Genomic DNA, 57,022 nt, shown 5'->3' on the forward strand with positions numbered 1-57,022 from the left:
CTACCGCTCACGGGCCTTTAACCAGGTCCTGTCCGCAGCCGGCATCAAGCACCGCTACACCCGCCCCTACCGGCCCCAGACCAACGGCAAGGTCGAACGCTTTAACCGCACCCTGGCCCTCGAGTGGGCCTACGCCCACACCTACACCAGCCAGACCCAGCGCGAGGCCGCCTACCAGACCTGGCTCCACCACTACAATCACCACCGACCCCACACCGCCCTGAACGGCCAAACCCCCGCCAGCCGCGTTCACAACCTCACAGGGAAGTACACCTAGTCCTGACATACACTGTCGGCCCCCTTGACGGATCGGTAGATTCCTGGGTGGTGCTCCCCGCTGACCTGCGAGGACCCGCCCCGTTCCCGTTGCGAGGAGTCCCCTATGACGGCTCATCCGCCCGCCGCCCACCCTCATCCGATCGCGCAGCCACCTTCTCAGCCCTCTTCAGCCTCGACGCCGGCACTGCCCGTCGACGAGTCCGACGACCCCTCGGGCGCCGCCGGGGCGACCGGAGTCCGCGCGGGCGAGCGGATCATCGACCGGATCGAGCGGGCCGACATCGTACGCATCGCGGTGGTGGGACTGGCGGTCCTGGGCGTCTGGGCCGCCGGCTCCACCGCCCCCGGCTGGGCGGTGGGCCTCGTGGGGGCAGCGACCCTGGTGGTGGGCTGCTGGCCGCTCATCGTCGAGGCGGCCGGGGACCTGCGCGAGCGGCGCATGAGCATGGAGCTGTCGATGCTGCTGGCGATCGTGGCGGCCGCGGCGATCGGCGAGTGGGTGACGGCGCTGGCCGTGACCGTCTTCGCCCTGAGCGCGGAGGTGCTGGAGGACCTGTCGATGGACCGGGGCCGCGACGCCCTGACCGACCTCATGTCCTTCCTGCCGCAGACCGCACGGGTGGTGACTGACCCGGAGAGCGCCGAGACTGCCGAGACCACCGAGGTGCCCCTGGACGAGGTGCGCCCGGGGCAGGTCATCGCCCTGAGCCCCGGGGGCCGGGTGCCCGTCGACGGCGTGGTGCGCACCGGCCGGGCCGACGTCGACCAGTCCCGAATCACCGGGGAGTCCCTGCCCGTCCAGGTCGGGCCGGGCGACCGGGTTCCGGCCGGGTCGATCACGCGCGGGGCCCTGGAGCTTGAGGTCGAGAGGGTCGGTGAGGACTCCTCCTACGGGCGGATCGTGGCGGCGGTTCGGCACGCCCAGTCCTCTCGCGCGCCGGTCCAGCGCCTGGCCGACCGGCTGGCGGCGCGCATCGTCTACCTGGCGCTGGCGGCGGCCCTCGTCACCTTCCTGGTCACCCGGGACGTGCGCGCCACGATCTCGGTCATCATCGTGGCCGGCGCCTGCGGGGTGACCGCGGGCACGCCCCTGGCGGTCCTGGCCGCGATCGCCCGCGCCGCCCGCTGCGGGGCCTTCGTCAAGGACGGCACCCACCTGGAGCAGCTCTCGGCGGTGGACACGGTGGTGCTGGACAAGACCGGGACCCTCACCGCGGGTGCGCCCCGGGTCGTGTCCGTCGTCCCCGCGGAATCCGATGCGGAGCCCGGCGCGGAGGAGGTCGAGATCCTGGCCCTGGCGGCAGCGGCGGAGTGGAACTCCGAGCACCCGATCGGCCTGGCCATCCGCACCGAGGCCGCCGTGCGCGACCTGACGGTGCCGGTGCCCGACGACGTCACCTACTCCCCCGGCGCCGGCGTGAGCGCCCACGTCAATGGGCGCCGGATCACGGTGGGGCGCCACAAGGAGCAGGTGCATCCACCGGACCAGGACCTGGAGGCAACCGCGCCGACTCACAGCGTCGCCATCGCCTCCAGCAACGCTGACCCCGAGGCGCCGTCGGCCAGCTCCGTGGTGGAGGTCAGGGCCGACGGCCGGCTCCTGGGCACGATCGCCCTGACCGACCGGCTGCGCCAGGGGGCGGCCACCGCCGTGCACGACCTGGGCGAGATGGAGCTGGAGGTCCTCATGCTCACCGGGGACTCGGCCGCCTCTGCGAGCCACGTGGCCCGCGCGCTCGGTCTGGCTGAGGAGCAGGTGCGCGCCGGGCTCCTGCCCGAGGACAAGGAGGTCTTCGTCCACTCGCTGCGCCAGGCGGGCAAGTGCGTGGCGATGGTGGGCGACGGCGTCAACGACGCCCCGGCCCTGAGCGCCGCCGACGTCGGCATCGCCATGGGCACCGGCACCGACGTGGCCCGCGAGGCCGGGGACGTGGTGCTCGTGGGCTCGGCCCCGACCGACCTGGTCGAGACCGTGCGGGTGGCGCGGCGGGCCCGGCGCATCATCATGGTGAACTTCGTGGGCACGGTGGTGGTCGACGTCGCGGGCATGATCGCTGCCGGTCTGGGGGTGCTGGGGCCCGTGGCCGCGGCCCTGGTGCACGTCGTCTCCGAGTCCGCCTTCATCCTCAACTCGGCCCGCCTCGTGCCCCGCCCGGCCCGCAGGCGCTGAACCGGTCGGAGCGGTCGGGGGCACGTGACCCGCCGCGGTCGTACCTTAGGTCGCGCGTTCGAGGGATAAAGGGTACGAACGCGCGTCCCACCCTACGAACACGCGGACGCCCCATCGTGCGTTCGCAACAGGGTTCAGGTCCTTCCCCGTTTTAGTGCACACATGGGCGCGCAATACCAGGCCGTGGGCCGTCGGACCTCGTTGTCCCCGGTGAGACGATCCGTCACTTTGACGCGATATTCCGCGCGAAAGCAGGAACCTACCGCACCACATGGTGCACGAGACGCCATCTCCGTGGCATGATCGTTGGGCCTTAGTACCCAGGAAGCAGCACCGCGGCTGCCAGCCCGGCCCCGTCGCGACCTGGCCGACCTTCATCAGTACTCACAGTGGAGTAGCCATGACGCCAGCCGTCCTGTCAGCCCTACCGGCGCACCCGGCACCGCTCGCCCCAGCCCTGGCGGGTCTGCCCGCCGCCTTCACGCCGTCGACCACCGCCGTGGGCGGCAACGTCTACCTCACCGCCGCGGTGGGGCTGCTGCCGCTGGTGGTGTTCTTCGTCCTCATGGGTGTGTTCAAGGTGGCGACCCACTGGTGCGCGATCATCTCCCTGGTGGTCGCGGCCGTCACCGCCGTGGCCCTGTTCCACATGCCGGTGGGGATGACGGTCATGAGCGCCACCCAGGGCATGGCCATGGGATTCGTCCCGATCGTCTACATCATCATCGCGGCCGTGTGGCTCTACAACCTCACCGATGTCTCGGGCAGGTCCGCGGACCTGCGGGCCGTGTTCAACGCGATCGGCAAGGGCGACATGCGCGCCCAGGCCCTCATCGTGGCCTTCTCCTTCTGCGGTCTGCTCGAGGGGCTGGCCGGCTTCGGCGCCCCGGTGGCGATCGCCGCCGCCATGGTGGCGACCCTGGGGCTGCCCAAGATCAAGGCGGCCGTCGTCGTCATGGTCGGCAACGCCATCAACGTGGGCTTCGGCGCCATGGCGATCCCCACCACCACCGCAGGCCAACTCGGGGGCGAGGACCCGGTGACGGTCGCCACCGCCATGGGCCACCTGACCTGGGTGTTCTGCGCCTTCATCCCACTCATCCTGCTGTTCATCCTCGACGGGCTGCGTGGGGTGAGGCAGCTGTGGCCGCTGGCGATCGTGGCGGGGCTGGCCACCGGCGTCGGTCACTTCTTCACCCCCTCGATCTCCTACGAGCTCACCGCGGTGCTGGCCTCCCTGATGGGGCTGGCGGCCTCCTACATCTTCCTGCTGGTGTGGACGCCCAAGACGCCCGAGGAGTTCCGCTCCCACGTGGCCGCCGACGACGCCCCCGACCGCGAGCGCGTCCTGCTGGCCCTGCTGCCCTACATCCTGGTGGTCGTCATCATTGCGGCGACCAAGCTGTGGACCCTGGGGATCAATCTCAACGAGGCCTTCAAGGACACCGACCTGCCGGTGCAGTGGCCCGGCGTCTACGGCCAGCTGGTGACCGCTGATGGCGAGCCCGCCAAGAGCGCCGTCTACACGCTCCAGACGCTGTCCAACCCGGGTACCTGGATCTTCCTGACCGCCATCATCGTCACCTTCATCTACACGGCGCGCTCCGTGCCCGGCAAGTTCGAGATGAGCGTGGGCAAGGGATTCAAGACGCTGGCGACCACCTGCTACACGCTGCGCATGGCGATCCTGACGATCGCTGCCGTCATGGCCCTGGCCTACGTCATGAACTTCTCCGGGCAGACCTCCGCCATCGGTGCGGCCCTGGCCGCCACGGGCGCCGCCTACGCCTTCCTGTCCCCGGCCCTGGGCTGGGTGGGCACCGCCGTGGCCGGCTCGGCGACGAGCGCCGGCGCCCTGTTCGCCAACCTCCAGGCCACCGCCGCCCAGGGGGCCGGACTGGACCCGAGGATCCTGCTGGCCGCCAACACGATCGGTGGCGGGCTGGGCAAGATCGTCTCCCCGCAGAACCTGGCGATCGCCTCGACCGCCGTCGACGCCCCCGGCACGGACGCCGAGATCCTCAGGAAGGCGGCGCCCTACTCCATCGGGTTGCTGGTGGTGCTGGGAGCGCTCGTGCTCCTGGCCTCGCAGGTGGGGCTCGGTATCTGAGCCGGCCCGTCACGGAGGCGACGACGCCGGCCGCCGTCCGTTCCTACAGGGCCCCGGCCGGCCCGGCTGCCCCGAGCACAGCTTCCTGCACGTCCGCACCCTCGGATCCTCCACGGTCCGGGGGTGCGGACGCGTCTACGGGCTGCGACGTCGGATCGGGGACGTCCTTCTCGGTCGGGGACTGCGATTCCTCGCAAACCACTGGGCCCAGGCCCCAGTCACCTGCGAGAAAGCGCAGTCCTCGCCACGAAGGTACGTCCTCGACGACGCTCGCGGACGCGGCGCACTCACTGTCGTCACCTCCGACGTCGTCGCAGACCATCGAGGGGCCTCACAGACCGTCCAGGACCAGACCAAGCCCCGAGCGCAGGTGCCCGACCACCTCGTCCGGCTCTATCGGCGGGGCGTTGAGCAGATCGAGGGTCAGCCCGTTGACGAGGGCCGTCACCAGGCGGGCCCCCTTGGCGGGCGACAGGCCATCGCGCACCAGGCCCGCCTGCCGGGCGCCGTCCAGGACGTCCTCGGTCCATGCCCGCATGATCTGAAGCGCCTCCCAGTAAGGGGCCGCCAGCCAGGGCCTGGTGGAGGCGGCAGCCCCGAAGGCGACCCAGGCGGCGGCGTCCTCACGCTGCACCGCCCCGATCGGCAGAAGCTCGGCGAGAGCCCCCACCAGGCTCTCCGGCTTCGCCGGGTCCACCTGGTGGGAGGCCACGCGCTCGGCCTGACGCTGGACGGAGCGGACGAGGGCGTCGGTCAGCAGGGCGCGTCGACTCGGCGAGCGGTACTGGACGGTGCCCGGGGCGACGCCGAGCCGGGCGGCGACGCTGCGCACGCTGACCCGGTCGAAGCCCTGCTCGGCGATGATCGCGATGGTGGCCTCCGCGGTCGTGCTCACGGCCGGCGACATCGGGGCCTCGAAGACCGACCGCTGGTCGCTGTCCTGGCCCTTGTCCCGATCCGCCTCCCGGCCCACATCCTGGCCCATGGCGCTGTCCCCCATCGCTCTGCGTCTCCGTCTTTGTCTCAGCCGTCGCCTCTGTCCTTGCCTGAGGCACCCTTCGGCATCCTATGCGCCTGCTCCGGCGACCCCTCGGATGCTCCACGGCCGGTTGCCTCAACGAGCCACCTCTTATACGATCGTACGACCACTCTCGTACGGTCGTATAACGATGGTCGCTCGGCAAGAAAGGGAAGGCGCCTCATGCAACACGCTGCGACGCTCGCAGGCCTGGCCCTTCTGGACTCCACCAGCCTGGGCACGCTGGTCATCCCGATCGCGCTCGTCGTGCGCAGCCGCCGCGTGGAGCGCGGCCCCATGGCCGTCTACCTGTCCACCGTGTGCCTGGTGTACCTCGGCCTGGGCATCGCCCTGGTCGCCGGCTTCGACCTGATCGGCTCCACCGTGGCGCGCCTGGCCCAGACCCAGGCGGCCCAGTGGGCGACCCTCGTGATCGGGGTGGCGCTGGCAGCCTTCGGCATCCTCGGCCCCGACCCGGTCAAACCCGAGCCCGGAACCGACTCCCTGGGAAGCCGCCCCACTCCCACCTCAACCAGGGCGATGATCCTCCTGGGACTGGGAGCGTCCCTGGCCGAGGCGGCCACCATGGTCCCCTACATCGCGGCGACCGGAATCATCGCCGCCTCGCCGACGTCGTGGCCGACACAGATCGCCACCCTGGTCCTGTACTGCCTGGTCATGATCGCACCCGCCCTCATCCTGCTCACGCTGGCCGACGCACTGGGGCAGCGCTTTCTGCCGCGGCTGGCCAGGATCGCGCCCAGGCTGGAGCACGAGGCCAAGGTCACCCTCCTGTGGGTCGCGGCGATCCTCGGCATCCACCTGGCCTGGCGCAGCGCAGCCGGTCTGGGCCTGGTGGGTTAGCCGTTCCGACGACGACATCGAGTCCTGAGGCAGGCAAGGCGCGGCCCACAAAGGCCGGGACTGAGGTCTCGGAGCAGATAACAACAGTGACCCATGACGCAATAACGCCCTGGGACCTACCTCCCACACCCTGCGGCAACCGCCCTTCCGGGCCCCATCCACTCCGCCCGGAACTGCGTCATCCCACCGGAAAACCCACCCCGAGAAACGGGACTAACCGGCCGGGAGCCCGAGGTTGTCAGATGACCTGCGTCGTCGGGCCGTAGCCTGAGGCACAGCCGAGGCCGCAGCAGATCCCGCCCTGACGCAGGCAGTCCGGGTCGGCCCTCGTGAAGACACTGGCACCTACGACGTCGTGGAGGCATATCGTGCGAATCGCCCTTTTCGCCACCTGTCTTGCGGACACCATGTTCCCGCAGGCAGCGCAGGCAACCGTCACCATCCTGGAGCGGCTCGGCCACCAGGTCTGCTTCCCCGAGGGGCAGGTCTGCTGCGGCCAGATGCACGCCAACACCGGCTACTTCAAGCAGGCCGCCAAGATCACCCGCAACCACGTGGAGACCTTCTCCCCCGTGCTCGACGGCGAGTGGGACGCCATCGTCATCCCCTCGGGCTCGTGCACCGGCGCGGTGCGCCACGAGCAGGGCCTCGTGGCCGAGCACGTGGGAGACACCGCCCTGGCCAAGCGGGTCGAGCAGATCGCCGCGCACACCTACGACCTCACCGAGCTGCTCATCGATGTCCTGGGCACCGAGGACGTGGGCGCCTACTTCCCGCACACCGTCACCTACCACCCCACCTGCCACTCGCTGCGGATCGCCAAGGTCGCCAACCGCCCCTACCGCCTCCTCAAGGCCGTCGAGGCCCTCACCCTCATCGACCTGCCCGATGCCGAGGTCTGCTGCGGCTTCGGCGGCACCTTCTCCATGAAGAACTCCGAGACCTCCACCGCGATGCTCGCCGACAAGATGAGCAACGTGATGTCCACCCGCGCCGAGGTCCTGTGCACCGGCGACTACTCCTGCCTCATGCACATCGGCGGCGGCCTGTCGCGCGTCAACTCCGGGGTGCGCATCATGCACCTGGCCGAGATCCTGGCCTCCACCAAGGACGCCCCCTTCGAGGGCAACATCTCCTTCGCCCCCAGGTACGTCCAGCACACCGAGACCTCCCACTACGCGCAGGCGGTGGCACGATGACACAGGTATTCCTGGGCATGCCCCACACGGGCGGATGGCGCACCGACGTCGAGCAGCCTGAGAACACGCTGCGCTGGGGGCCCACCTTCCCCGAGGGCGCCCACAAGACGCTGGCCAACACCCAGATGCGCCGCAACCTGGGCCACGCCACCCGCACCATCCGCTCCAAGCGCGCCCAGCGCGTGGCCGAGATGCCCGACTGGCAGGACCTGCGCGACGCCGCCGAGGCCGTCAAGTTCGAGGTGGCCTCGCGCCTGCCCGAGCTGCTGGAGCAGTTCGAGGCCAACGTGACCGCGCGCGGCGGCATCGTCCACTGGGCGCGCGACGCCGCCGAGGCCAACCGGATCATCGCAGGCATCATCGCCTCCAAGGGCGTCGACGACGTCGTCAAGGTCAAGTCGATGGCCACTCAGGAGACGAACCTCAACGAGTACCTGGCCGACCGGGGCATCACGGCCCATGAGACGGACCTGGCCGAGATGATCGTCCAGCTCGCCGACGACATGCCCTCGCACATCGTCGTGCCCGCCATCCACCGCAACCGCTCGGAGGTGCGCGGCATCTTCCTGGACCGGATGGACGACGCCCCCGACGACCTCTCCGACGACCCTCAGGAGCTCACGGCCGCGGCCCGCTCCCACCTGCGCAACAAGTTCCTGCACGCCTCGGTGGCCGTCTCCGGCACGAACATGGGCGTGGCCGAGACCGGCACGGTCTCCATCTTCGAGTCCGAGGGCAATGGGCGCATGTGCCTGACCCTGCCGGACACGCTCATCACCCTCATGGGGATCGAGAAGCTGGTGCCCCGCTTCCAGGACGTGGAGATCTTCTCCCAGCTCCTGCCGCGCTCGGCCACCGGCGAGCGCATGAACCCCTACACCTCCATGTGGACCGGCGTCACCGAGGGCGACGGCCCCAAGGAGTTCCACCTGGTGCTCATGGACAACGGGCGCACCAAGACCCTGGCCGACCCGGTGGGCCGCCAGGCGCTGGCCTGCATCCGCTGCGGGTCGTGCATGAACATCTGCCCGGTCTACCAGCACACCGGCGGGCACGCCTACGGCTCGGTCTACCCCGGCCCGATCGGCTCGATCCTCACCCCCCAGCTCACCCAGGGGCTGGCCGACGACGACCCGGTCCACACCCTTCCCTTCGCCTCCTCCCTGTGCGGGGCCTGCGGCGAGGTGTGCCCGGTCAAGATCGACATCCCCACGATCCTCATCCACCTGCGGGCCCGCTCGGTGGACGTCAAGCGCCGCGCGGTGCCCGACGTGTGGGACGTGGCGATGAACGTCTCGGCGCCGGTGATGTCGAAGAGCTCGCTGTGGGCGGCGGCCTCGGAGACGGTCAAGGCCTCGGCGCTGCTGGGCGGCAAGGAGGGCAAGATCGGGGCCCTGCCCTTCCCGGCCTCGCTGTGGACCGGGGCGCGCGACCTGCCGGTGGCGCCCTCGGAGACCTTCCGCCAGTGGTGGCGGCGCACCCACCCCGACGGCGAGACTCCGGTGAACGGGGCCGCCGGCCACCTGTACGACGCCGGCGACGGGTTCCCGGCCGATCCGCCGCCTCCCGGCGAGGCGGCCACCGGGCCGGTGCCCGGCAGCGCGGCGGCCGACGGCGAGCCCGCCCCGGCCGCGCTGGACGCGCGCTCGGCCATCGTCAACCCCGAGCCGGTCGCCCCGGGCACCGCGTCCCAGGCCCCGGCCGGCTCGACCAGTGAGGAGGAGCTGTGATGGACGCCAAGTCAGCGATCCTGGCCCGTGCCCGCGACGCGATCTCGCGGTCCCAGACCCGGCCGGTGGGACCCGTCCCCCGCAACTACATCCGCGCCGGTCAGAACCCTCCGGGCTCCAAGCCCGTGGTCGACGAGATGATCGAGAAGCTGGAGGACTACTCCGCCGGCGTGATCGTCGCCCCTAAGGACGCGGCGATCCTGGACGCCATCGACGAGCTGCTCGGCGAGGCGCGCACCGTCGTCGTGCCCGACGGCCTGCCCGAGGTCTACAAGGAGGCGGCCGCCCGCGGTGGGCGCACCGTGGTGGAGGACTCCCGTAAGGCGGCGATCGCCACCCTCGACCTCAACGAGATCGACGCCGTGGTGACCTGCTCGCGCGTGGGCGTCTCGATCTCGGGGACGATCATCCTCGACGGCGAGCCCGACCAGGGCCGCCGGGCCATCTCCCTGGTGCCGGACAAGCACGTCGTGGTCCTGGAGCGCGAGTCGATCGTGCCGACGGTGCCGCAGGCCGTCGACGTCCTGGGCGAGCACCCCACGCGCCCGATGACCTGGATCGCCGGCGGCTCGGCCACCAGCGACATCGAGCTGGTGCGCGTCAACGGCGTCCACGGCCCGCGCAACCTGCGCGTCGTCGTAGCGCACTGAGGGCCGTCACTGAGACCGCCTCGAGGCGATCCGGAGACAACGAGGGACCACCGGGAGACACTGGAGAAATGCCCACCAACGACCGCCTGACCGGCGCCTGGCCCGCCTCGCAGCGGGAGGCGGGTGCCGGTCGGGCGCGCAACCAGCAGGACGCATCCACCCGGCGGACCGGCATCGTGGCCCTGGCCCGCGATCGCGGCTCCCTGGCCGTGGCCGACCTGCCCGAGCGCTTCGGGGTCTCCCCCGAGACGATCCGCCGCGACCTGCGCCGCCTGGAGGAGGCCGGGCAGATCGTGCGAGCCTACGGCTCCATCCGCGCCGTCGACTCCGGCTCCTTCGAGACCGGTCAGCAGGAGCGTGCCGAGCACTCCACGCAGGAGAAGCTGCGAATCGCCGCCGAGGCCGTGGCCCGCATCGGCCAGGCCAAGACCATCGTCATCGACGAGGGATACCTGCCTCTGCTCATCGGCCGGGCCCTGCCCACTGATCGCCCACTGACCGTCGTCACCACCGCCCTGCCCACGGCCATGGAGATGGTGGCGGTCCCGAACCTGACCGTCTACGTCGTCGGCGGCCGGCTGCGGGGCGGGACCTTCGGCGTCGTAGACCACTGGGCCGAGCGAATGCTCGGTGCGATGGAGCCGGACCTGGCCTTCGTCGGCGCCAACGGCGTCACCGAGGAGGGGTGGCTGACCACGCCCGACCCGGCCGTCGCAGCGATCAAGGAGACGATCATCAGTGTCTCCCGACGCCGGATCTTCGTCGGCGACCACGAGAAGTTCGGACGCTCCACCTTCACCCGATTCGGACGGGTCCGCGACATGGAGTGCCTCATCACCGGGCGCGAGCTGCGCGAGTCCACCGCCCGACGCTTCGCCGTCCTCGGCCCCGAGATCGTACGGGTGTAGGCCGCGCTGCGTCTGGGCTGCGGCGGGCCTGCGCGGCCGCACCGTGCGCGGGGCCTTGAGGCACCGGCGACGGCCCTGTCGGAGACTCCCCACCGAGGCCCGGTCCTCGCACAACAGTCACCGCACGCTCGTCAACCCACCCGCCCCGCACCGGAGGGCGCTTCCAGCATCCGGACAGGCTCGATCCGTTGAGCCCCACGACCAGCCGTCACGCGGCCCCCTCCGGGGGACGCGCGCCTCAAGAAGCCGACCGTCGCCGGTCGGGAAACGGGCGCCAACCGGTCACTCGCAGCACGGAAACGGGCTAGGGAGCCACGCGGATCGGCTTCATGCTGGATACAGCGGCCCGCACAAGGGTGTCGGGCCGGGACAGTCATCGAAAGGGCCGTGATGTCCAGCAGAAATCCAGTCATCACACTCATCCAGAGGACCGGGTTCCCCACAGACCTGGCCGGGGGCTTCCTCGCCGTCATCATCTTCGTCATCGGCGACGGCATCGAGGCCGTGTGGATCACCAACTATCTCTCCAGCGAGACGGTCGGCTTCGCCGTCGACTCCGCCTCTCGCATCGTCACCACCTACGGCGTCATGGTGGCCGTCGCGGCCTTCCTTTCAGGCGCGCTGTGCGACGCGATCGGTCCGCGCAAGGTGATGCTCATCGGAGTGGTCTCCTTCCTCATCTTCGACGCGCTCTTCATCGCCGTGGCGCTTCCCAGCCAGAACATCGCCCTGGTGTACATCACCTACGGGATGCGCGGCTTCGGCTACCCGATGCTCGCCTACGGGTTCCTCACCTGGGTCATGATGGTCACCCCGCCCGAGCGTCAGTCCTCGGCCTCCGGCTGGTTCTGGTTCGCCTTCTCCCTGGGCATGCAGATCATCGGCTCCTACCTGTCCGCCCAGATGCTGCCCGTCTTCGGCCACATCGCCACCCTGTGGTTCGGATGGGTGCTGGCCGCCGTCGGAGGCGCCGCCACGCTGCTGTTCCTGCGAGGGCACGCCTCGGCCTCCCACACCAAGGGGATCTCCGTGCTCACCTCACTGAGCGACGCCGTCTCCGTCCTGTGGCGCCACCCCAAGGTCTCCCTGATGGGGATCGTCAAGGTCATCAACCTGGCCGGTCAGTACGGCATGCAGGTCTACTACATCGTCTACCTGCAGAAGGTCTACGGCATGGAGGAGTCGCGCGCGATCCTGACCTTCACGATCTTCGGGGTCGTCGCGGTCATCGGCGACGTCGTCTGGGGCGTCCTGGGCGATCGCTTCGGCTGGCGCAACACCCTCCAGTGGGTGGCCACCCCCGTCACCGCCGTGTCCCTGGCCTACCTGTACTTCATCCCGATGGTGGCCGGGCCGAACTTCTGGCTGATCTCCCTGGGCATGGCCGGAGTCGGCATCGGCCTGAGCGCGCACGTGCCCACCACGCCTCTCATCATGGCCCACGCCAAGGGCGAGACCGGCAACGCCCTGGCGATCCTCAACTTCGGGGCGGGTCTGGGGACCTTCGTCGGCCCCGGTCTTGTGGCCCTGTTCATCAGCAACGAGAACACGGCGGCCGGCTACCTCGGCCCCGGCATGGCGCTGGCCGGGATCTACGTCCTGTCCTTCTTCATCCTGTTCTGGCTCAGGCTCCCCGGTAACGCCCGCGTCCTCCACGGCGAGGCCCAGGTGCACGACGACGATCCGGAGCCGGCCGGCTCAGCGGCTCACTGAAGCCCACTGAAGCCCGTCGACGCCCACCGACTGGTGTCACCCGCCGACCCTGACGACATTCACTTACTCGTTTCCCACCTTCGCGTTGTTCACTGGTTATGACAGTAGAAAGGAACACCCATGACCACCTCATTGACTGAGTCCCGACTGGCCCCCGACTACGACCGCTCCGCCGTCACCACCGGGATCGTCCACATCGGTGTGGGCGGCTTCCACCGCGCCCACCAGGCCGCCTACCTCGACCAGCTCATGCGTCGGCGGAGCCAGGCCGGCGCCCCGGAAGGAGGATGCCTGGACTGGGGCATCTGCGGCGTCGGCCTGCTGCCCGGGGACGCGCGGATGCGCGACGCCCTGGCCGGCCAGGACCACCTCTACACCCTGGTCCTCCAGCACCCCGACGGGCAGCACGAGCCGGCGATCATCGGCTCGATCCACGACTACCTCTTCGCCCCCGACGACCCCGAGGCCGTCCTGGCCCTCATGAGCGCGCCGGGCACCCGGATCGTCTCGCTGACGGTCACCGAGGGCGGCTACAACGTCGACGACGCCACCGGCGAGTTCCGCACCTCCAGCCCCGGCGCCGTCCACGACGCCGAGCACCCGGGCGAGCCGACGACGGCCTTCGGCTACATCGTCGAGGCGCTGCGGCGACGTCGGGAGGCGGGGATCGAGCCGTTCACGGTGATGAGCTGCGACAACCTGCCCGGCAACGGGACGGTGGCGCGCACGGCGGTCGTCTCGCAGGCCGCCATGAGCGACCAGGAGCTGGCCGACTGGATCGATGGCAATGTCGCCTTCCCCAGCTGCATGGTCGACCGGATCACCCCGCAGACCACGCAGACGGACATCGCGGAGCTTCGTCGCGGGCTCGGCGTCGAGGACGCCTGGCCGGTGGTCTGCGAGCCCTTCACCCAGTGGGTGCTCGAGGACGACTTCCCCGCCGGCCGGCCACCCTGGGAGGAGGTCGGGGTGCAGATGGTCGACGACGTCATCCCCTACGAGCTCATGAAGCTGCGCCTGCTCAACGCCTCCCACCAGGGGCTGGCCCACTGGGGGCGCCTGCTGGGGATGGAGTTCGCCCACGAGGCCGCTGCGGATACGGACATCGCCGCCTGGGTGCGGGCCTACCTGGAGCGCGAGGCTCGGGCCACGCTGCGCTCGGTGCCGGGGATCGATCTGGACGACTACGTGGACACGCTCTTCAGGCGCTTCACCAACGAGGCGATCGCGGACACGCTCTTCCGCCTGGCACAGGATGCCTCCAGCCGGATGCCGAAGTTCGTCCTGGGCACGGTGCGCGACAACCTGACCACCGGCGGGCCGATCCGCCTGGGGACGGCGATGGTGGCCGCGTGGGCGCTGGGCGAGGAGGGGATCGACGAGAACGGCGAGGAGATCGTCATCGACGACCCGCTGGCCGACGAGCTGGTGCCCCTGGCGGCCGCGCAGAGGGCCGGCCACGACACGGCCTTCATCTCCCACGAGGGCGTCTTCGGGGACCTGGCCACCGATGAGCGCTTCCGGCGGACCTTCATCGAGGAGCTGAGCGCCCTGCGCCGCGAGGGCGCCCGGGCGCGCCTGCGGGCCCTGGCCAGCGGTCCCCGGCAGGCTTAGGCGGGCTCGCAGGTCCAGCGGTGCGGTCAGGAACCGGTTCCCTATGAGGACGGGCCTCTCAGAACTTCTCGGGAAAGGACAGGTATGCGGGCGATCGTGAGAACCGGCGCCGACGACGCCGGCAGTCGCGACGCCGCCCAGGCCGGGCCCGGCATGGAGATGCGGGAGGTGCCCGCTCCGCGGCCGGGGCCCGACGAGGCCGTCGTGGAGGTCGTCGCCGTGAGTCTGAACTTCGGGGGCCTGGCCTACGGGGAGCTGGCCCGGCCGGGCACCGTCCTGGGCGCCGACGGGGTCGGCGTCCTGCTCCACGACCCGAGCGGACGCCTGCCCGCCCGGACCCGGGTGGCCTTCACCAGCCCTCACGGCACCTGGGCCGAGCGGGCCGTGGTTCCCTGCGACAGCCTCGCGGAGGTTCCGCCCACCGTGAGCGATACCGACGCCGCCGCCCTGCCCGGGGCCGGGTTGACGGCCCTGCAGGCCGTGGACACGCTTCAGGCCGCGCTGGGCGGGCTGGCCGGCAGGAACGTCCTGGTCACCGGGGCGGCGGGAGGGGTCGGAGGCTACGCCGTCCAGCTGGCCAAGCGCGCCGGAGCGGCGGTGACGGCCGTTGCCCGCTCGGTCGAGCGTCAGGAGCACGCCAGGAGACTCGGCGCCGACCGGGTTGCCGGCTCCGTGGAGGCCGCAGAGGATGCAGGTGCCGCGGGGGCAGACGGGGCTGCGGAGACCGGGACGAACAGCGTCGGCTTCGACGGGGTGATCGACACGGTCGGCGGGGAGGCGCTCGCGGCCGCCTGTCGGATGGTGGCGCCCGGCGCGCTCATTCTTAATGTGGGCCACGCCTCCGGCCGGGCGTCTCTCATCGACGTCGAGGCAATGCGGCGTCGTGCGCCGGGGGCCCGGATCGAGGCCTTCGTGTGCACCGATGTCAGCGGGCGGGCGCTGTCGCGGCTGCTGGCAATGGTGGCGGCCGGTGAGCTCGAGGCCAATGTCGGGCGGACGCGCCCCTGGGGCGAGTACCGACAGGCCGTGCGCGAGCTGCTGGGGCGGACGTCGGTCGGCAAGACGGTTCTGAGGGTCTCGTGACGACCCCCGGCAGCCGAAACAGGTAGCAGCCCTACCCGGCCGGGGACATTCCGCGCGAACGGGGACAATTCGGTCTGGGCGGGGACATCTCACGCGAACGGGTGCAGGAATTCCGTCCCCGACGGCGTCGAACGGCCCCGCCCAGCGAGAAAGGTCCCCGGCCGGCTCAGCTGTCCTTCACAGGGATGTCGGTGAGCCGGTAGGCGTAGTTTCGTCCGTCGTTTCCCTGATGGTCGAGGGTGACGGTGTCGCCTCCAGGATCGGGCCATGCCACACAGATCTTGGCCGATGCGCCCTCCTTGAGCCCATAGTCGAGGTGGAGCGAGGTGATGGGCCAGTGGGCCTTGGAGCCAGGGGGCTGGTAGTCGGCGGGGTAGATGTGCTCGCCGTCCCCCAAGAGGGCGAGCCCATCGGCGGCGTACCAGATACCCAGAGCGTTGTCGTCCTCGCCGCGGGCATTGGACCACGACTTGGCCGGATCACCCACCCAGACCGAGAGAGCCGTGCCGTTACCGCCGGCTCCGCTGGTGACGAGGAGCTCTCCGAGCAGGAGACCCCCTGCTCTCGTGACGTGATCGAGCGTGATGGTCGCCTGCGCGCCGGTGGAGGTGGTGAGGGTCAGCCCATCAGGCCCCTTGCCAACCACGTTCTGAGCGCTGGGAGAGGATGTGGCCGACGAGCTCGACGACGACGGGGAGGTCTTGACACCGCCAGTGGGGGTGAGGGTGATCTCCACGCGCCGGTTGGCGGCCCGGGCCTCGGGGGTGGTGTCTGCAATGAGCGGCTCGGACTCGCCCTTTCCGGAGACGGAGGACTGCCACTTGTCCAGGCTGGTGATCTGCTCCAGACGGGTCTTGACCGCATTGGCGCGCCGCTCGGACAGGGCCTGGTTATAAGCATCGTCCTGGACGTCATCGGTGTGCCCCACAATGGTCAGGCTCCCACCGTCGGGGTACTGGCTCAGCTGCCCGGCCACGGTCTGCAGCTGAGCCTCGGCCGCCGCAGTCAGATCAGCCGAGTCCGAAGCAAAGGTGACGTCGCTGTTGAGAGTGACGGTGACTCTCTGAGTGTTCTTGAGAGTACTGGTGGAGCCGTCGAAGGAGCGGCTGTAACGCTCGATCGGCACCGCTCCCTTGTCAGTGGACTCGGCTGCTCGGCTGGGGTCCGGGGTTGCACGCTCCGCCTCCGTGATGACCTTCTGATCGAACCCGGCCTTGGTGGCCTGGTCCTTGTCAAGGATGCCGACCGTGGCGACCCCGCAGCAGGGCACGAACACCGTGATCTGGTCTCCGTCGACGAGTCGGAAGAAGACGTAGGAGGTCTCCGAGTCGCCCGGCTTCAGCCCGGAATCCGTTCCGCCCTCACCCCCAGATCGTCGAGCCCCAAGGCTTCCGAGCACAGTCATCTTCTCGGGGTCGAGGAGCAGGAGCCCACCGATGACGTCCGAGGCCCCGATATAGAGCCAGGGAGAGAACTCGTTCCTCTCCTCGGCCTCGGAGTAGCTCGTGGTGTCCTCGACGTCCTTGACCGCGGCGTCGTCGGCGGCACGTGTCGCCTTGAGCGCCAGCATCATCCCCCGGCCCTCGAACCTCACCAGGGGTGAGACCTCGACGGCCACATGCTGGCCCATGACACGGCCGTCCAGCTTCTGCCACTGCATCGGGTCCGCCGGGGTCCTCATTCCCGTCGCCCCCGAGCCGGAGGCCGAGCTGCCGACTGCCGCCCTTCTCGACGAGCGCGAGCAGGCGGCCACCACAGGAACACCAGCGGCTGCGAGTACCGAGACCGATACGAACAAACGACGACGCATAAGATCGCCTCCTCCGTTTCCCCGGGGCACCACCCGGCGACGACAGATCCGTGACCCGACTCTAACCGGATCCGTCCGCCCCGTCGGCCGAATAGAAACAGGCAGCAACCCCGCTCGGCCGGGGACATTCCGCGCGAACGGGGACAATTCCGTCTGGGCGGGGACATCTCACGCGAACGGGTGCAGGAACTCCGTCCCCGACGGCGTCGAACGTCCCCGCCCGGCGAGAAAGGTCCCCGGCCGCGTGAAATGTCCCCGACGGCGGACGGACCCCACCCCGCCGGCGAGCAACCCCACCGCACCGGCGGGGACCACCGTGCGGAGAAACCGACTATTTCCCGCCATTGCAAGGATTGCTAAGGCTTACCTTGCTTTGGTGACCTTTGTCCCATAGCATGAGGTGGTTCGTGGGCCTCAGGGCTGAGCCATGGGGGCCGGCCGTGCTCACGATCGCTTCGCGCCGCGGAGCGTCCAGAATCCGACTCACTGATGAGGTTCCTATGGTCAAGCGTCAGCTTCCCAACCCGAGCGAGATCTTCGAGCTGCTGCACTTCAAGACGCCCGAGCTCAACCCCAAGCGCCGACGCCTCGACGCCGCGCTGACCACCTGGGACCTGCGCAAGATCGCCAAGCGGCGCACCCCGGCCGCGGCCTTCGACTACACCGACGGCGCCGCCGAGGGCGAGGTGTCGCTGCGCCGCGCCCGCCAGGCCTTCCGTGACATCGAGTTCCACCCCGACATCCTCCACCCCGCCGTCGACGTCGACACCTCCTGCGAGATCCTCGGCGGCCCCTCCGCCATGCCCTTCGGCATCGCCCCCACCGGATTCACCCGGCTCATGCAGACCGAGGGCGAGGTCGCCGGGGCCGGGGCCGCGGGCGCCGCCGGCATCCCCTTCACCCTGTCCACCCTGGGCACCACCTCCATCGAGGACGTCAAGGCCGCCAACCCCCGCGGGCGCAACTGGTTCCAGCTCTACGTCATGCGCAAGCGCGAGATCTCCTACGGGCTGGTCGAGCGCGCCGCGGCCGCCGGCTTCGACACCCTCATGTTCACCGTCGACACCCCCGTGGCCGGGGCCCGCCTGCGCGACAAGCGCAACGGCTTCTCCATCCCGCCGCAGATCACCGCCGGCACCGTCATCGACGCGATCCCCCGCCCCTGGTGGTGGTTCGACTTCCTGACCACCCCCAAGCTGGAGTTCGCCTCCCTGAAGTCCACCGGCGGCACGGTGGGCGAGCTGCTCGATGCCGCCATGGACCCCACCATCAGCGACGAGGACCTCAAGGTCATCCGCTCCATGTGGCCCGGCAAGATCGTCATCAAGGGCGTGCAGACCGTCGAGGACTCCAAGCGCCTCATCGACCTGGGCGTCGACGGCGTCCTGCTGTCCAACCACGGCGGGCGCCAGCTGGACCGCGCCCCCGTCCCCTTCCGACTCCTGCCCGAGGTGGTCCGCGAGGTCGGCAAGGACGCCACGATCATGGTCGACACCGGCATCATGAACGGCGCCGACGTCGTGGCCGCCATCGCCCTGGGCGCCAAGTTCGGGCTCGTGGGCCGCGCCTACCTCTACGGGCTCATGGCCGGCGGCCGCGAGGGCGTGGACCGCATGATCGAGATCCTCTCCGACGAGGTCATCCGCACCATGAAGCTCCTGGGCGTCTCCAGCCTGGACGAGCTCGAGCCGCGTCACGTCACCCAGCTGACCCGCCTGACCCCGGTGCGCCCGCAGGTCAAGGCCGCAGCCGACGCCGTCGCCCGCTGAGCCCCGGCCGGAGCGATCAGTCGGGACCCGCCTGTATCGGCCGGCCCTGACCAGCCCTCCCCCTGCCCTCCGCCGCGCGGAGGAATCCCTGTTGGCCGCCCTCGGCGGCGGCACCCGGTGGCCCCGGGGAGACGACCCCAGCGGTCGCTCCCCGGGGCCACCGGCTCGCTGCCAGCGCCGGAAGCATGCCGGAAACAGTTCGCCCGCTATCGTCGCGGGAGAACCACATATCTTGTCGGCGACAGGTCTGGACCTTCCTCCGCGTTCTGCGCGTGCCATGGACCGCCCGGCGCCCTGGATCGGATCACCGCGGTCGGCCCGCCCCGCCACCGCCCACAGGAAGGGACAGCGCCATGGCACAGTCCACGTCAGGCACCACGTCAGGTTCCAGGTCAGCGTCGACAGCAACGGTCGACGACCTTGAGGACGACCTTGAGAAGGATGCCGCCCAGTCCGGGCGCCTCATCTCCAGCCGGTGGCGGCCCGCCGCCCTGCGCACCACGCCGTCGAGGCAGGACCGTGGGCTCTTCGGCCATCCCCGGGGGCTGCCGTGGATGCTCAACGTGGAGATGTGGGAGCGCTTCTCCTACTACGGGATGCGCGCCATCCTGCTCTACTTCATCACCGACACGGTCGCCAACGGCGGCCTGGGCCTGAGCGACAACTCCGGACAGGTCGTCCTCGCGCTCTACGGAACGGCCGTCTACCTGCTGGCCATCCCCGGCGGGATCTTCGCCGACCGGGTCATCGGACCGTGGCTGTCCACCCTCTACGGCGGGGTGGTCATCATGGCCGGCCACATCTGCCTGTCCATCCCCGTGGTGGCCACCTCCTGGCTGGGCATCATCCTGGTGGCCGTGGGCACCGGCTTCATCAAGCCGAACCTGACGACGATCGTCGGGGGCCTCTACGACGATGACGACATCCGCCGCGACGCCGGCTTCCAGCTGTTCTACATGTCCATCAACGTCGGCGCCTTCGCCTCTCCCCTGCTGACCGGGTGGCTGCGCAACCACTACGGCTACCACGCCGGCTTCTCCTCGGCCGCCGTCGGCATGGCCTTCGCCCTGGCGGCCTTCGTCTACGGGCGACACAAGCTCTCAGCCTTCGCCTTCACCGTCCCCAACCCCATCCGCCCCGAGGAGCGCCAGCGCCTCCTGCTGGGATCCCTCGGGGTGCTGGTGGCCATCGGCGTGCTCGTGGCGCTCCTCCAGGCCATCACCGGCAGCCTGGTGGACACCGTTGCCACGGCGGGCCTGCTCGTCCCGGTCGGCGCCGCGGTGGCCTACTTCGTGGTCATGTTCCGCTCCCCGAGGGTCACCACCCGCGAGCGCACCCACCTGCGCGCCTACATCCCCCTGTGGATCGGCGCGGTCCTGTTCTTCATGATCACCGAGCAGGCCGCCGGCAAGATGGCCACCTTCGCCGAGTCCAACACGGACCTGCGGCTGCCCCTCTTCGACTGGTCGACCACCGCCGAGGCCTACCAGTCGGTCAACCCGGCGGCGATCGTGCTCCTGGCCCCGCTGATCGGCATGCTCTTCACCCGCCGGGCCGGCAGGTTCCCCTCGACCATCATGAAGTTCGTCATCGCGGTGCTCATCGTCGGGCTCTCGGCACTCATGCTGGGTTACGGCTTCCAGATCTGGCCGGGCGGGCAGGACCTGTCCCCCTGGTGGTTCCTGGTGCTGGTCTACGTCATCCAGACCGTGGCCGAGCTCTTCCTGACCCCGGTCGGCCTGGCCACGACGACGACCCTGGCCCCCAAGAGCTTCGCCTCCCAGGCGATGGGGCTGTGGTGGCTCAGCGTCGCCGCCGGGCAGGGCGTCGCCGGGTTCATCATCGCCCAGACCGAGGACGTCTCCGACTCCACCTACTACTACGGCCTGGGGGTGGCCACGCTGCTGATGGCCCTGGTCCTGTTCGCCGTCGCCCCGTGGACGCAGCGGCAGATGGCCGACGTCGAGGCGGCAACCGCCGCGTGAGCGCCACGAGCTCCTCCCGCGTTCTCCTCTGACATTCTCCCCCGACCGACCGCACGGTCGGGGTAGGGTTCACGGGTACCTGTGGTTCGTGCCGGACAGTGACGGTCCGGTTGCCCGTCCCACCCGACCACAGGAAGGGAGAGTCTCATGTCAACGACCCCGACTCCCGTCGAGGACGATCTCGAAACCAGCCGGATGATCTCCAGCCGGTGGCGGCCCGACACCTTGCGCATGACGCCGTCGAAGGACGATCGCGGCCTGTTCGGCCACCCCCGGGGGCTGCCGTGGATGCTCAACGTGGAGATGTGGGAGCGCTTCTCCTACTACGGGATGCGGGCCATCCTGCTCTACTTCATCACCGACACGGTGGCCAACGGCGGCCTGGGCCTGAGCGACAACTCCGGGCAGGTCATCCTCGCCTCCTACAGCGCGGCCGTCTACCTGCTGGCCATCCCCGGCGGGATCTTCGCCGACCGGGTCATCGGCCCGTGGCTGTCCACCCTCTACGGCGGGGTGGTCATCATGGCCGGCCACATCTGCCTGTCGATCCCTGTAACCGCCCTGTCCTGGCTGGGAATCGTGCTGGTGGCCGTGGGCACCGGCTTCATCAAGCCGAACCTGTCCACGATCGTCGGGGGCCTGTACGACGATGACGACCCACGGCGCGACGCCGGATTCCAGCTGTTCTACATGTCGGTGAACCTCGGGTCCCTGGCCTCGCCCCTGGTGACCGGGTGGCTGCGCGAGCACTACGGCTACCACGCCGGCTTCTCCTCGGCCGCCGTCGGCATGGGGGTCGCTCTGGCGGCCTTCGTCTACGGGCGGCACAAGCTCTCAGCCTTCGCCTTCACCGTCCCCAACCCCATCCGCCCCGAGGAGCGCCAGCGGCTCCTGCTCGCGTCAGTGGCGACCGTGGCGGGTGCGGCCGCGCTGGTGGCGGCTCTGAGCAGCCTGACCGGCAGCCTGCTGGACGCCATCTCCACCACCATGCTCATCATCCCGGCCGGGGCGGCGCTGGGCTACTTCACGCTCATGTTCCGCTCGCCGAGGGTCACCGCCCGCGAGCGCACCCACCTGCGCGCCTACATCCCCCTGTGGATCGGCGCGGTGCTCTTCTTCATGATCTCCGAGCAGGCCGCCGGCAAGATGGCCACCTTCGCCAAGTCCAACACGGACGGCCACATCCCCGTGCTGGGCTGGGTCATCAACCCCGAGACCTACCAGTCCATCAACCCGGCCACGATCGTCATCCTGGCCCCGCTCATCGGGTGGCTCTTCACCCGCCGGGCCGGCAGGTTCCCCTCCACCATCATGAAGTTCGCGATCTCGGTACTCATCATCGGATCGTCGGCCTTCATCCTGGGCTACGGCTTCCAGACCTGGACCGGGGGCACCAACCTGGCCCCCTGGTGGTTCCTGGCCATGGTGTTCATCATCCAGACCGTCAGTGAGCTCTTCCTGTCCCCGGTGGGGCTGGCGACGACGTCGGCGCTGGCGCCCAAGAACTTCGCCTCCCAGACGATGAGCCTGTGGCTGCTGACGACCGCGACCGGTCAGGGGCTCGCCGGCTTCATCATCGCCCAGACGGAGGACGTCGCGAACTCCACCTACTACTACGGCCTGGGCGCGGTGACGGTCGCCGTGGCCGTCATCCTGTTCGTCGTCGCCCCCTGGACGGAGCGGCAGATGGCCGACGTCGGTGTGACCTCCCAGGACTAGCCGCCGTGACCGCCGTTCCAGCCGCGCGTTCGTAGGGTAGGTCTCACGTTCGTACCCTCTACCCCTCGACCGCACGGCATAAGGTACGACCACGAGTCCCCGGCCGCCGCCGGAGGGGTCGGGAAAGGGGACCGTCATGAAACGCTACGCCTCCGGCGAGGAGCTCATCGCCGAGATCCGCAAGCGCGCCGACCTGTTCATCGCAGAGTTCGACGACGTCCCCACCTCCGGGCTCCATACGCTCAAGGACGGCGTGGACCGCTCCCCGGCGCAGATGCTCGCCTACCAGCTGAGTTGGATGGACCTGCTGCTCGGCTGGGAGCGGGACGAACGGGCCGGGCGCGAGGTGGTCACGCCCGCGCCCGGGTACAAGTGGAATCAACTCGGCGACCTCTACAGCTCCTTCTACGAGCAGTGGCAGGACGCCCCGTTGTCCCGGCTCCAGGAGGCCTTCCGCGAGCGGGTCGACGGCGTCGTCGACCTTGTGGAATCGCTGAGCCCCGAGGAGCTCTTCACCCCCGGGCAGCGGGCCTGGGCCTCCTCGACACCGTCGTCCTGGCCGGTGGCCAGGTGGGTGCACATCAACACGGTGGCGCCCTTCACCTCCTTCCGCACCAAGATCCGCGCCTGGAAGCGCCGCTGAGCACTCGGGCCGCCCGGTCCCGGAAAAGTCCAGAAAAAGGGGTGCCCCGGGCGGACGGCCCGGGGCACCCCTGTCGCTGATCGGATCAAGCGGGATCAGGAGGCCTTGGGGTAGGCCTTCTGGACGGCGTCGAGCATCTCGAGGGCCGAGTAGTAGTCCAGCCGGAAGGACGAGGGCGGCATGTACTGCACCTTGCCGCCGGTCACCGGGGCGGCCGAGCTGAAGGTCTCGTTGCTGGTGACGGCGGTCTTGGCGGTCTCGTTGGCGGCGATGACCACCCAGTTGTCGCCGGTCAGCCCGGCCTGGACGTTCTCAGGCGAGAGCTGGACGATGTCCTTGCGCTCACCCATGGACTGGTCGCCCTTGACGGAGTCGGGGACGGCGGCGATGGTGAAGCCCAGGTCCTTGAGGAGCTGGACCTGCGGGGCCTCCTCGGTGAAGGCGTTGGCGCCCTTGGTGCCGTCGCCCGGGACGGTGAAGACCGACGTCGATCCCTGCGGGACCGAGATGGCGCTCTTGGCCTTCTCCGCCTTGGTGTTGTAGTCCTGGATGACGGAGTCGGCCTTGGCCTGGCGGCCGGTGGCCTGGCCCAGGGTCTTGGTCACGTCCTGCCAGGAGTGCGAGCCGTAGTCGATGACGAGGACCGGCACCTCGAGCTGGCGCAGGCTGTCGACGACCTTGACGGCCGAGTCCTGGCCCGTCTTGGCGACGATGATGAGGTCGGGGTTGTCGCCGGCCACGGTCTGGGCGAGGTTGTCCTCCGTGCCGTCGATGGCCTTGACGCCCTTGTCGGTGGCCTGCTTGGACCACTGGGTGAAGAAGCCGTTGTCGTCGGTCTTCTCATCCTTCTGCTTGGCGGGGGTCGAGGCGACCACCGGGGCGTCGATGGCCAGGAGCGAGCCGGTGAGCGTCACGGAGGTGGACACGATGCTCTTGGGCTCAGACGTGATCTCGACGTCGACGCCGTCGTCACCCTTGATGGTGACCGGCCAGGTGGCCTGCGCGGAGGCGGCGCCGGAGGCCCCTGCTGAGGCTGCGGTGGTTGAGGAGGAGGTTGAGCCGGAGGAGCCGCAGGCCGCCAGCCCGGTGCTCAGCACCATGGCGACGACGGCGACGAGGCCCTGCTTCATGCGGCGGGTGCGCCGCGTGGATGCGTTCATCTGTCGGTGTTCCTTTCTTGTCCGTCCTGCTGGGAGGGAGCAGTCGGGCCGGCGTCTGCCGAGTCGGGCTCGGCAGAGGACTGTGGAGCGGGGGCGGCGGGCACGGGGTCCGGGCCGGTGCCCGCCTGCACGACCGCGCCCAGGTTGCGGGGCACCACCATGGGGGTGCCGGCCACCGGGTCGGGGGCGATGACGGCCGCCAGGCCGAAGACCTCCTCGATGAGGTCCGCGGTGAGGATCCGGCTCGGGGAGCCGGTGACGCGCACCCGGCCGGCGTGCATGACGATCATGTGCTCGGCGCAGCGCGCTGCCTGGTTGAGGTCGTGCAGGACGGCCACCACCGTGCGCCCGTCGGCGTTGAGGCGGCGGCACAGCTGGAGGATGTCGACCTGGTGGGCCAGGTCGAGGAAGGTGGTGGGCTCATCGAGCAGGATCGTCTCGGTGCCCTGGGCCAGGGCCAGCGCGATCCACACCCGCTGGCGCTGGCCGCCGCTGAGCTCGTCGACGGGACGGGCGGCCAGCTCGGTGACGCCCACCATCTCCATGGCCTCCTCCACGGCGTCGCGGTCCTGGGGCGACCACTGGCGGAACAGGCCCTGGTGGGGGAAGCGGCCGCGGGCCACGAGGTCGCGCACCAGCATGCCCCCGGGCACGACGGCGCTCTGAGGCAGCAGGCCGACCCGCCGGGCCACCTCCTTGGTGCCCAGGCCGGCGATATCGGCGCCGTCGAGCAGGACCGCGCCGCGGGCGGGCCGGTGCAGGCGGGCCAGGGTGCGCAGCAGCGTGGACTTCCCGCAGGCGTTGGGGCCCACGATGGCGGTGAAGACGCCGGCCGGGATGTCGACGTCGAGGTCCCGGGAGACGACGTGGCGCTCGTAGGCGATGGTCGCGCCCCGGGCGGCCAGGCGAGCCGGGGAGGCGGCCGGCCCGCAGGCGGCGGGCGAGTCCCCGGGCGGCTCGGCGGAGAGGTCCGAGAGGTCCGGGAAGCCGGGCAGGTCGGTCACAGGGATCTCCTTCCGCGCGCCGCCACGGTCAGCGCCACCATGAGGTAGAGCCCGCCGACGGCGTTGGTCACCACGCTGACGGGCATCGACTCGAGCATCAGCTGGCTGAGCAGGTCGGCGCCCGCCAGCAGGAGGCTCCCGGTCAGGCCGCTCACCAGCAGCGGGGGCTGCGGGGAGCCGGCGAGGAACCGGGCGAGGTGGGGCGCCACGAGGGCCACGAAGCCGATGGGACCGGCCGCCATCGTCACCACCGCCACCAGCACCGTTCCCAGCAGGATGAGGACGGCGCTGACGCGACGGGTGGGACTGCCCAGGATTGTGGCCACCTGCTCGCCCAGTGACAGGACCTGCAGGTGCCGGCCGGCCAGCAGGGTGAGGACTACCGCGCCCCCGATGGCCAGGCAGGTCGGGGCGACCACCGGCCACCCGGCCGCCCCGAGGGTGCCGGTGATGGCCTTGAGGGCGCCCAGGCCCTGATCGTCGTCGACCCGCACCAGGAGCCAGCGGTTGACCGACACGAGCATCGAGCTGATGGCGATGCCCACCAGGATGAACCGCAGCCCGGTGAATCCGCCGCGCAGGGAGACGAGGTAGGTCACCGCCCCCACGGCGGCGCCGCCGATGAAGGAGGCCAGGGAGGTGGACAGCATGCCGCCGGGCAGGAGCAGGACGCTGACCAGGATCCCGGTCTGCGCGCCGGTACTGAAGCCGATGAGGTCGGGCGAGCCCAGGGGGTTGCGGGTGATGGTCTGGAAGACGGCGCCGGCCACGCCCAGCGCCAGCCCCGCCACGAGACCCAGCACGATCCGGGGCAGCTTCCACATGACGACGACGATCCGAACGATCCGGCGCCCCTGCCCCCGGAGGGCGTCGATGACCTCCTGAGTGGAGACGGTGAACCTCCCCAGGCGCAGGGCGGCGACGGCCACCGCGAGGCTGAGCGCCAGCAGGACGAGGCCGACGAGGACGTGGCGCGGCCTGATGAGCACCGACCAGCGGCCGACGACGATCCACAACCGCCCGGCGTCGGTGCCCACGTGGAGGCGGCGGCGCGGGCCGCCGGCGATGGGCGGGCGCACCGAGGCGAGTGCGCGGCTCGACCCGCCGGCCCTCATGAGGCGCGGTCCTTCAGCCGCAGCACCATGAGCAGCAGAACGGGCGAGCCGACGAAGGCCGTCAGCAGGCCGACCTGCATCTCGCCGGGGCGGGCCAGGACGCGGCCCAGGACGTCGGCGGCCAGGACGACGACGGGACCGACCAGCGCGCACAGTGCCACGATCCAGCCCCGGTGGGGCCCCATGAGCCAGGCGGCCGTCAGGGGCGCCATGAGCCCGACGAAGCCGATGGGGCCGGCCACCGTGGTGGCGGTGGCGCACAGGACGGTGATGACCGCCAGGCTCGCTGCCCGCACGAGGCCGACCCGGGTGCCCAGGGCGGCCGCGACGTCGTCGCCCAGGGCGATGTTGTCCAGGGCGCCGGCCAGGAGGAGGGCCGCACCGATCCCCAGGACCACGAGGGCCGCCATGGCCGGCAGGGGGATGTCGGCGCGGGTCAGGGAGCCGACCTCCCAGTCGATGAAGGTGCGGAACAGGTTCGGCATTGTCAGCGCGACGCCGCGGATGACCGCCCCGACGAAGGCCGAGAAGGCGACGCCGATGAGGACCAGGCGCACCGGCGAGGAGGCCGAGCCCGCCGGCGAGCCTCCTCCCGCTGCGCCCGCGGTACTGCCGATCATGCCGATGACCTGGATGAGCACGGTGGCCGCCAGGGCGCCGCCGGCCGCCAGGGCCAGCTGGCCGGGCACCGGCAGCACCCCGAGCGCGGCGGTCCCCAGGACGATGCCCAGCGAGGCGCCGGCGTTGACTCCGAGCAGGCCGGGCTCGGCCAGGGGGTTGCGGGTGACGGCCTGCATGACCGCCCCGGCCACCGCCAGGGCCGCTCCGACGAGCAGGCCGATGAGGGTGCGCTGAACGCGCAGGACGTTGATGTTGTAGCTGACGTTGGAGGCATCCGGGTGGAGCAGGTAGTGGATGACCTGGTCGGCGGGGATCCTGGAGGAGCCGATGAACAGGGAGGCCAGGACGCTCGCGGCCAGCAGCGCGGCGGCGACCAGGAGGATGACCGGGCGCCGAAGGCGGGGCGTGAGACTAAGGCGAGCGCGGGCCACGCGCCCGCTTACGCCGGCCCCCGTCGCACGGGCGCGAAGGGGGCGAGCTCCGCCGCCGTGGTCCTCCTCCGACATCAGGCCTCCCCCACTACCCACGACAAAGGTAGGCCTAACCTAAGGGTGCGCTCAGGGCCTGTCAATCATGGTCCGACCTGTCAGTTTGATAGCTGAGACAACGGCTGTGCCCCTCCTTCACACCCGGGCACTGGGGACCACAACCCCCGGTGCCCGGAGCCGATCTGGGATAGAACAGGGCCATGACAGCTGCTCGGACCGATGCCGCCCCAGGCGCCTCCTCCGCATCCTCCCCGAGGCCACCGGTCCTCAAGGCACCGGACCTCAGTCGCCTGCGCGACGGTGCGGCCGACGAGCTGGTCGCCGGTGAGATGGTCGAGGACCTGCAGCTGGCCGGGGCGGACCTGACCGGTGCGGACCTGTCCGCGATCCGCCTGCTGAGCTGCGAGCTGTCGGAGGTGTTCGCCGATGACACCGACCTGAGCGCGGCGCGGCTGGTCGACTGCCGTCTGGAGCGTCTGAGCTCCACCTACCTCCACAGCCCCCGCTCCACGTGGCGCACGGTGGAGCTCACCGGCTCACGCATCGGCGCCTGGGAGCTCTACGACGCCGACGTCGAGTCCCTTCTCATCGAGGACTGCCGCCTCGGCTTCGCCAACCTCGCCGGGACAGGCCTTCGCGACGTCCTCATCCGGGCAACCAGGATCGACGAGCTGGACCTGAGCGGGGTCGAGGCCCAGAGGGTCCGTTTCGAGGAGAGCCGGGTGGGCACGCTGCGGCTGCGTGACGGGAGCCTGGCCGACGTCGACCTGCGCGGCCTGGAGATGAGATCGGTCAGCGGCGTCGGCTCCCTGGGTGGGGCGACCGTCAGCGGCCAGCAGCTCACCGAGCTGGCCCCGCTCATGGCCGCCCACCTGGGTCTGCGAGTCGAGGATGAGGATCGCGCAACGACATCAGCAGGAGAAGAGAAGTAAAGAGCATCGACATGGCACTGACATCCGACGACGTCCTCACCGTGAAGTCCAATGCCTCATCGTTCAAGGCGGGCTACAACCAGGACGAGGTCGACGAGCTCCTCGACGAAGTCACCACCACGATGCGGGGGCTGGAGGAGCGCCGCCTGGGCACCTCCGGTTTCTAGAACTCGTCGGAGTCGAGAAGTCCGAGGCTGCCGAGCAGGTGGGGCATCGTCGTCGACGGACACGGCCCTTGTACGCCGAGCTCGGGAAGGCTGTCCGTCGGCAGATAGCACCTGGCTGCGGCTTGTGCGGCCTCATCCCAGGGGAAGCTGTCCGGGAGCTTCTTGGCGTCCTTGCTATTCAGACCCGTCAGCTCCAGGTAGTGCCTCTGGGCATCCACCTGGTTCCGGTAGTTCCGCACAGGGGCGTAGTGGGCGTTGAGCCAGACCTCGAAGCAGGGCACGGAAACGACGCCGTGGACAGCAGTCCTCCTGCTGCTCAGCCTCCGACATGCGTCGAGGAAGCGGCGACGGTCCTGACCGTCGTGATCGACGACGATCCACACCTCCCTGTAGTCGCTGAGGTCTGATCGAGGCCCTCCGAGCTCTTTGACAACACCGAGTGGGTCACGGTCAATAACCTTCACCTTGACCGATATCCGGGATTGATCCGTGCGTCGGCCCAGCTGCTGTAGATACGCGTTCTCGGTGACTCGCCCATTGGTCACGAGAAGAACGGTGCGCCGCTCAGACCGTTGACCACGTCGCTTCTTTCTCGGTGGTGTCATCTCACCTCGCCTCCGCCGAGAGATACCGGCGGAGACTGGAGGTGTCCACCCGGGGAACAGCGCCGTAGGCCCCGGCGAGGTAACGGCGCTGCTTGTTCGTAGCCTTGCGGTTGGTCGGGAAGTCCGCGAGGGAGAAGAGCTCGCTCGCACCGGAGGCCGACTTCTCGCTCATCCACACCTCACCCGTCTCCAGGAGCTGGACGGGAGAGTTGTCCAGGAGCGCCGTGTCGTGGGTCGTGAAGACGATCTGGGCACCCCGGGTGTTGAGGTCGGGATCCTTGAACATGTCCACCAGCGTGGCGGTCAGCGTCGGGTGGAGACTCGCATCGAGCTCGTCGATGCACAGAACCTGCCCCAGTCGCAGAGCGTCGATCGCGGGACCGACTGTTGCCAACCAGGTGAGAGTGCCCTGACTCTCCTGACCGATAGTCAACCGGTACTCCTCGCCATCAGCGCCGCGATGCTGAAGGACGAGGTGACGCTGAAGCTCCTTGAGCACCTCGGTGGGTACCTCGGCATCCTCATCATCGTCATCGTTCCGGAGAAACCGTCGCAAGAGCTCAAGCACCTCCTGAGGCACCTCCTGCTCCTCGAGTTCGAGGCCGACAATGCCGAGATCGGCGGCCTGAGCAATGGCATTCGCAATGTCAGTCCACTGCTCGGGGTCCTCCGCGAGCCGACTCATCACCCACCGCAGGAGCGAGCTGCGCTCCTCATCGCTGTGGTGGATGAAGCGCATGGCCCGCAGGCTGCGCGCGATCGGAGCGAGCGTGGCGTGCTTGTACTTGAGGGCCACGGCGAGGAAGAGGTCCTTGGGCGTCGTGATCCGGCGGACCTCGTTGGTGGCGCCCTTGAGGGTGGTGCCGGCCTCAATCGTGGGCTCGTTGTCCTCGGGGGCCTGGGTCCGCACGAAGACCTTGCGCCAGCGCTGACCCGCGGCCCAGAGCTCCTCACGCGCGATACCCCAGCGATTCGCCTCGACGCTGTAGCTGTAGCGCTCGTTCTCGTGGGTGAAACCGATGGAGAAGTGGGACGGCTGTGCCGCGTGATCCCGATCGAGACTGAAGGGTTGGTGCAGGATGTCCCGTCGGCCACCGACGGCGTGGTGCAGGCAGTCAAGAGCATCAAGGAGGGTCGACTTGCCGGAGGCGTTGGCACCGAAGATCGCCGCCACGCGCCATGTCTGCTCCTGCCACAAGGAGCCGTCACGCGGTGTCAGGGTTTTGAGCGAGCTCCGGGTGAGATCGAGGGTCGCCTCCTGCGCGTAGCAGCAGAAGTTCGCCACGGTGAAGTCGAGCAACATGCGATAATTCTATTGCGATCACCTCGTTTTGGGAAGTTCTTTCCCAAATCAAGGCACTCGCGGCTTTCGTCACGGCTCGAACCACGAGACCGAAGGCCGCTACGTCTCAGGCGTGCTCGCGCCAGCCGGTCATCATCCGCTCGATGAGCTCGGCGACGCTGGGCTCATCGTGGATGAGGGAGATCGCCGTGTTGACGCTGATGATGCCCGCCTCCAGGTCGCCGTCGACCATGCCGACGCGCACCGCGCCGGAGTCGACCAGCCGCGCGGAGGCGGCCTCGGCGTCGCCGTCGGAGTGGTACTGCTCGGCGAGCCCGCGCGCGTAGGGAGTCAGCACCGAGCGGCGTGACGGGGCCACCCAGTCGACGTCCCAGCCGGTGGCGTTGATGATCGCCTGCTTGGCGGAGTCGGCCAGCGGGGACTCCCGGGTCACCATGAGGCGGGTGCCCACGAAGACGCCCTGGGCGCCGAGCGCCTGGGCGGCGGCCACGCCCCGGGCGTCGTTGATGGCGCCGGCGGCGATGACCGGCACGCGGGCGGCGTCGACGAAGGTCGGTACGATGGAGAAGGTCCCGGTCGAGACGGTCGGGGTGATGCCGCCCTCGTCGTAACCGGTGGCGACGATGAGGTCAGCCCCGAAGTCCTCGGCCCGGCGCAGCTCCTCCAGGGTCGGGTTGAGGGGACGGTGGATGATGACGGCGCCGGAGTCCTGGATCCTGCGGAAGGTGTCGGCGTCGGGCTCCCCGATCGTCACGTAGGCCTCGATGCCCTCCTCGAGAGCGACCTCAAGAGTCCGCTCGGAGAACTCGTTGCCGGGGGCGACGAGCAGGTTGAGTCCGATCGGCTTGTCGGTGAGCTCGCGCGTGCCCCGGATGGCGGCCCGGGTGCGCTCGGCCGTCCCCACCGGGTCCGTGGTCACCGTGGTCTGGCCCGCGTTCGTGCCGACGACGCCCAGGCCGCCGGCGTTGGCCACCGCCGCCACGAAGACGGGGTTCGTCATCCAGTTCATGGGGGCTTGGATGAAGGGGTACCGCGTTCCGAGGATGTCTGTCACAGCGCTCATGGGCGCTGCAACCGGCGCTCACAGCCGGTTATTCCGGTGGTTAGTCCGGCGCCGCGCCCCGGGGCAGGCCGCCGGGACGGGCGTCGGCCACCCGGATCAGCTCCGCTTGACCAGGGGGAAGGTGATGGTCTCGCGGATCCCCTGGCCGGTGAGCACCATGAGGAGGCGGTCGATGCCCATGCCCATGCCACCGCTGGGCGGGAAGCCCTGCTCCATGGCCACCAGGAAGTCCTCGTCCAGGACCATGGCCTCGGGGTCGCCCTTGGCGGCCGCGAGTGCCTGGGCCTCGAAGCGCTCGCGCTGGACCACGGGGTCGGCGAGCTCGGAGTAGGCGGTGGCCGTCTCGAAGCCGCGCACGTAGAGGTCCCACTTCTCGGTCAGGCCCGGCCGGCTGCGGTGGTAGCGGGTCAGTGGCGAGGTGTCCTCGGGGAAGTCGTAGACGAAGGTGGGCGCCCACAGCTTGTTGCCGACGAGCTCCTCGAAGATGTCCTCGACGACCTTGCCTGCCACGGCGTAGTCGTCCACCTCCAGGCCGATCCTCTCGGCGTGGGCGACGAGCTGGGCGCGCGGGGTCTCGACGGTGATCTCCTCGCCGAGGGCCTCGGAGACGGAGGTGTAGAGGTCGATCTTGTCCCAGTCGCCCGACAGGTCGTACTCGGTGCCGTCGGCGAGCGTGACGACCTCGCCGCCCTCGGGCAGGCCGAAGGCGTCGCGCGCCGCCTGCTGGACGAGGTTGCGGGTCAGCTCGGCCATGCCGTCGTAGTCGGAGTAGGCCTCGTAGGCCTCCAGGGCGGTGAACTCCGGGGAGTGGGAGGAGTCGGCGCCCTCGTTGCGGAAGTTGCGGTTGATCTCGAAGACGCGGTCGACGCCGCCGACCACGGCGCGCTTGAGGTAGATCTCCGTGGCGATGCGCAGGTAGAGATCCATGTCGAAGGCGTTCATGTGGGTGATGAACGGGCGCGCGGCCGCCCCGCCGTGCACGACCTGGAGCATGGGGGTCTCCAGCTCCAGGTAGTCGCGGCGGAAGAAGTTCTCGCGGATGGAGCGCACGACGGCGGCGCGGGTGCGCACCATGTCCCGGGCAGCGGGCCGGGTGAGCAGGTCGAGCTCACGACGGCGCACGCGCTGCTCCTCCGAGAGGGTGACCGCCTCGCCGGCCTCGTTGGTCCAGGTCTTGGGCAGGGGGCGCAGGGCCTTGGAGGCGATCCGCCAGGCGGGGACCTCGACGTCGTCATCCCCGGCCGCGGCGGCCTCGGCGCCGTCGCGCAGGACGGGCTCGGCCATGACGGACAGCTCGCCGCGGCGCGAGGAGATGACGCGGCCGTGGACGAAGAGGTGGTCGCCCAGGTCGACGTCGGCCTTGAAGGCGGCCAGGCAGGTGTGGCCCTCAGCAGGCAGGGCCTTGGCCGAGAGCATGGCCTGGAGGGTGGCGCCGGCCCCGTCCTGGAGGGTGACGAAGCACAGGCGGCCGGTGTTGCGCAGGAAGACGACGCGGCCGGCGACGCCGGCGACGTCGTCGGTCTCCTGGCCGGCCTCGAGGTGGGAGTAGGCCTGGCGCACGGCGGCGATCGTGGTGGTGACGGGCACGGAGACCGGGTAGGGGTCCCAGCCCTCGCCGCGCAGGCGCTCGCGCTTGCCGGCGCGGACCTCGAACTGCTCGCCCGGGCCCGGGTCGGCCTTGGGCTGCTTGGCCTGGTCAGCCTGGTCTGTCTGGTCCGCCGAGCCGTCCGGGGACTTCGGGGCATTCGGGGACTTGGGGGACTCGGTGCCGGCGGGGGCATCGGCGGCGGTCAGGTCGGGGCTGGGGGTGCTCTCGTCTGTCACGTGAAGGAGTCTAACGGCGTGCGCCCGCGCCGGTCGCCCCTCGGGAGTCGACAACGCCCGCACCACACTCGATCCTGGTCACACCAGTCGGCCGCCGGGCGGGCTCAGGCGCGGGCGTCGGCCAGCGGGATGCCGGAGGGGCGCAGGCCCTGGAGGCGGGCGACGTCAGAGTCGGTCGGGACCTGGCCGGGGTCGGTGCCCCGCTCCACGATGCGGTTGGCCTCGTCGACGAAGACGACGTGGGGCAGGTAGGTGCGGGCCTCGGCGTCAGACATCTGGGAGTAGGCGATGAGGATGACGACGTCGCCGGGGCCGACCAGGTGGGCGGCGGCGCCGTTGACGCAGATCTCGCCGGCACCGCGCTGGCCGGGGATGACGTAGGTGGACAGGCGGTTGCCGTTGGTGCAGTTGCAGATGTCGACGCGCTCGCCGGGCAGCAGGTCTGCGGCCTCGAGCAGGTCGACGTCCACCGTGATCGAGCCGACGTAGTCGAGGTCGGCCTGGGTCACGGTGGCGCGGTGGATCTTGGACGTCATCATCGTCCGGGTGCGGGCGCTCATCGCGGCACAGAGTAGACGGCGGCGGGCCCGGCGCACTGTACGGTGCGGCACAGGGTGAGCGATCCGACAGCGTCCCGGCACGGGCCGGGGTGCCTACGGGCGCAGGTCGACGAGGGTGTTGTCGATGAGGCGGGTGGTTCCCACGCGGGCGGCCACGGCCAGCAGGCCCACGGCGGGAGGCTCCTCCCCCGCGTCCTCACTCGCCGGCGCGCTGCGCGGCAGGCCGAGCCCGGCGTCGGTCAGGTCCTCAAAACTGGCAGGGTCGACGAGGGCCACGTAGTCGACCTCGACGCCGTCGGACGCCTCCAGGGACGCCAGGGCGGCTCGGCGGACCTCAGTGGGGTCGGGGCGGGTACCCGAGTCGGCCCCCTGGGCGGCGTCGCGGCCCGCCTGGAGGGCTCGTGAGAGGGCCAGAGCCTGGCGGCGCTGCTCGGGGCTGAGGTAGGCGTTGCGTGAGCTCATGGCCAGGCCGTCGGGCTCGCGGCGGATATCGACCGGCACGATCTCCAGCGGGACGGCGAGGTCGCGCACCATGGTCTCGATGATCGCCAGCTGCTGGGCGTCCTTGCGGCCGAACAGCGCCCAGCGCGGTGCGGTCAGGTGCATGAGGGTGAGCACCACCTGGCACACGCCGGCGAAGTGGGTGGGGCGGGTGCGGCCTTCCAGGACGGTGGCGATGGGGCCGGGGTCGATGCGCACTGCCGGCTGCCCGGCCGGGTAGATGACCTCCGGGGTGGGGGCGAAGACGACGAGCCGCCCTACGCCCAGGGCACCGTCGGCGCCGGTGAGGGTCCGGGTCAGGCCGGCCAGGTCGCCCTCGAGGTCGCGCGGGTAGGAGTCGAGGTCCTCGGTGGGGGCGAACTGGAGGGGGTTGACGAAGATGGTGACCACGACGGTGCCGGCCGGCCCGACGCGCCGGGCGGCCTCGCGCACGAGGTCGAAGTGGCCCTCGTGGAGGGCGCCCATGGTCATGACGACCGCGCGGGGGTCCGGGGCGCCGGCCAGGGCGGCGGCGAGCTCGGCGCGGCTGCGGGTCAGGACGGCTGCGGTGCCGGTGGAGCCGGGGACGGCGGCTGATGTGGTGGCGGCCGAGCGGGGCTCGGGAACGGGCGTCGGTGCGGGTTCGGTGCTCACGCGCCCCACGCTAGTCGCCCCGCCGGGCCGCGCCGAATCCGCGACCGAGACGGCCGGAAGCGGTCGACACCGGGCGCAGGAGGGCAAAAATGTCCAGAATGGAGACTTTTCCGGGCGGAATCCGTGCAGCGGGGCCAGGTCGATTCGCGTTTTCGCAGTTCAGAGGGGTGGGCCTGGATGGGGAGCGGCCTGCGGTCGTCTGAAAAGTCGCCAGAACTGACACTTCTGCCCCTCCCAGTGCCTCACTCGTCCCGACTCGAGCTCTGGTGAGCCGCTCCGCGGGTGAATCCGGTTCGCCGGGCGGGCATGAGAGCATCGGGGTCATGAGCGACATCGAGGGTACGGGTCCCGGTCCGGACAGTGGCGGTCCGGCGGGGGCGGCTGCAGGCCGGCCCGGCCGGCTGGGCGTCGGCATCATCTCCGCCGGGCGCGTCGGCGCGGTCCTGGGCTGCGCGCTGCGCGCGGTGGAGCACCAGGTGGTCGGCGTCCATGCCGTCTCCGAGGACTCGCGCGAGCGCGCCGAGATGCTGCTGCCGGGTGTGCCGGTCCTGGAGGTCGAGGAGATCGTCGAGCGCGCCGAGCTCGTCCTGCTGGCCGTTCCGGATGACGCGCTCGGACCGCTCGTGCAGGGACTGGCGGACCTGGGCCGCTGGCAGCCCGGTCAGCTGGTGGCCCACACCTCGGGCCGCTACGGCGCGGCCGTCCTGGCGCCCGCCCAGCGCTGCGGAGCGATCCCGCTGGCCATCCACCCGGCGATGACCTTCTCCGGGTTCTCCACGGATGTGGCCCGGCTCGTCGGCTGCCCGATGGCCGTGACCGCCCCGGCGGCCGTGCTGCCCATCGCGCAGGCGCTGGTGGTCGAGCTCGGCGGCGAGCCCTTCGTCCTGGAGGAGTCGGCGCGTCCGGCCTACCACGCGGCCCTCGCCCACGGCGCCAACCACCTGCTGACCGTGGTGACGCAGGCCGTCCGGGTCCTGGGGGCCGCCGGGGTCGAGGACGGGGCGGCGACGCTCGGCCCCCTGCTCGCCGCGGCCCTGGATCGCGCCCTGCACGAGGGCGAGGCGGGCCTGACCGGCCCGGTCTCCCGGGGTGACGCCGGCACGGTGGCGGCCCACCTGGAGGCGCTCGGCTCCCTGCGCGACGGCGAGGGTCAGGGGCTCGATGACGTCGTCGCCTCCTACCGGCAGCTGGCCCGGGCCACCACCGAGCGCTGCGAGGCCACCGGGCGCCTCACCGCCGAGCAGGCCCGGCGCCTGCGCGAGACACTGGCCGACGAGCAGCGAGACCAATAACGACAAGGAATAACGGCGAGGACCATCAGACCTCGCGAACGCACCTTGAGACTCGCGGGCTGTTCCTCAGGATCAGCCCGTCAAGGCCTCGAAGACCGCGTCTCCGGGCGGGCTCAGGCTTCTGGGCTACTCGCCGGTCACCGGCCCCGCGGCGACGGCGCGGGCGAGCCAGCGGTCGAGGCGCTCGGCGCTGGAGCGACGCAGCGCCCGCTCGCTGATCCGCGCCGCGAGCGCCTTGGCGTCGGCGGCATCGAGGTTGGTGATCGAGGAGGGGACCTCCTGGGCCACCATGTCGAGCCGGAGGGAGGCCAGGTTCAGCCTGCGCGCCAGCGGCCCCTGGCGAACGTGCAGGGACTGGATGCGTTCGTAGGGGACGACGGTCACCTGCCGCCGCCAGCGCCCGTGGCGCACGATGACGCAGGTGTCGGTCAGGATCGCGGCCGTGCGGCGCCACGTGAAGGGGTGGAAGACCCGCCCGCGACGGCTGATGCGCACGAATCCGCGGGCCGCAGAGCCCGCCGGCGCCTGCGGGTCTCCGACGCCGTCATCGTCCCGGCCGGTGAGGGCCAAGGTGAGCAGCGTGTCCGGGTCGGGCGTTCCCAGGTCGGGGACCACGAGCCACAGGGCGCGCAGCGCGGTGTCGCGCACCCCCACGGGCAGGAGCAGGTTCCCGGTCTGCCGGTTCTGCCCGTCCTGGGGGCGGTCCTCGCGGCCGGCCACCGTGACATTCACCCTCCACCAGTCCTTGCCGCGCCACAGGATCGGCTGAGTGATCCCGACGCCGTGGACCCGCCCGGGCGGCAGCGTGCGCGAGGTGTCGGCGGTCAGTCCATAGCGGATCCGAATGCCGCTGGGGGTGGCGGCGGCGTGGAAGTTCCAGGTTTCGTTGAAACGGGACCAGACAATCGTCACGACACCGACGACGGTGGTGATGAGTGAGGTCACCACCGCGACCATACCGCCGCTGGGTGGGACATCCACGGCATAGGCGGCGATGGCGAGCGCGAGCAGAGCGGCGGGCAGCATCAGAACCACGTAGGTAGAGGGGCTGCGTAGCAGTGAGCCGATGAGGATGCCGGCCTCGACGTTGTAGAGCGGGTGCTCCTGGAAGCCGGAGGCCCGCAGAAGCGTGGAGCGCGATAGGGAGGAGTTGTTCGCGAACTCGGTGGCGGTTCCGGCCGGGCCCGCCGGCGGGGCCCCGCCGGCGGCGTCGGGGAGGCCCACGGGAGCAGTCGGGTCAGCGAGGTCGGCGGGAGCAGTGGCGTCACCGCCCGGCCCGTTCTCCCCCGACCGCCTCGCGGTGTCCCTCGCCGTGTTGGGGCCGGTCACCTCCACCTGCCCGGCGGCCAGGTCGAGGATGCGGTCGCGCAGGGCCTGGAGCTCACGGGTGGTGAGGAACCCGATGACCACGCGTGAGTCCCGGCCACCGGCGACCTCGACGGTGAGCTGCCCCATGCCGAGGATGCGTCCGAGCAGGGGGTGGACGACGTCGACGGACTGGATGCGCGGCAGGCGGGCCGTACGCAGCCTGCGGCTGAGGATGCCCGAGCGCAGGTAGACGCCGTCGGCGTCCACGGCGTAGGCGCGCCGCCACCAGCTGAGCAGGCCGAGCCCCGCCCACAGGGCGATCAGCGCGATGAGACCGAGCAGGTAGTAGCCGATCTGGTCGCCCAGGGAGAAACCGCGCTCGCGGATGAAGCGGTAGGCGCGCACGAGCTCGTCGAGGTTCTGGACCGTGACGAAGGCGAGGATGCCGGTGGCGATCTTCCAGCCCTCCAGCAGCGGTGTGATGACGCTGACCCGGTGCCAGGTGACGTTCTCGGGCAGGGGCAGCTCCCGGGAGGCGACGGCGGACGGCTCCACCTCCCGCCTGGCTTCCTGGTCGGCCTGCCGGGCGGCCTCCAGGCGGCTCTCCCAGCTCGATCCCCGCCGGGGACTCACAGTCCGGCCATCCTCTCCTCACCACGCCGGGACAGAACCTGGCGCAGGTTCTCCGCCTCGGCCACCGGCAGCCCGTTGATCGTGGCGTCGGTGCTGGCCGAGGCCGTGTGGAGCCGGACCTCGGCGATGCCCAGCCACCGGGCAAGCGGCCCCTGGGAGGTGTCCACGAACTGCATGCGCCCATAGGGGGTGACGGTCATGGAGCGGAACATGACGCCATGGCGCCACAGGAGGTGGTTGTCGGCCAGGGCGTAGCCCATGGCCCGCACCTGGCGGGGGATGAGCCAGAGCTGCCAGAGGAACAGCACCGCGGCGAGCGCCGCCGGAACGAAGAATCCGGGGCGGACGAGCACACCGGGGATGGCGAAGCCGATGATGAGGACGGCGTTGACGATACCGGCCCCCAGGAGACGGGCGGTGATGAGCCTGGGTGAGACCGGGTGGAAGACGACGCCGTCGGGGGCGAAGGGGTCGCCTCCGGCCGGCGGACGCGGACCGGGCCCGGAAACCGGGGTGGAGGCGGGCACGGGGGCTGGACTGGTCATGCGGGTGCTCCTGGCCCATCGGGGGTCCGCCCGGAGGGGGTGGACGAGCCGTCGTCGTCGCCGTCACCGGAGATGGAGCACCACTGCTCGACGACGAATCCGACGACGCACCACACCAGGCACGCCGCCATGCAGCCGATCGAGGTCCAGGCCAGGTGGGTCATGGCCGGCGAGCGCGGCGTCACCAGCGCCAGGATGAGCCCGCCGGCGTAGACGCCCCCGAGGACGGCCCCCACGATGGCCGAGGCCTGGGCGGCGGCGGCCGTGGTGGCGGCGCCGGTGGGGGTGATCCAGGTGCGCTCGCGCTCCCGCAGCCGCCGCACCGCCAGACCGCACACGAGGACGATACCGGCGATGACCAGCGCAGTCACCGCCCCCCAGGGGGTGAGGACCGGGATCCAGCCGAGGTGGCGCAGAAGGAGGTCGCCGGCCACCCAGGAGGCCACCGCGGCGGCGATGAACCAGGTGACGGCACTGGTCCAGCGGGTGCGCCGCATCAGACGTCCTGGCGGGGCCCTGTCCCCTGAGCGCCACCGCGGATGACGTCGTTCCACTGGAGCGGGGACTGCCAGGCGTCCCCGGCGGCGTCATCCTGCTGCTGCGGCTGGGCCGACGGGTCGGCCTGCTCCTGCTGACCGGCGTAGTTCGCGTAGCTGCCGACGTCCTGCTGGTCGCCGGGGAAGCCACCGGCGCCGGCGACCCGGCCGGGGGCGTAACCGCCCTGGGAACCGGCCGTCCCGGCACCACCGGATGCCTCGGGCGCAGAGGCCGCCTGGTAGGGCGAGTCGATCTGCGGGGCCTGCCCGGACCATGCGCTCGAGTCGTAGGAGGACTCGAAGGGGGCCTGGTCGAAGGGAGCCTGCTCCACCGGCGCCTGGGCGCCGAGGGGCTGCGCCGAGGAGGCGGGCGAGGCGCCGGAGATGCTGCCGGCGTAGTCGGCGGCCAGGCCGGCGTCGGCCACGGAGGACTCGTCGCGGGTGGCGTCGTAGACGAGCTCCGGCTCGGCGTCGCCTACGGTCTGCTCCACCGGGGGCTCCACGTAGGGACCGGTGGGCTTGTCCGGCAGCGAGTCGGAGTCCAGCCAGTCGAAGGCCAGCCACCGCAGACCGCCGCGGTCGGGGGCGTTCTCGGCGAGCTCGGACACGGAGTGCCCGGCCAGCTCGGCGAAGGGGTCGGCCTGACTCCACGGCACGAGGACGAAGGCGCGCTCGGCGGCACGCGGGTGCGGCAGGGACAGGGCCGGGTCGGCGGAGGTGACGCCCTCGACCTCGATGAGGTCGACGTCGAGGGTGCGCACGCCCCAGGGCTCGGTGCGCACGCGCCCGGCGGCCGCCTCCAGGGAGTGGCACAGCTCGAGCAGCTCGCGCGGCGAGAGGGTCGTCGTGGCCATGACCACCGTGTTGAGGTAGTCGGGCTGCGGCTCGGCGCCCTCGGCGACGACGGCGACCGTTCGGGCCAGCGGCGCCACCTGCGTGACCTCGATCCCCTCGGCGCCCTTGAGACCGTGGACGGCCGTGCGCAGGGACTCCACGACCCCACCCACATTGGCTCCCAGGCTGAAGACGACGCCGATGGGGCGGCCGGGCCGCTCGGCGAGCGGGTCGACCGGTGCGGCGGGGACCTCCGAGACGGCGGGAGCCGCCGGAGTGGTCCCGGGGGCCGCGATGCCCGGGAATCCGGGCTGCGCCGGCGACGAGGCCTGCGGCGCGGCGTAGGAGGCGCCGCCGGCCTGGGAGAGGTCCTCGGAGTAGGAGGACGGGGCGGAGTAGGACGGTGCGACGCCCTCCTGGCTCAGGGCTCCGGGGTACTCGCCCAAGGGGCCGGGCTCGGGCTCAGCCAGGGGCTGGGAGGCCGAGGCGTCGGCGAAGCCGTTCGCGGCAGCGGCCCCGGAGTCGGGACCGAAGCCACCCGGGGAGGAGAAGGAGGCGTCAGTGTCGGCACCTGCGCCCGCCGCACCGGCAGGCTCGTCGTAGGCGGCCCCGCGGTAGTCGGTCTCGCTGTAGGAGCCGGGCTCGCCGAAGGTGCTCGGCCCGCCCAGAAGGTCCACGGGACTGTCGACGACGGGAGCGGCCTGCTGCTCGACCTCCTCGGAGGAGGCCACGTGGCGTCCCTCCCGGGGGAGCTGGACGGGAAGCTCACCCGCGGTGGAGACCGGTTCGGCCGGGGCCCCGGACACGGCACTGGCGGAGGCGTCGGCGGCCGCCTCATCGGCGTAGCCGGAGGCGACGGGCGCCGAGCCGGTCTGGGGCGCGGAGGACGTCACCCCCAGCGCGTCGGCAGCCAGGCTCACGAATCCGTCGGCGCCGGCGGTCCGGCCGGCGGAGGCGGCGGTGGGCGCACTGGTCGAGGGGGTCTCGAGCAGGCTGGAGGCCGAGGAGGCGTCGGCGGCCACGCTGTAGGACCCGTGAGAGGACCCGCTGGAGAACTCCGAGGCCTCTGCGGCCCCCGGAGCCTCAGACGCCCAGGAGGAGGCGGCCGACGAGGCGGAGGAGGCGGAGGAGTCCGTGGCCCAGTCCGGCGCCCAGGGCTGGGTCGGCGTCCCGGCACCGCTGGGAGCACTGGGCTCAGTCGGCATCGGCGTGGGGACGGAGGGCGCGGCCGCCGCGAAGGAGGAGCGGGCCGGAGCCTCGAGCGGTGAGGCGGGCGAGGGCGTCGGCGTGATGGGCGGCTCGGGGGTCGGCGCCGTCGGCGAGGCGGCTGCCGCCTCCCCCGCGAACGAGGCGGCCGCGACGTCGGGGGCCCCGGAGACGAGGGGCGCCGCAGCAGGGGCGGCGGGGGGCTCGTAGGCGGGAGCCGGGGAGGACGGCGTCGCCAGGGGCTGGGCGGAGACGGCCACCGGCTCCTCGTCCTGGGCGGCCCAGGCGGCCTGGCTGGTGGCGGGGGACCCGCCGTGGCCCGCGGCGGCGTCGGCCACCCGGTGAATGGTCACCGAGACGTCCTCGAAGGCGACGTCGAGGGGCGCCTCGGGCTTGTGCACGGTGACCTCGGCGGCCACGACGCGCGGGAAGGACAGGACCCGCTCGGCGATCCTGTCCGCCAGGGACTCGATGAGGTTGACCGGCTCACCCTCGATGATGCTCACGATGCCGTTGGCCACGCGGGAGTAGTCGACGGCGTCGGTCACCGAGTCGGTGACGGCGGCGACGGCGGTGCCGCGCTGGCCCAGGTCGAGGACGACGTCGACCGTGAAGAGCTGGCCCTCCTCCCGTTCGAAGGGCAGGACGCCGTGGTGGCCGCGGGCGGACAGGCCGACGAGGCTGATCCGGTCGGTGGTCGCGGAGACGGTGGTGCTCACTGGTGTTCCTTCCAGAGGGAGGCGGTGCGGACGGCGGCCCGGTTGGCCGGGACCTCATGGACTCTGACGGCCCAGGCGCCGGCTGCGGCGGCCAGGGCGGTGGTGGCGGCGGTGACGGCGTCGCGCTGGACGGGGGCGGCCTCGGCCTCGGCCGCCTGGGCGAGGAAGCGCTTGCGTGAGGCCCCGACCAGGAAGGGCCGGCCCAGGTCCTCGATAAGGCGGGAGGTGGCGGCCAACAGCTCCCAGGACTGGGCGTGGGTCTTGGCGAAGCCGAGGCCGGGGTCCAGGACCACCTGGGAGCGCGCGACCCCGGCGGCGTCGAGCTCGGCCAGGCGCTCACGCAGCTCGGCCTCCACCCCGGCGACGACGCCGCCCGGGTAGTCGGTGAGCCGGTCCATGGTCTCGGGGTCGCCGCGCCAGTGCTGGCAGATGTAGACGACGCCGGTGCGGGCGATGAGGGCGTGCATGGCGGGGTCGGCCAGGCCTCCGGAGACGTCGTTGATGATGTGGGCGCCGGCGTCGATGGCGGCCTCGGCGGTGGCGGCGTGGATGGTGTCCACCGAGACGATTGCGTCGCCGTCGCCCCCATCCATGACGAGGGCGCGGACCACGGGCAGGACGCGGGAGATCTCGGTGTCGACGTCGACCCGCTGGGCGCCGGGGCGGGTGGACTCCCCACCGATGTCGATGATGTCGGCGCCCTGGGCGATGAGCTCGCGGGCATGGGCCACGGCGGTCTCGGTCTCGGCCCAGCGGCCGCCGTCGGAGAAGGAGTCGGGGGTGACGTTGAGGACGCCCATGAGGAGCGTCCGGTCGCGGGGCACCCGCCCCGGCAGGGGTGCCGGGGCGGCGGCGGGAAGAATCGTCACAGGGTCAGGCTAACGGTTGGTCCGTCGCTGCGGGAGGACCGAAACATCTTCAGCCGGCCGCAAACTGAGAGCCGGGACACGATCCGGCCGGGTCAGAGCGACCAACTTCGACAAAAACTTCACAGACGACACGGAGCCGTGTCGTCTGTGAAGTTTTTGTTGAAGTTTATGAGCCCCACGACCTCGGTGCCGTATGCGCTCTCCCGGGCTCCCCCTAAAGATGGACGACGCCGCAGCGCATCCCGCCCTTCGACGCATTCCGTTGCAATGGCGCCGTTTCTAGGATTTTTCACGTCAACAGGGCAGCTCGGACGCACACGTTCCCCGGCGACCGGCTCCGCCCCCACGAGTCAGCCAACGAGAAGGGTCATGAGATGACGACTCAACCCCAGCCCCCGTCCTTCAACCGGATCGTCGCTCCTGCGCCGGGCACCCCGGGTGCATCGGTCACCCCGGGCGCCCCGGCGTCGCCCGCGCCCTCAGCTCCCGGTGCAGCGGCTCCGCTGAGCGTCGTCGAGGCCCGCGGCCTGACCAAGGTCTACGGCGAGGGCGAGGCCCGGGTCGTCGCCCTGGACTCGGCGAGCCTGACGGTGGGGCGCGGCGAGTTCGTCGCCATCATGGGCCCCTCCGGCTCGGGCAAGTCCACGCTCCTGCACTGCCTGGCCGGCCTGGACACCCCCACCTCCGGTAGCGTCCTCATCGCCGGCCAGGACCTGTCCGGCATGAAGGACAAGCAGCTCACCGCCGTGCGCCGCGACCGGCTCGGCTTCATCTTCCAGTCCTTCAACCTCCTGCCCACCCTCACCGCTGAGGAGAACATCCTCCTGCCCCAGCGTCTGGCCCACCGCAAGCCGGACCAGGGCTGGTACGACGCCGTCATCTCCACCCTGGGCATCGGCGACCGCCTGAGTCACCGCCCCAACGAGCTCTCCGGTGGCCAGCAGCAACGCGTGGCCGTAGCCCGGGCGCTGGTGGGCCGCCCCGAGGTCGTCTTCGCCGACGAGCCCACCGGCGCCCTGGACACCGCCTCAGCCGCCTCCCTCCTGGCGACCCTGGCCCGCATGTGCGAGCAGCTCGGCCAGACCGTCGTCATGGTCACCCACGACGAGCAGGCCGCCACCACCACCAACCGCATCATCCGCCTGCGCGACGGGCGCATCACCGGGATCGAGGCCGTGCGCCGCCCGGCCGGCACCCGCGTGGCCTCTCCCGGCGCGCCCAGTGCACGTCACGCCGCGCCCTCCCCCGCTGCCGGCCCCGCACCCCGGACGGAGGCCCGCTGATGCCCTCGCTGCTCGATCTTCGGCGCACCGCCGCCGCCCTCGTGGCCGTGGCCATGAGCGCCGCCCTCATCGCCTTCGCCTTCATCATCTCCGACTCCTTCCGCACCCAGATGCAGACCGGCGCCCGCCTGTCCGTCGGCGACGCGAGCGTCGTCGTCGAGCGGGCCAAGGGCAGTCAGGCCCCCGGAAGCGACCTGGACGACGCCCTCCTCAACCAGGTCTCCGCTCTCGACGGAGTCGCCTCCGTGAGAGGCATCCACTGGGACGTCATCCAGCTCGACCTGCCCGAGCAGCTGCGCCATGCCGCCGGTGTCTCCGTCAGCGCGCAGGACGTCCCAGCCCTGAGCCGGTTCACCACCCTGAGCAGCGGCCGCCTACCCTCCGCCACCGGGGAGGTCGCCATCAGCACCGAGCTCGCCGAGCAGCAGGGCCTGAGCGTGGGCGACACGATCCGGCTGACCGCAGACAGCACCGGCAAGAACACTGACGCTCCGCGCAGTGCCCCCACCGTGGTCGGGATCGTCTCTGCCGGCCCCGACACCGACCTGGCCGGAATCGGAGCCGTCTACGCCACCACCGAGCAGCTCCAGGCGATGGGCGCCCGCACCAGCTACTACCAGCTCTACGTCACCGCGACGCCGGGAACCGACGCGCAGGCCCTCACGGCGAAGGTGGAGCAGACGGTTCACGCCGTCCAGCCCGGCGCCTCGGTCCAGAGCCGGGACGACGTCGTCGCCCAGCGCTCGCAGAGCCAGCAGGGCGGGACGATGATCGCCACCGTCCTCAACATCCTGGCCCCGGTCTGCGCGGCGGTCGCCGTCATCGTCATCGCCACGACCTTCAGCACCCTGGTGGCGCGCCAGACCCGCACGATCGGCCTCATGCGCTGCATCGGCACCACCCGCCGACAGGTGATGCTCGCCGTCCTGCGCACCGGCCTCGTCACCGGCCTGGCCGGCTCCGTCCTGGGCACGGCCGCCGGGACCGGGATCGCCGCCGCCGTGGTCTCCTCGGGGCGCTTCGCGGATCTCAAGGCGGATCAGCTCACCATCTCGCCGGTGTCGCTCGGTCTCACCGTCGCCCTGGGGACGCTGGTCACTCTCATCGCGGTTCTGCGCCCCGCCCGCAGGGCCACACGCATCTCACCGCTCGTGGCCCTGACCGGGCAGGTTGCGAGCACCAGGCAGGCAGGGCGCGCCAGGTTGTGGACGGCCGTCGCGGGAGTCGTCGTTGCCATCATCGGTGCGGCCCTGGTTGCCCTCGGCGTTCAGGCATCCGACATCTACATCACCGCGGGTGGGAGCGCCGTCGTCGGCATCGGTACGATCCTGGCCCTTCCGCTGCTGGTGACCGCCATCATCGGCCTCATCGGCAGGATCAGTGGGGACAGGAGGTTCCCGGTGCTGCACCTGGCCACGCGCAACCTGGCCCGCAACTCCGGACGGTCCGCCGCGACCGCCGCCACGCTCTTCGTCTGCGTCCTGGTGGGCTCGGGGCTCTTCGTCGGCCTGTCCTCCTTGAGCGCCTCCTTCGACGCCATCCTCGGCCACAGCTCGCCCGTGGACGCCCGGGTCTTCGGCGTCACACCGCAGACCGATACCGCGCAGCTGACGAAGCAGGTCAAGGCGGTCGACGGCGTCAAGGACGTCACCTACGTCCCCTCCCTCGACCTGACCCAGACCGTCGACGGGCAGACCAAGGACATCAACGTCGACGTCATCGACGTAGGTGCTATCGCCCCCGTCGTGCGCTCGACCAGCGGCCTGGAGGACCTTGATGACAGCACCCTCGTCGTGGGCGGCATCTACCAGATCCCGGACGGCTCCACGGTGACCCTGACCGGCGCTGCCGGAAGCGTGGAGCTGACGGCCCGTGTCCGGGAGGGCTGGGGCGCCGTGGTCAGCCCGGCAGTGGCTCAGCGCCTTAACGGCGACACCCCCACCAACACCACCATGTGGGTCCGCTCCACCGGCAATTCCATGACATCCGATACCGAGCGCTCTCTCAATGCGACTGTCCGAGGGCAGACCCTGATGGTCCAGGGAAGCGCCGCCGCGACTGAGCAGATGTCATCCATCATCACGAGGATGGCCCTCATCGTCTGCCTGGTTCTGGGCGCCGCCCTGGTCATCGCCCTGTCCGGGCTGGCCAACACCACGGACGTCTCGGTTCTCGAGCGGATTCGGGAGATCGGGGTCCTGCGCGCCACCGGCAGCTCCCGCCGGGAGATCCGCCGCCTCATCGTCACCGAGGGGACCCTCCTGGCGGCCGTGGGCGGCGGGCTGGGGCTCGTCGTCGGCTCCCTCCTCGGGACCGCGGGCACCCTCGCGGCAGCCGGCGAGATGGAGGGGATGACCGTCACCATCCCCTGGCTCGCGCTGCTCGGCACTCTTGCCGTGACCCTGGCCGTGGGCCTGCTGGCCTCGCTGCGCCCGGCCGGACGGGCCGCCTCGGTGGCGCCGGTCATGGCCCTGTCCGAGGAGTGAGGCGGTGAAGAGGACCGGCTCAGGCCCCCTGGGTCTTGTGGACGGCGACGACGAGCTTGAGCCGGGAGGGGACGTCGTACTTCTTCATGAGGTGGGAGACGTGGGTCTTGACCGTGGACTCGGCGATGACGAGCTGCTCGGCGATCTCGGCGTTGGAGTACCCCTCGCACAGGAGGGTCAGGACCGCCTGCTCGGCCTCGGTGACGTCGGGGGCCTGGGCCGTCTGCGGGGGTCGCAGGTGGCGGGTGACGAGCCGGGAGGTGGCGGTCGGGGAGATCGTGGTCCCGCCGGCGCTGGCGGCGATGACGGCGCGGATGATCTCCTCGGGCGAGGCGTCCTTGAGCAGGAAGCCGTTGGCGTGCTGGGCGAGTGCGGTGACCATGGCCTCGTCGTCGTCGAAGGAGGTGAGCACGACGACGGCGGTGCGGGGCCACTGCCGGCGCACCCGGGTGAGGAGCTCCAGGCCGTCCATCTCGGGCATGCGCACGTCGGTGAGCAGCACGTCCACGCGGATCTTGTGGAGGAAGGCCAGTGCGTCGGCGGCGCGGGAGAAGGTGCTGGCGACCTCGATGCGCTCGTCCGAGCTCAGGTAGGCCCGCAGCGCGTTGAGGACGAAGGGATCGTCGTCGACGATGGCGACGCGAAGGACCTGCGAGGCCGCAGCGGGATCATCAGTAACGTTGGGGACCGTCATGGAAGAATATTATCCGGATCGGCTCGGGGGAAGGTGATGAGACGGTGCCCGCGGTTGTGGAGAGCCTGATGCAGCCCACGCGGTACACGGCGTGGCGGCCGAGCTGGCGGCTGCACCTGGCGCACGTCCTCCTGGCCGCTGTGCTGACCCTCTTCTCGATCACGAACGTACTGCCGCAGTCCACCTCCATGATCCCCTTCGATTTCCTCGGGGGGATGGCGCTGGCACTGTGCACCCGCTTCCCGTGGCCCGGGGCGGCGCTGGGAGCCGCAGTGACCTGGAGCGCCGTGGTCGTGTCGGACGAGCAGACCATCTTCCTGGGCCTCCTGCCCTGGTTGTGTGCGGCGATCCTGGTGGCGCGCGGCTTCCAGCGCATGCTCGCCTACAGCCTGGTGGTCTTCACGATCGTGCTCATGATCGCCGACGCCCAGTGGGGTGACGTGAGCTTGGGCTGGTCCGAGATGCTGCTGTGGTGGGGATTCGTCGGGGGTGCGGCTCTCACGATGGCCGAGCTCATCCGCAGCCCCCGCGAGCAGGCCGAGCGCTCTCTGCACACCTACCGGGAGAGCATGGAGCGTCAGCGCCTCCTGGTGGTCACCGAGCTGCACGACACGGTGGTGCGCGACCTGACCCACGCGGTCATGACGGCCGAGCAGGCCCGGCTGGCGCACCCCGAGGACACGGCGCTGGCGCCCGAGCTCGATGCGATGACGGCGGCGGTGCGCGCGGCGGTGGAGCAGATGCGCCACGCGCTGCGCGCCATGAGCGACCTCCGCGGGGGCGAGCGGCTGGATATTGAGGCGACCTCCGCGCCGCGCCCCTTGGAGGAGGTCCTCGCCGACGCCGCGGCCGTCCTGGGGCAGCGCGGGGCGAGGCTGGAGGTCCAGGGGCTGGAGCTGCTCGGGATCCCGGTGATCCCGCCGGGTGTGCGGCTCCAGCTGCTGCGGGTGCTGGGCGAGCTGGTGACGAACATGTCCAAGTACACGGCCCCGCGGGGGCGGGCGCGCCTGGTCATCGAGTCCGATGGGCGCTCCCTGGAGGCGATGGCCAGCAACGACGTCGGCGCACCGGGAACGGTGGGTGCCGTGGGGCCGGCGGGCGAGGCGTGGGCGGGCGGAGGCGTGCCGGGGGTCGGCATGTCCGGATACGGCGTCTTCTCCTCGGGGCTGGGTCTGGAGGGGGCCCGGCGCCGCGTGGAGGCCTTGGGCGGCAGTCTGAGCGTCAGCCGCAGCGAGGGCCGCTGGGCCACGATCCTCAGCGTCCCCTTCCAACCCTCAACAAGCACCGCGCCTCCGGTCAGGGGGCACCAGCAGCTCACAGCGCGGTAACCCCACCTCAAAGCCCGCCAACCATCTCCCATCGAAACGAGACCGGTCAACATGCCTCCTCCTGCCTTCGACAGCCAGACATCCGTTACATGGCACCCCACACAACGCACCCACCTGCTCCACGGGGCGGTTGCGCTCTTCCTGGCCTGCATCTGGCCCCTCCTGGGAGGGACCATGACCCCGAGCGCTCGGGGCTTGCCCCTGATCCTGGGGCCCACTCCACGACACCCGGGGCGCACTGGCCGACGGTTAACCGCACTGCACGACCGTCTAGCTGTCGTGGAGTACCCCAAAATGCCGACCAGTGCCACCTAACCGTCGTGCAGTACGGCCCGCCGCGCTGCTCGACGTGATCGTCAGTGCACGCCGCCCACTTCGACGAGGAGCACCCCAGCCATGATGAGGGCGATCCCAGTGATTATGGTGCGGGTCAGCGGCTCACCGAAGAGGAGCCGCGAGGCGATCGCTGTGGCAGCAGCTCCCCCACGTCGACGGGCACAGCACGCCCTTGACGGTCACGTGCGGTTCTCCGCGGTTCCGAGCCGCCGGCAGACCATGGAACCGAGGGCGAGTGCCGGAATGAGCATGAGCAGGGCGTTGGGTCCCCACCACAGCGGGTCGAAGTCGCGGTAGAAGGACCAGAAGGAGATCGCCATGAATCCGGCGCAGAAGGTCAGCATGAGCCCGACCGTCAGCACCAGGTCCCCGACCCTGCTGCCCGCGCGCGTCAAGTAGGCGCCGAGGAAGACGGTCAGGGCGGCGGCGACGTCGAGCGGGAAGAAGGACCAGTTCCAGGCCTGAATAACCTGGTTGGAGTAGTCCTTGAAACGCAGGTGCTCGGGAATGAGGTTGAGGAAGACGGCCGCCCAGTAGAGCAGCAGCCCGGCATCGACCGCCACCAGCAGCTTCTTGTAGATCGGACTCATTCGTCCACTATTTCACCGGTACTCTCCGGTGTCGAGGCCTCGCCTCGCAGGCTCTCAGGACCGCCGGCCCAGGACCAGGCTCATGGCCTCGGAGCGGGTCGCGGCGTTGCGCATGATGCCGCGCACGGCGGAGGTGATGGTGTTGGATCCGGGCTTGCGCACGCCCCGCATGGACATGCACAGGTGCTCGGCCTCGACGACGACGAGCACGCCGCGGCACTCCAGGCGCTCGACGAGCGCGTCGGCGATCTGCCGGGTGAGCCGCTCCTGGACCTGGGGGCGGCGGGCGTAGCCGTCCACGAGGCGCGCCACCTTGGACAGGCCGGTGACGCGCCCGTCGGCGCTAGGGATGTAGCCCACGTGCGCGGCCCCATGGAAGGGCAGGAGATGGTGCTCGCACACCGAGTACATGGGGATGTCGCGCACGAGGACCATCTCCTCGTGCCCGACGTCGAAGACCCGCTCGACGTGCTCAGCCGGGTCCTGCCCGAGGCCGGAGAACATCTCCTGGTAGGCGCGCGCCATGCGCTCGGGGGTGTCGCGCAGGCCGTCACGGTCGGGGTCCTCCCCGATGGCGACGAGCAGGTCGCGCACGGCCCGCCGCACGCCCTCGGCGTCATAGCTCATGTCCGGCCTCCACCCTTCCCCGCTCCCGCCGGGCCACCCGGGCCCGGCCAGCGCTCACTTGCTGTAGCCCCAGAAGTCGTCCCCGCCGTGGGTGCTACCGGTCTCCCCGCCGGCGTCGCCGTCGTCGGTGGAGACCACGGTGGCGGGCGCGACCTCGACGACGGGCAGCGTCTCGTCGCTGCGCCACAGGGGACGCTCGGGCTGCTTGACGACGCCGGAGAAGATCCGCTCCAGGTCCTTCTCCAGGAGCGTCTCACGGGTGAGGAGCTCCTCGGCCAGCTCGTCGAGCACGGCGCGGTTGCGGGTGAGGATCTCCCAGGCCTCGCGGTGGGCGGCATCCAGCAGGGCTCGGACCTCGACGTCGACGGTGGCGGCGACCTCCTCGGAGAAGTCGCGGTTGGTGGCGTTGAGCCCCAGGACCGTCTCGTTCTCCGTGGTGCCGAGCTTGACGGCGCCGACCGCGGTGGTCATGCCGTAGTCGGTGACCATCTTGCGGGCCGTGGAGGTGGCCTTCTCGATGTCGTTGGAGGCGCCGGTGGTGGGGTCGCGGAAGATGATCTCCTCGGCGGCCCGCCCGCCCATGGCGTAGACGAGCTGGTCGAGCAGCTCGTTGCGGGTGGTGGAGTACTTGTCGTCCTGGGGCATGACCTGCGTGTAGCCCAGGGCGCGCCCGCGCGGCAGGATCGTCACCTTGGTGACCGGGTCGGAGTAGGCGCCGGCGGCGGCGCACAGGGCGTGGCCGGCCTCGTGGTAGGCGGTGACGCGCTTCTCGTGGTCGCGCATGACGCGGGTGCGCTTCTGCGGGCCGGCGATGACGCGGTCGATGGCCTCGTCCAGGGCCCGGTTGTCGATGAGCTGGGCGTTGGAGCGGGCGGTGAGCAGGGCGGCCTCGTTGAGGACGTTGGCCAGGTCGGCTCCGGTGAAGCCGGGGGTGCGCTTGGCCACGAGGTCGAGGTCGACGTCGTCGGTCAAGGGCTTGCCCTTGGCGTGGACCTTGAGGATGGCGGCGCGCCCGGCCATGTCCGGGGCCTCGACGCTGACCTGCCGGTCGAAGCGGCCGGGGCGCAGGAGGGCGGGGTCCAGGACGTCGGGGCGGTTGGTGGCGGCGATGAGGATGACGTTGGTGTTGGCGTCGAAGCCGTCCATCTCGACGAGGAGCTGATTGAGGGTCTGCTCGCGCTCGTCGTGCCCGCCGCCGGTGCCCGAGCCGCGGTGGCGGCCGACGGCGTCGATCTCGTCGACGAAGATGATGGCGGGGGCGTTCTCCTTGGCCTGGTCGAACAGGTCGCGCACGCGCGAGGCGCCGACGCCGACGAACATCTCGACGAACTCGGAGGCAGCCATGGAGAAGAAGGGCACGCCGGCCTCGCCGGCGACGGCCTTGGCGAGCAGGGTCTTACCGGTTCCGGGCGGGCCGTAGAGCAGGACGCCCTTGGGGATCTTGGCGCCGACGGCGCGGAACTTGTCCGGCTCGGAGAGGAACTCGCGGATCTCCTCGAGCTCCTCGACGGCCTCGTCCTCACCGGCGACGTCGGCGAAGGTGACGTCGGGCATCTCCTTGGAGCCGACCTTGGCCTTGGAGCGCCCGAAGCCCATGGCGCCGCCGCGCCCGCCGCCCATGCGGCCGATGAGCCACCACATGATGCCGCCCAGCAGGAGGGCGGGCACGAGCAGCTGGATCATCGAGGACCACCAGGTGGTGGTGGGCACCACGGAGTTGAAGCCGTCCTTGGGAGCGGCGGACTGGACGAGGCGGTCGACCTGCTCGGCCTGGGCATCGGTGAAGGAGAACTCGACCTTCTTGCCCAGGGGGCGCGCCTCGGAGTCGCCCTTCTTCTTGGGCTGAACATAGGTGGAGCTGAGGTCCACCTCGACGCGCTGGGTGCCGTCGACGACGGTGATCGACTCGATCGTGTCCGCCTTGTCGCGCAGGAGGGCCAGACCGTCGGAGGTGTCGATGGTGCGGTAGCCGAACATCGAGGAGAAGACGGCCCAGCCGAGGATCACGACCAGGAGGAAGGGCACCAGCCACAGGAACGGGTTGCCCAGTGAGTCGCGGAGCTTGCGGTCACGCCTGCTGCGATCGTCCTTTCCGGCCCTGCCCGGCTTCTCCGAGTCCTTGCGGCCGGGCTTACGCCCAGAATCTGTCATCTGCGGTAGGTCCCTTCAACATACTGATTCTCAGACGTTAGCCGATAGCACCGCAAAGGTCCCATTGCGCTTGCTCACGTTCGCGCCGGGCGTGGCCGGGAAGAACCGGGGAGGCGGTAGGGTGCGCCGCCGCGAACGGGGCGCGGGCCGCTCTGGCCGGCACGGCGCGAGGTCCGGGGGCGCGGGCTGCTCTGGCAGGTACTGCAGGAGGCCTGGGGTCTACTGGCTGGGACATGGGTGTACTCCACGAGGTCCGGACCCCCGTGCAGTGCGGTCAACCCCTGGCCAGTAGGACCCGAGCCTCATGCAGTAGGCGCCCGGGCACGGCCGGCAGCGCACCACCGCATCCCCACGCAATCCCCGCACAGGAAGTGCTCTAGCGACGCTTGCCGCAGCACCCTCTTAACTTATAACTTAAGTGCGTGACCACGATTCAGGAGGCTCGACACAGCCTGGGCGTCGCGCAGAGTGAACTCGCCAGACGCCTGGGGGTATCCGTGGCCTCCGTGTCTCAGACCGAGACTCGGGAAGCGCGAGGCGACATCACCTTACGCACGCGCGCCCGCTACCTTGACGCCCTCGGCCTGCAGGATCTCGGGATCGTGACACCGCGCATCGTCAACGAGACAGAACACACCCTTACCCTCAGCCCCGACATCACCTCCATTGATGCCGACAGCGCCGCTGCAACCAGTCGTTCACGTCGTCGAAGTCTCATGCTCCACCGTCTCGTCGACGCCTCTGTCAACTGGTCGGCGACGGAGTGGCGCTCGCAGGTTGCCGACGGAATCGCACGTAACGAGTCCTCAACCCGAGGAACACTGCACCGATCAAGTCTCGAGCGATGGAGATCATGGCTTGAGTCGGGAGACATCAGGACCATGCGTGAACGCATGTGCGCCGACGACGAAGACGGCTGCCGGCTTCGCGAGGTCTCACCTATGGCGGGTTTCCTCAGCACACCCCAGCGACAAGCAGTGATCCGCTGGGAGAGGGACCACTATGCGACGTGAGCCGGAGAGCTCTCCCCTTCGAGCAGCTTCACGGGTTTGCGATTGATGGCATCGACGACTCAACCGCCTCCGCCTCCCCCTGCGGACGCGCCTTAAGGCCCGAGGAGTGAGGCCCAGGGGGCAGTCCGTGACCTCTATGGTGCGTCCGCGACGACGTCGATGACGCCCATCCCGTAGGCGCCGTGGGAGCCGACGTTGGTGTAGCGGGCAAGGGCCATGAGCTGGGAGAAGACGGCGGTGGTGGCACTGGCGGATGGGGCGCTGATGCGCAGGGCGCCGATGCTGGCGTGGATGCGGTGGCTGGAGAGGCGTCCGCGGCGGTCGGCGCGGGGCATGCCCAGGCCGACGACGGTGCGGCGGGTGCGGTCCTGGGTGACGAGGACGGAGGCCAGGCGCTCTCGCTCGGGCAGCACGGGCGCCAGGTGCCGACACCAGTGGTACCAGCGCGAGTGGAGGCTGGTGGCCAGGGAGGCGGCGGTGACGTCGGGGACGTGCTGGCCCCGGGAGGTGAAGACGGTGGGGGTCAGCAGGCGGATGTCCCAGGCAGTGGCGGTGTCGTTGGCGGCCAGGTCCTCCCAGTCGGCCTGTTCGAGGACCTGAGCCTCGACGGCGGCGAGCACGGCGGTGGTCTCGCTGCCGTCGCCGACGGGCAGGACGCCGCCCCAGGCGAGCCATGCGTCGAGGGTGTCCAGGAGGCGGTCGTCCAGGAATCGCAGCTCGACGCCGAGGCCCTCCGGGGTCTGGGTCATGTCGCCCAGGCAGTAGGGCTTGGGGCCGGGCTGGTCGTGGAGGGGCCGGTGGGCGAGGGCGGGCAGGCGGGCCGCGCGCTCGGGGCTGATGCCTTCGGGGAGGTCGAGGACCCGGCCCCAGGCGGCGTGGAGGCGGCGGGGCGTGGCCTCGACCGGGCCGGGCGCGTCGAAGCGGACGAATACGGTGGCGGGCACTCGACGGGGCTCCTTTGCGACGGGGTGAGTGGCGGGGACCGGTTGCGGACACGGTTGATGCGAGACGGGTTACTTCCGGCGACACTACCGGAGCGAGGGTGGCCGCGACCTGGAGTTGAGAGGCCGAGGTTCCTCAGCATCGTGAGGCAGGCGGGCGATGAGGGCGGAGCCACGGTGGGATGTCGGTCGGACGCCAGGAGCAAGGCGTGTCGGTAACCACAGCCGGGAACGTCGACCTTTTGGCTTGGCGTCGTTGGAAGTTGGTAGCCGGACGGGTCGGAGGTGGCGTCGGTGGCGCTTGGCGTCAGGACGCCGAAAGGTGGTTAAATAGGGGCGATGCCAGCCGGTCCCGTGGGGTGCTTGCGGAGCCGGTGGCGATCCAGCCCCCGGAAGTGGCGCAACGACGCCACTCCCAGAGGCAGGGGTCAGAAAGCACCTCGCACCACAAGGTGCATTAACCTCGAGATTTCATCGTTGAGGTGGTGAAAGTGGGGTGAAGGTGTCGCTTCGCCTGGAATAATGCGGGTTGCTGAGATCCGAGAACTCCAGGGGAAGGACACCTTCGTGGTGAAGAATAGCGGGTTGTACCCGGTTGTGGGTGTGGAGTCCGGTCAGGTGCCGGCGGTGGGTCTGGCCGGGGCCAGGCTGCTGACCGAGACGAGCAGGGTCACGGGCCTGGGCAACGAGCTCTCGCAGGCCCTGTCTACGTGGCGGCGGCCGGGGGCGGTGCACGACCCGGGCAAGATCATTTTGGATCTGGCGGTGTGCGTGGCCCTGGGAGGCCGGTGCCTGTCGGACCTGTCGCTGCTGCGGTGCGAGAAGGAGATCTTCGGGCCTGTTGCCTCCGACCCGACGGTCTCGCGACTTATAGGGGCCCTGGCCGACCACGTCGAGGCTGTCGAGGCCGCCGTCAACCGGGCCCGCAAGACAGTGCGGCATCGGGTGTGGGCCCTGGCCGGCGAGCACTCACCGACCGCCGGCGTCTCGGCAAACCGGCCGCTGGTGATCGACGTCGACGCCACCTCGGTTAATGTGCACTCAGACAAGGAGGGCGCGGCCCCGACCTTCAAGAAGGGGTTCGACTACCACCCGCTGACCGCGTGGAGCAGGCCACGGCCCCGATGGCGGGGGTGAGTGCGCGGCGCTCGTGCTGCGGCACGGAAACGCCGGTTCGAACACCGCCACCGACCACGTCGAGATCATCCGCCGGGCACTGGACCAGGCCGGGCTCGGCCCCAGACCAGGGCGGCGGGTCCTGGTGCGCACCAGGCGGGGCCGGAGGCACGAAGGAGACCATCGAGCTCCTGGCCCGTCGGCGGGTGTCCTACAGCGTGGGGTTCACGCTTCCCGAGCACACGCCGCAGATCTACGACACCATCCCCGAGACCGCCTGGACCCCGGCCTACAACGCTGACGGACAGCCCAGGCAGGGCGCGGACGTCGCTGAGATCACTGACCTGCTGGACCTGACCGCTTGGCCAAAGGGGGATGCGGGTCAACCGTGCGCAGAGAGCGGCCCCACCAGGGAGCCCAGCTGCGCTTCGAGGACGTCGGAGGCTACCGACTGACCGCCTTCGCCACCAGCACGAGGGTGGGTCAGCTCGCCGATCTCGAGGTCCGCCACCGGCTACGAGCCCGCTGCCAGGGGACCGTATCCGCTGCGCCAAGGACACCGGGCTCGACCGCTTTCCCTTGCAGGGATTCGCCCAGAACCGTATCTGGTGCCTGATCGTGGCCCTGGCCCGCAGGCCTGCTGGCCTTCTCCCAGCTGCTCGCCCTGACCTCCACCCCCGCCCGCAAGTGGGAGCCCAGGACGATCCGCCTGCGCCTGATGAGCATCCCCGCCGTCATCGCCCACCACGCCCGCCGCACCGTCCTGCGCTACAAGGCCGACCACCCCTTCACCAGCCTCCTGCTGACCGCACTGAGCAGCTTTCAGGCCCTACCCGCACCATAGGCACCCGACCGCTGCCTCCTGTCCACCACGACCCCGAAGGAACAACCCTGGCCCCGGAAAGGCCCGACCACCGCGAGACGACACGCGGCAGACCGTCACACCCAACCGGCATAATCGCCCCCACGACACCGGCAACGACGCCACCCACACCCACTCAACCAGCCAATGAAAGATCGAGGTTAAGACGATTCTTAAGGAGCACCAGTATGATTGAGACAATTGGTCAGAAAGCACCTCGCACCAGGGGGTCGGCAAAGTCGGTGGGTGAGGGTGTCTGAGTCGGTTTGGTAGGGATGGCGTGTCGCTAGGACAGGGGCGCGGGCCCCGTGGGGACGATGAGTGGTGTCTAGTCATCTCCTCGTCCTGGGAGCCCGCGCTGATGCCATCCTCCACCACGACCGCCCTGTCTCGCCAGCCCCTGACCCAGGTTC

43 protein-coding genes and 3 pseudogenes are annotated in these 57,022 nt (G+C 70.6%); 23 read left to right on the top strand and 23 right to left on the bottom strand.

Annotated elements, in window-relative coordinates:
* The 3 genes from HCR68_RS10080 to HCR68_RS10090 all read left to right on the top strand — a co-directional run.
* On the top strand, positions 1 to 277 hold a 277-nt coding region (locus HCR68_RS10080), incomplete at its 5' end, for an integrase core domain-containing protein (RefSeq protein ID WP_167149121.1).
* Between the two features lie 105 nt (positions 278 to 382).
* Entirely contained in the window at positions 383 to 2,449 is a 2,067-nt protein-coding gene (locus HCR68_RS10085) for a cation-translocating P-type ATPase (RefSeq protein ID WP_167149123.1), read from the top strand.
* Positions 2,450 to 2,849: 400 nt separating this feature from the next.
* Complete coding sequence (locus HCR68_RS10090) at positions 2,850 to 4,559, top strand: L-lactate permease (RefSeq protein WP_167149125.1); 1,710 nt, start codon at positions 2,850 to 2,852, stop codon at positions 4,557 to 4,559.
* A gap of 331 nt (positions 4,560 to 4,890) precedes the next feature.
* Here HCR68_RS10090 and HCR68_RS10095 read toward each other — a convergent pair whose 3' ends face one another.
* Complete coding sequence (locus HCR68_RS10095; protein ID WP_167149195.1) at positions 4,891 to 5,544, bottom strand: helix-turn-helix domain-containing protein; 654 nt, start codon at positions 5,542 to 5,544, stop codon at positions 4,891 to 4,893.
* A gap of 216 nt (positions 5,545 to 5,760) precedes the next feature.
* Between HCR68_RS10095 and HCR68_RS10100 the strand changes: the two genes are divergently transcribed.
* The 8 genes from HCR68_RS10100 to HCR68_RS10135 all read left to right on the top strand — a co-directional run bounded on the left by HCR68_RS10100 (position 5,761) and on the right by HCR68_RS10135 (position 15,338).
* A complete protein-coding gene (locus HCR68_RS10100; protein ID WP_167149127.1) occupies positions 5,761 to 6,441 on the top strand; it encodes a GAP family protein in 681 nt (226 codons plus the stop codon).
* Between the two features lie 368 nt (positions 6,442 to 6,809).
* Complete coding sequence (locus tag HCR68_RS10105; RefSeq protein ID WP_167149129.1) at positions 6,810 to 7,640, top strand: (Fe-S)-binding protein; 831 nt, start codon at positions 6,810 to 6,812, stop codon at positions 7,638 to 7,640.
* Positions 7,637 to 9,370: a LutB/LldF family L-lactate oxidation iron-sulfur protein gene (locus HCR68_RS10110; RefSeq protein WP_167149131.1), complete on the top strand. Its 1,734-nt coding sequence runs from the start codon at positions 7,637 to 7,639 to the stop codon at positions 9,368 to 9,370. The genes HCR68_RS10105 and HCR68_RS10110 overlap by 4 nt, the downstream gene beginning before the upstream one ends.
* Positions 9,370 to 10,020, top strand: a complete 651-nt coding sequence (locus HCR68_RS10115; protein ID WP_167149132.1) for an LUD domain-containing protein — start codon at positions 9,370 to 9,372, stop codon at positions 10,018 to 10,020. Before HCR68_RS10110 ends, HCR68_RS10115 begins: the two co-directional genes overlap by 1 nt.
* 68 nt (positions 10,021 to 10,088) lie before the next feature.
* The gene (locus tag HCR68_RS10120; protein ID WP_167149134.1) at positions 10,089 to 10,928 is read left to right on the top strand and encodes a DeoR/GlpR family DNA-binding transcription regulator; all 840 of its coding nucleotides are present in this window, start codon (positions 10,089 to 10,091) and stop codon (positions 10,926 to 10,928) included.
* 390 nt (positions 10,929 to 11,318) lie between these two features.
* The gene (locus HCR68_RS10125; RefSeq protein ID WP_167149136.1) at positions 11,319 to 12,641 is read left to right on the top strand and encodes an RbtT/DalT/CsbX family MFS transporter; all 1,323 of its coding nucleotides are present in this window, start codon (positions 11,319 to 11,321) and stop codon (positions 12,639 to 12,641) included.
* A gap of 120 nt (positions 12,642 to 12,761) precedes the next feature.
* Entirely contained in the window at positions 12,762 to 14,255 is a 1,494-nt protein-coding gene (locus tag HCR68_RS10130; RefSeq protein WP_167149138.1) for a mannitol dehydrogenase family protein, read from the top strand.
* Between the two features lie 84 nt (positions 14,256 to 14,339).
* On the top strand, positions 14,340 to 15,338 hold the full coding sequence (locus tag HCR68_RS10135) for a zinc-binding dehydrogenase (RefSeq protein ID WP_167149140.1): 999 nt from the start codon (positions 14,340 to 14,342) through the stop codon (positions 15,336 to 15,338).
* A 166-nt stretch (positions 15,339 to 15,504) separates the two neighbouring features.
* On the opposite strand, the gene HCR68_RS10140 is transcribed toward HCR68_RS10135, so the two are convergent.
* Complete coding sequence (locus HCR68_RS10140) at positions 15,505 to 17,148, bottom strand: OmpA family protein (protein ID WP_167149142.1); 1,644 nt, start codon at positions 17,146 to 17,148, stop codon at positions 15,505 to 15,507.
* Between the two features lie 500 nt (positions 17,149 to 17,648).
* On the opposite strand from HCR68_RS10140, the gene HCR68_RS10145 reads away from it, so the two are divergent.
* The 4 genes from HCR68_RS10145 (at position 17,649) to HCR68_RS10160 (ending at position 23,264) form a co-directional block, all read left to right on the top strand.
* Positions 17,649 to 18,917, top strand: coding sequence for an alpha-hydroxy acid oxidase (locus HCR68_RS10145; protein WP_167149144.1), 1,269 nt, complete (start codon positions 17,649 to 17,651; stop codon positions 18,915 to 18,917).
* Between the two features lie 353 nt (positions 18,918 to 19,270).
* Positions 19,271 to 20,902: an oligopeptide:H+ symporter gene (locus HCR68_RS10150; protein WP_167149146.1), complete on the top strand. Its 1,632-nt coding sequence runs from the start codon at positions 19,271 to 19,273 to the stop codon at positions 20,900 to 20,902.
* A 147-nt stretch (positions 20,903 to 21,049) separates the two neighbouring features.
* Positions 21,050 to 22,621 carry an oligopeptide:H+ symporter gene (locus HCR68_RS10155; protein WP_167149148.1) on the top strand — a complete coding sequence of 524 codons (1,572 nt, stop codon included), beginning with the start codon at positions 21,050 to 21,052 and terminating at the stop codon, positions 22,619 to 22,621.
* 136 nt (positions 22,622 to 22,757) lie between these two features.
* The gene (locus HCR68_RS10160) at positions 22,758 to 23,264 is read left to right on the top strand and encodes a ClbS/DfsB family four-helix bundle protein (protein ID WP_167149150.1); all 507 of its coding nucleotides are present in this window, start codon (positions 22,758 to 22,760) and stop codon (positions 23,262 to 23,264) included.
* A 95-nt stretch (positions 23,265 to 23,359) separates the two neighbouring features.
* Here the strand turns inward: HCR68_RS10160 and fepB are convergent, their stop codons facing one another.
* The 4 genes from fepB to HCR68_RS10180 are packed head-to-tail and all read right to left on the bottom strand — an operon-like array spanning position 23,360 to position 27,670.
* A complete protein-coding gene (gene fepB / locus HCR68_RS10165) occupies positions 23,360 to 24,424 on the bottom strand; it encodes a Fe2+-enterobactin ABC transporter substrate-binding protein (protein WP_167149152.1) in 1,065 nt (354 codons plus the stop codon).
* Entirely contained in the window at positions 24,421 to 25,428 is a 1,008-nt protein-coding gene (locus HCR68_RS10170) for an ABC transporter ATP-binding protein (protein ID WP_243859046.1), read from the bottom strand. The genes fepB and HCR68_RS10170 overlap by 4 nt, the downstream gene beginning before the upstream one ends.
* Complete coding sequence (locus tag HCR68_RS10175) at positions 25,425 to 26,543, bottom strand: iron chelate uptake ABC transporter family permease subunit (protein WP_167149154.1); 1,119 nt, start codon at positions 26,541 to 26,543, stop codon at positions 25,425 to 25,427. Before HCR68_RS10175 ends, HCR68_RS10170 begins: the two co-directional genes overlap by 4 nt.
* Positions 26,540 to 27,670 (bottom strand): iron chelate uptake ABC transporter family permease subunit, encoded by a 1,131-nt coding sequence (locus tag HCR68_RS10180; protein ID WP_243859047.1) that lies wholly within the window; start codon positions 27,668 to 27,670, stop codon positions 26,540 to 26,542. Before HCR68_RS10180 ends, HCR68_RS10175 begins: the two co-directional genes overlap by 4 nt.
* Positions 27,671 to 27,852: 182 nt before the next feature.
* On the opposite strand from HCR68_RS10180, the gene HCR68_RS10185 reads away from it, so the two are divergent.
* Both HCR68_RS10185 and HCR68_RS10190 read left to right on the top strand, forming a co-directional pair.
* Positions 27,853 to 28,584, top strand: a complete 732-nt coding sequence (locus tag HCR68_RS10185; protein WP_167149156.1) for a pentapeptide repeat-containing protein — start codon at positions 27,853 to 27,855, stop codon at positions 28,582 to 28,584.
* 11 nt (positions 28,585 to 28,595) lie between these two features.
* Positions 28,596 to 28,727: pseudogene (locus HCR68_RS10190) on the top strand (DivIVA domain-containing protein); the annotation flags it as partial.
* Between the two features lie 20 nt (positions 28,728 to 28,747).
* Here HCR68_RS10190 and HCR68_RS10195 read toward each other — a convergent pair.
* The 6 genes from HCR68_RS10195 to panC form a co-directional block, all read right to left on the bottom strand.
* Positions 28,748 to 29,296, bottom strand: coding sequence for an RloB family protein (locus HCR68_RS10195; RefSeq protein ID WP_167149160.1), 549 nt, complete (start codon positions 29,294 to 29,296; stop codon positions 28,748 to 28,750).
* A gap of 61 nt (positions 29,297 to 29,357) precedes the next feature.
* Positions 29,358 to 30,659 carry an ATP-binding protein gene (locus HCR68_RS10200; RefSeq protein WP_167149162.1) on the bottom strand — a complete coding sequence of 434 codons (1,302 nt, stop codon included), beginning with the start codon at positions 30,657 to 30,659 and terminating at the stop codon, positions 29,358 to 29,360.
* Positions 30,660 to 30,765: 106 nt separating this feature from the next.
* Positions 30,766 to 31,722, bottom strand: a complete 957-nt coding sequence (locus HCR68_RS10205; protein WP_279586992.1) for a nitronate monooxygenase — start codon at positions 31,720 to 31,722, stop codon at positions 30,766 to 30,768.
* Positions 31,723 to 31,818: 96 nt separating this feature from the next.
* Positions 31,819 to 33,546 carry a lysine--tRNA ligase gene (locus HCR68_RS10210; RefSeq protein WP_167149166.1) on the bottom strand — a complete coding sequence of 576 codons (1,728 nt, stop codon included), beginning with the start codon at positions 33,544 to 33,546 and terminating at the stop codon, positions 31,819 to 31,821.
* Positions 33,547 to 33,650: 104 nt separating this feature from the next.
* Positions 33,651 to 34,106, bottom strand: a complete 456-nt coding sequence (panD, locus tag HCR68_RS10215) for an aspartate 1-decarboxylase (RefSeq protein ID WP_167149168.1) — start codon at positions 34,104 to 34,106, stop codon at positions 33,651 to 33,653.
* A 93-nt stretch (positions 34,107 to 34,199) separates the two neighbouring features.
* Positions 34,200 to 35,249 carry a pantoate--beta-alanine ligase gene (gene panC, locus HCR68_RS10220; RefSeq protein ID WP_167149170.1) on the bottom strand — a complete coding sequence of 350 codons (1,050 nt, stop codon included), beginning with the start codon at positions 35,247 to 35,249 and terminating at the stop codon, positions 34,200 to 34,202.
* 314 nt (positions 35,250 to 35,563) lie between these two features.
* On the opposite strand from panC, the gene HCR68_RS10225 reads away from it, so the two are divergent.
* Positions 35,564 to 36,532: a DUF2520 domain-containing protein gene (locus tag HCR68_RS10225; protein WP_167149172.1), complete on the top strand. Its 969-nt coding sequence runs from the start codon at positions 35,564 to 35,566 to the stop codon at positions 36,530 to 36,532.
* A 126-nt stretch (positions 36,533 to 36,658) separates the two neighbouring features.
* Here the strand turns inward: HCR68_RS10225 and HCR68_RS10230 are convergent, their stop codons facing one another.
* From HCR68_RS10230 to folP, 5 genes are read right to left on the bottom strand one after another with little or no spacing between them, the layout of a single operon-like run.
* Complete coding sequence (locus tag HCR68_RS10230; protein ID WP_167149174.1) at positions 36,659 to 38,473, bottom strand: PH domain-containing protein; 1,815 nt, start codon at positions 38,471 to 38,473, stop codon at positions 36,659 to 36,661.
* On the bottom strand, positions 38,470 to 39,018 hold the full coding sequence (locus tag HCR68_RS10235; protein WP_243859049.1) for a PH domain-containing protein: 549 nt from the start codon (positions 39,016 to 39,018) through the stop codon (positions 38,470 to 38,472). The genes HCR68_RS10230 and HCR68_RS10235 overlap by 4 nt, the downstream gene beginning before the upstream one ends.
* Entirely contained in the window at positions 39,015 to 39,515 is a 501-nt protein-coding gene (locus HCR68_RS10240; protein WP_167149176.1) for a DUF3180 domain-containing protein, read from the bottom strand. The genes HCR68_RS10235 and HCR68_RS10240 overlap by 4 nt, the downstream gene beginning before the upstream one ends.
* Positions 39,515 to 42,313 carry a 2-amino-4-hydroxy-6-hydroxymethyldihydropteridine diphosphokinase gene (folK, locus tag HCR68_RS10245; protein ID WP_243859050.1) on the bottom strand — a complete coding sequence of 933 codons (2,799 nt, stop codon included), beginning with the start codon at positions 42,311 to 42,313 and terminating at the stop codon, positions 39,515 to 39,517. Before folK ends, HCR68_RS10240 begins: the two co-directional genes overlap by 1 nt.
* Positions 42,310 to 43,182, bottom strand: coding sequence for a dihydropteroate synthase (gene folP / locus HCR68_RS10255; protein WP_167149177.1), 873 nt, complete (start codon positions 43,180 to 43,182; stop codon positions 42,310 to 42,312). The genes folK and folP overlap by 4 nt, the downstream gene beginning before the upstream one ends.
* A gap of 503 nt (positions 43,183 to 43,685) precedes the next feature.
* Between folP and HCR68_RS10260 the strand changes: the two genes are divergently transcribed.
* Entirely contained in the window at positions 43,686 to 44,465 is a 780-nt protein-coding gene (locus tag HCR68_RS10260) for an ABC transporter ATP-binding protein (protein WP_167149202.1), read from the top strand.
* The gene (locus HCR68_RS10265) at positions 44,465 to 46,951 is read left to right on the top strand and encodes an ABC transporter permease (protein WP_167149179.1); all 2,487 of its coding nucleotides are present in this window, start codon (positions 44,465 to 44,467) and stop codon (positions 46,949 to 46,951) included. The genes HCR68_RS10260 and HCR68_RS10265 overlap by 1 nt, the downstream gene beginning before the upstream one ends.
* Positions 46,952 to 46,970: 19 nt before the next feature.
* Here HCR68_RS10265 and HCR68_RS10270 read toward each other — a convergent pair whose 3' ends face one another.
* Positions 46,971 to 47,645: a response regulator transcription factor gene (locus tag HCR68_RS10270; protein ID WP_167149181.1), complete on the bottom strand. Its 675-nt coding sequence runs from the start codon at positions 47,643 to 47,645 to the stop codon at positions 46,971 to 46,973.
* Positions 47,646 to 47,713: 68 nt separating this feature from the next.
* Between HCR68_RS10270 and HCR68_RS10275 the strand changes: the two genes are divergently transcribed.
* Positions 47,714 to 48,973: a histidine kinase gene (locus HCR68_RS10275; protein WP_243859051.1), complete on the top strand. Its 1,260-nt coding sequence runs from the start codon at positions 47,714 to 47,716 to the stop codon at positions 48,971 to 48,973.
* A 356-nt stretch (positions 48,974 to 49,329) separates the two neighbouring features.
* On the opposite strand, the pseudogene HCR68_RS14535 reads toward HCR68_RS10275, so the two are convergent.
* The 4 genes and pseudogenes from HCR68_RS14535 to ftsH all read right to left on the bottom strand — a co-directional run.
* Positions 49,330 to 49,458, bottom strand: a pseudogene (locus HCR68_RS14535) (QacE family quaternary ammonium compound efflux SMR transporter); the annotation flags it as partial.
* 30 nt (positions 49,459 to 49,488) lie between these two features.
* Positions 49,489 to 49,899 carry a YvaD family protein gene (locus tag HCR68_RS10285; protein WP_167149184.1) on the bottom strand — a complete coding sequence of 137 codons (411 nt, stop codon included), beginning with the start codon at positions 49,897 to 49,899 and terminating at the stop codon, positions 49,489 to 49,491.
* Between the two features lie 54 nt (positions 49,900 to 49,953).
* A complete protein-coding gene (gene folE / locus HCR68_RS10290) occupies positions 49,954 to 50,526 on the bottom strand; it encodes a GTP cyclohydrolase I FolE (RefSeq protein WP_167149187.1) in 573 nt (190 codons plus the stop codon).
* Between the two features lie 54 nt (positions 50,527 to 50,580).
* Complete coding sequence (gene ftsH, locus HCR68_RS10295; protein WP_167149189.1) at positions 50,581 to 52,677, bottom strand: ATP-dependent zinc metalloprotease FtsH; 2,097 nt, start codon at positions 52,675 to 52,677, stop codon at positions 50,581 to 50,583.
* 422 nt (positions 52,678 to 53,099) lie between these two features.
* Between ftsH and HCR68_RS10300 the strand changes: the two genes are divergently transcribed.
* Positions 53,100 to 53,690 (top strand): helix-turn-helix transcriptional regulator, encoded by a 591-nt coding sequence (locus HCR68_RS10300; RefSeq protein ID WP_167149191.1) that lies wholly within the window; start codon positions 53,100 to 53,102, stop codon positions 53,688 to 53,690.
* 134 nt (positions 53,691 to 53,824) lie between these two features.
* Here the strand turns inward: HCR68_RS10300 and cas6 are convergent, their stop codons facing one another.
* On the bottom strand, positions 53,825 to 54,634 hold the full coding sequence (gene cas6 / locus HCR68_RS10305; RefSeq protein ID WP_167149193.1) for a CRISPR system precrRNA processing endoribonuclease RAMP protein Cas6: 810 nt from the start codon (positions 54,632 to 54,634) through the stop codon (positions 53,825 to 53,827).
* Positions 54,635 to 55,198: 564 nt separating this feature from the next.
* On the opposite strand from cas6, the pseudogene HCR68_RS10310 reads away from it, so the two are divergent.
* Positions 55,199 to 56,591: pseudogene (locus tag HCR68_RS10310) on the top strand (IS1380 family transposase).
* The last annotated feature ends 431 nt before the right edge of the window (positions 56,592 to 57,022 follow it).

Source organism: Actinomyces sp. ZJ308, from assembly GCF_011752065.1.
GTDB lineage: Bacteria > Actinomycetota > Actinomycetes > Actinomycetales > Actinomycetaceae > Actinomyces.

What these genes read in the sequence shown, in the direction of transcription:
- HCR68_RS10235 (WP_243859049.1), bottom strand. Translation starts at nt 39,018, where the DNA reads ATGACCAGTCCAGCCCCCGTGCCCGCCTCCACCCCGGTTTCCGGGCCC.
- HCR68_RS10150 (WP_167149146.1), top strand. Translation starts at nt 19,271, where the DNA reads ATGGCACAGTCCACGTCAGGCACCACGTCAGGTTCCAGGTCAGCGTCG.
- HCR68_RS10120 (WP_167149134.1), top strand. Translation starts at nt 10,089, where the DNA reads ATGCCCACCAACGACCGCCTGACCGGCGCCTGGCCCGCCTCGCAGCGG.
- HCR68_RS10180 (WP_243859047.1), bottom strand. Translation starts at nt 27,670, where the DNA reads ATGTCGGAGGAGGACCACGGCGGCGGAGCTCGCCCCCTTCGCGCCCGT.
- HCR68_RS10145 (WP_167149144.1), top strand. Translation starts at nt 17,649, where the DNA reads ATGGTCAAGCGTCAGCTTCCCAACCCGAGCGAGATCTTCGAGCTGCTG.
- HCR68_RS10110 (WP_167149131.1), top strand. Translation starts at nt 7,637, where the DNA reads ATGACACAGGTATTCCTGGGCATGCCCCACACGGGCGGATGGCGCACC.
- ftsH (WP_167149189.1), bottom strand. Translation starts at nt 52,677, where the DNA reads ATGACAGATTCTGGGCGTAAGCCCGGCCGCAAGGACTCGGAGAAGCCG.
- HCR68_RS10225 (WP_167149172.1), top strand. Translation starts at nt 35,564, where the DNA reads ATGAGCGACATCGAGGGTACGGGTCCCGGTCCGGACAGTGGCGGTCCG.
- HCR68_RS10160 (WP_167149150.1), top strand. Translation starts at nt 22,758, where the DNA reads ATGAAACGCTACGCCTCCGGCGAGGAGCTCATCGCCGAGATCCGCAAG.
- HCR68_RS10240 (WP_167149176.1), bottom strand. Translation starts at nt 39,515, where the DNA reads ATGCGGCGCACCCGCTGGACCAGTGCCGTCACCTGGTTCATCGCCGCC.
- HCR68_RS10085 (WP_167149123.1), top strand. Translation starts at nt 383, where the DNA reads ATGACGGCTCATCCGCCCGCCGCCCACCCTCATCCGATCGCGCAGCCA.
- HCR68_RS10185 (WP_167149156.1), top strand. Translation starts at nt 27,853, where the DNA reads ATGACAGCTGCTCGGACCGATGCCGCCCCAGGCGCCTCCTCCGCATCC.
- HCR68_RS10270 (WP_167149181.1), bottom strand. Translation starts at nt 47,645, where the DNA reads ATGACGGTCCCCAACGTTACTGATGATCCCGCTGCGGCCTCGCAGGTC.
- HCR68_RS10275 (WP_243859051.1), top strand. Translation starts at nt 47,714, where the DNA reads ATGCAGCCCACGCGGTACACGGCGTGGCGGCCGAGCTGGCGGCTGCAC.
- HCR68_RS10265 (WP_167149179.1), top strand. Translation starts at nt 44,465, where the DNA reads ATGCCCTCGCTGCTCGATCTTCGGCGCACCGCCGCCGCCCTCGTGGCC.
- fepB (WP_167149152.1), bottom strand. Translation starts at nt 24,424, where the DNA reads ATGAACGCATCCACGCGGCGCACCCGCCGCATGAAGCAGGGCCTCGTC.
- HCR68_RS10115 (WP_167149132.1), top strand. Translation starts at nt 9,370, where the DNA reads ATGGACGCCAAGTCAGCGATCCTGGCCCGTGCCCGCGACGCGATCTCG.
- HCR68_RS10140 (WP_167149142.1), bottom strand. Translation starts at nt 17,148, where the DNA reads ATGCGTCGTCGTTTGTTCGTATCGGTCTCGGTACTCGCAGCCGCTGGT.
- HCR68_RS10125 (WP_167149136.1), top strand. Translation starts at nt 11,319, where the DNA reads ATGTCCAGCAGAAATCCAGTCATCACACTCATCCAGAGGACCGGGTTC.
- HCR68_RS10205 (WP_279586992.1), bottom strand. Translation starts at nt 31,722, where the DNA reads ATGAGCGCTGTGACAGACATCCTCGGAACGCGGTACCCCTTCATCCAA.
- folE (WP_167149187.1), bottom strand. Translation starts at nt 50,526, where the DNA reads ATGAGCTATGACGCCGAGGGCGTGCGGCGGGCCGTGCGCGACCTGCTC.
- HCR68_RS10100 (WP_167149127.1), top strand. Translation starts at nt 5,761, where the DNA reads ATGCAACACGCTGCGACGCTCGCAGGCCTGGCCCTTCTGGACTCCACC.
- HCR68_RS10135 (WP_167149140.1), top strand. Translation starts at nt 14,340, where the DNA reads ATGCGGGCGATCGTGAGAACCGGCGCCGACGACGCCGGCAGTCGCGAC.
- HCR68_RS10095 (WP_167149195.1), bottom strand. Translation starts at nt 5,544, where the DNA reads ATGGGCCAGGATGTGGGCCGGGAGGCGGATCGGGACAAGGGCCAGGAC.
- HCR68_RS10285 (WP_167149184.1), bottom strand. Translation starts at nt 49,899, where the DNA reads ATGAGTCCGATCTACAAGAAGCTGCTGGTGGCGGTCGATGCCGGGCTG.
- panD (WP_167149168.1), bottom strand. Translation starts at nt 34,106, where the DNA reads ATGAGCGCCCGCACCCGGACGATGATGACGTCCAAGATCCACCGCGCC.
- HCR68_RS10175 (WP_167149154.1), bottom strand. Translation starts at nt 26,543, where the DNA reads ATGAGGGCCGGCGGGTCGAGCCGCGCACTCGCCTCGGTGCGCCCGCCC.
- HCR68_RS10130 (WP_167149138.1), top strand. Translation starts at nt 12,762, where the DNA reads ATGACCACCTCATTGACTGAGTCCCGACTGGCCCCCGACTACGACCGC.
- HCR68_RS10200 (WP_167149162.1), bottom strand. Translation starts at nt 30,659, where the DNA reads ATGTTGCTCGACTTCACCGTGGCGAACTTCTGCTGCTACGCGCAGGAG.
- HCR68_RS10090 (WP_167149125.1), top strand. Translation starts at nt 2,850, where the DNA reads ATGACGCCAGCCGTCCTGTCAGCCCTACCGGCGCACCCGGCACCGCTC.
- HCR68_RS10155 (WP_167149148.1), top strand. Translation starts at nt 21,050, where the DNA reads ATGTCAACGACCCCGACTCCCGTCGAGGACGATCTCGAAACCAGCCGG.